Raw genomic sequence first — 41,560 nt, 5'->3', positions numbered from 1 at the left:
TCGATCGCTTTTTGGTATTCTCCTAGGGAACGGTAAACAGTGCCTAAATTATTGTAGGATGCCGCTTCACCCCCCCGATCACCGATTTCCCGTGTGATTGCTAAGGACTGTTGATAAAACTCGATCGCTTTTTGGTATTCTCCTAGGGAATTGTAAACAGCGCCTAAATTATTGTAGGAATACGCTTCACCCCCCCGATCACCGATTTCCCGTGTGATTGCTAAAGACTGTTGATGAAACTCGATCGCTTTTTGGTATTCTCCTAGGGAATAGTAAACATTGCCTAAACTGGTGAGGGATGCGGCATAATTCCAGTTGGTTTGCTCCTCCTGTTGTTGGTAAACAGTGACTAATTCAAGGTAATAATCGGCCCGGGTTTGATAATACCCCCGTCGGGTGAGAAAATCATCGATAGCACGGAGAATATCAAAAGCATTGTCGTACTCGGTTAACTGATAGCGATGATAGAAAATTTCTAGGTAAGGTTGCACATCGTTGAGGATTTCCCAGGAGTCGGGTTGAGCAATAGAAAGATAATAGGCGATCGCTTTTTGGTGTAATTCCCTTTGATCGCCGGCTTTGTATTGTGCATATTCCCAAACTAAAGGCTGAAAACTAAAAATTCGCTGGCGATTTTCCTCTTTTTCTTCTAATAATGATCGTCGCTGTAATTCTCGCAGATCTGCCGTGATCTCGGATAGTGCGATCTCCGGGTAATTATCCATCACCGCTTTGGCTGCTGGAGAATCAAATTCTCGGCGATAAATGCTGGTTTTAGTGAATAATTCCTGCTGTCTTTGGCTAAGTCGCTGAAAACTAGCATCTAAAACTAAAGCAATTCCCACTGTCTCTTGACGATGACTCCCCACCACCTGCGGATCGCTCAAAAGTTGCGATAAATTTCCTAATCCTAAATCCTCTAACCTTTCTAAACTGGGGTTTTGCGGAAATTCTGCTAAGATTAAATCCGCCACCAATCGCAGGAGTAATGGATGACCATCCACCCGTCGAGAAAAGTTCTCTAGATCCCCTGTTATTCGCGATTCCGCTAACAATTGCGCCCCTTCAGGAGGTTTCAAACCTTTTAGCTCAATCCAACGGTTAAAACCCCTAGTTTTTGGCTTTTCTCTGGTGGTGACTATAATTTTGCTCGTGTCACCTTTTTCTATCCAAGCAGTGAAAAACTGCTGATAAAATTCATTATTCCAAGAACCATCTTCCCCTAATAAACTCTCTAGATTATCGATAATAATTAGGTGGCGATGGCGTTGCAATTGTCTGATTAAAGCTTCCTGTAAATCTATTTCTTTTTCGGGGACAGGATAACCAAATTCCGTCAGTAATTGGCGAGCTAAACCACTAAATCCGCCCAGATTTCCCGCTTCCCACCAAAAGCGTTTTGGGAATAAATCTTCATCGTCCCCTAGGGAAGGATCGAGGGTAATTTTCTCCTTAAAAATTTTACTGGCTAGGGTAGATTTTCCAATTCCTCCAACTCCTTTAATGCCAATCATCGCAACATTTTGATCATTAAACCACTGCTTAATTTGGGTGATTTCCTCCTCCCTTCCCTGCCAATGGACGAGACTTTTTCGAGCATCTCCTCCCTTGAAAATACCCCCCGATGGAGTTTCCAATCGGTTTAAAAGTTCCTCGGAAAGTATTAGATTTTTAGTCTCGATTTTGCCAATTAAATTTACTTTAGATTGATCCTGGGCCGTTGCCGATAGATTAATCTCGTTGGAATTAGTTTCTGAAGTCATGAGAAAAATTGGGGGTTTTCTTGAGATAAAAATTAGGATGGCTCTCTTGTCTTTCCTGTGATAAGTTTGATTAATCGATCGCTAGTTACTCTTTGTGTCCTTTGTGCCTTTGTGGTTCATCCTTCTCTTCTGGCAAATAGGGAATAATAAAATGTATTCAGTGATACATTTTACCCAACTAACCCAAGAGAGCCATTAGGATTTAGAAACTAACTGTATCAGCCTCAATTTTTCCTACCATTTTAACGGTACTATTATCATAAGCTGTGGCATTCATGGCGATATTGTCTTGATTGCCACTGTTGATAACTTGTTTAATTTGTTGTGCTAGGGTTTGGATTTCTTGGGCAAAATTGGTGTCTTTGAGCATTTCTACCTGTAAAAAAGGAACCACTTGCTGTTCAATCATCGCCTCGGATTTAGTTTGTTCGGCTGCCGCTAAAACCTTGGCTGCGGCCGGTTCCTTTTGTAACTTTTGCTTAATTTTTTGCCACAATTCTACACCTTTATCCATTGCTCCTTCCGTTAATTTACCGATAACAGCTTCAAAGGCGATTTTAGCGATTTCGGCGGCGGCTAATTCGGCTAACATAATTATCAATCGCGAGAATTTTTCGCCATTCTAGCACAACTATTTTGGGATGAAAGCAGGAAAGTCAATCACTCATCTTGTCGGGAATCAGCGTTCCTTTGATCCCCCCTTAATCCCCCCTTGATAAGGGGGGTTTCGATCCCCCCTGTCTCTAGGTTCATAGTAGGGTTGATTCATGAATCAACCCTACCCTTGATAAGGGGGTGTTGATCCCCCCTTAATCCCCCCTTGATAAGGGGGGTGTTGATCCCCCCTTAATCCCCCCTTGATAAGGGGGGTGTTGATCCCCCCTTAATCCCCCCTTGATAAGGGGGTGTTGATCCCCCCTTAATCCCCCCTTGATAAGGGGGTGTTGATCCCCCATCCCCCCTTGATAAGGGGGGTGTTGATCCCCCCTGTCTCTAGGTTCATAGTAGGGTTGATTCATGAATCAACCCTACCCTTGATAAGGGGGGTTTCTGATAATTTTTAACGCCTACCTACTTATTCCGATAAATCGACTAAAAACGTTATCAGATAAGGATTTGAGAGAATGAAACGATCCTAGTGTTCATTCCATGAGATTGTCGGCTATGCTTAAGAATTAAGACGATCACCTTCTTGTCGATGAGAAGCACGGCATAACTTAGCCGTTAGCTGGACTAAAAAGCCATGGCGCTCGAGTTCTGCGTATTTCCTGTTCCGAAGTTCTTAATGAGAGTAGACGAACTCGGAAACTTGAAGGCATAACTGCTTACATAGTATTCTTAGGTAGAAGAATAATGCTAAATAATTTTTCAACCTAAAAAAATTAAATTCAGGAAAGATGACTGCTCAATCTCTGTGGAAACCCCAAAAAGTTCACGTAAACTTACTAAGCCGCGTATCTGTGCTTCCCACATCATTAACTTGGTTTCAGACAAACTTTACTGGAATTTGGTTTGGCTGTTTCGAGTCTGACCATGAAATCCAGGATCATCCAGTAACAATGCTGACTCGATTCTATCCTGGTGGTTTTTTCCCGCTGCATGGACATCCCGGTGGTGAAGAGATTTTGGTGCTTGAAGGCAATTTTGCAGATGAAACAGGGGTGCATCCACCGGGTACTTATATGCTTAACCCCGAAGGCTTTATCCATCGCCCCTATAGTGAGGAAGGATGCCTGACTTTTGTTAAATTGCGGCAACATGGTGGTAAAACTCGCCAACAAGTGAGAACCAACATTTTTAACGGCTCCTGGCAAGCAGGTATAGTGCCTGAAATTAAGGTTCAACACCTCTACGAGCAAGCAGATTTCTCAGAAAAAGTCTGGATTGAGCGTTGGCTGCCCAACACTCAGTTGGTGAATGTTGTCGAAACTGAGATTAAAGAAATCTTTGTCATTGAAGGTACCTGGAGTGATGAATTAGGTAGCTATCCAGTAGGCAGTTGGCTAAGATACCCCCCCCATTGCCCCTACAGTCCTTCCTCAACAACAGGTTGTCTCATTTACGTTAAAACCTATCCTGTTACTGATACAACCGCCAGATTTGTGGTGGGTGATGATTTCCAACATCCTGAAGCAACCATCTATGGGATTGAGGGTAGGACGTAGAGTTAAAAAAGACAGGCTCAATGCCTGTCTAGAAAACCAAACAAATCACCTATCAGTTGGCCATAAATAGGGAGTTTTTTGCGTCAAATTTCCAAGCAATACCATCGGGATCTCTGATGCGACTCCAATCGGCGAATTCTGTTTCAGATTTATTTTTCTTGTTTCTACCCAAAACGGCCGGAGTAACTCCTAAACGTTTAGCCAAATCCGCCAAACTCATCGATGAGATGGCTTCAGATACAGTGGTTAGGGATTCTTCCCTAACTTCTGCTTCTGACTGGAACAAAGAACTGGCAGAACTGTTTAAACTAGGATTAATTATCTCCTCCGGTTCTTGAATTACCGTTTCTTGAACAGAGATTGCTGCGGTATTTTCTTCCTCTTTTTCCTCAAATAATTTACCTAAATTAGTCAGGGGTTGGGAGGAGGAAATAACAGGAACCTCCGGGACAGAATTTTCGCTTTTTTCGGCGACAATCAGGGGGGATTTAGCCTCCTGCGATGGCTCTAAATTGGTCAGGGGAGATCTCGAGGCAGTAATCGCAGGAACTTGTTTTTCCTCTATTTCTTCTAAAGAGGGGTCACTCTCATCAAAAATACTACCCAGGGTACTGGCGGTGATAAAGTAATAGGCCATACCCTTATCGCCTACAGCTTTTTTTTGCGCTCCAAATTCCTCAGCTTTTCTGTCTAAAAATTGTCTGGCTAATTTGGCCGTGAGATTGGCTTTTGCCGATAGGTCAATCGGGGTGAGACAACCTTGATTGTCCTGTAAAAGTTGATTGAAATAGGGGTTAATCACCGTCGATAATTTTGACCAGCGATAGTCTTGCCACACCTTGACTGCCAGAGTTAAGAGGAAGACAAGTAGGATCAATGGCCAAGCGGTAAAAACAAGGATGATTAGCACCGCTAGGGGGATGATGAGGACGAGAAACCCCGCCGTTTGACGATCGATAATTTTTCCAGTCATAATTTCATAAGCTGCCACAATTAAAATTCTTAATGGCTAGTTTGACTATCTCCTGCCATAAGTGTATATGACCAGTTTAGGCTTTATTGGTCACGCCGGTTAGTTCTAGTCGTTCAAACATGGCAAATCGTGCTTTCAGGGCCAGAGAATCATCAAGTTTTGTTAAAAAAATCGGTTTTTGATACTTTTGTTCTAAAGCTTTTTGGATTAACCAATCGGCTAAAAAGGGATTTTTGGGTAGTAAGGGACCGTGGGCATAGGTAGCGATCGCATTGTGGTAAAATGCTCCTTCATAACCGTCCTCTCCGTTATTTCCGTAGCCAGTAATCACCTTTCCCAAGGGAGAAACGGTCTGTAAATAGGTACGACCCCCGTGATTTTCAAAGCCAATTACTAGCGGTTTTTCCCCAGTCATAGCTTTAATTTCCTCCGCTAAGGGAGAGGCCGTAATTTCAAAAACCACGTTACCGATACAGCGTTTTGCATTGGGGCCGGGATGTTTACTTACTAGGTCTAATAATCCTAATCCTTCGATTCTTTGACCGAAAGCTGGTTCGTAATAATGTCCTAATAATTGTGGGGAACCACAGGTAAAAACCCCCGGTATTCCTGCCGATAATTGTTCTTTCATCGCCGCCGCTTTTTTCCCCTGTAAATCCCGCATAACGATCTCCTGTTGCCGATCCTGCGCTCCACCCCCAACAATTATATCTACTTGATAAAATGTATCGGCTTCTGTTTGAGCATCTAGGGGAATAATTGTCACAGGAATATCACGCCATTGACATCTTCTTTGGATAGTAATAACATTACCTCGATCGCCGTAGGTACTCATTAAGGTCGGATATAACCAGCCGATTTTTAGTTCTAGTTCTTGCATAATTTTTTAGGGGATTAGGGAATGGGGAAATGGGGAAATGGGGGAATGGGCAAATGGGGAAATGGGGGAATTCAACTAACACCCTAACACCCCAACACCTAACACTAATCTTCACTCTTTTCTAATTTCTACAAAATCTTTCGACCCGTGAGAATCTCTCGTACTTCTAACATAGCAGAATAGGTGGGTAAAATATGTAAAGTTTCCTCATTTTTGGTGTTATTAAGGGCAATTTGGAGCGCTTTTTTTAGATCGGATTCAACAATTAAATTAACGGGATAAGCGAGACTATCCTGACTATATTGTAAGCGCAAAGCCATGTCATAAAGTCGATCGCCCGTTACTACTAAAGTTGTTCCCAAGCGGGTTAATTTTTCCGTATCCACATCCCAAATCCAAGAAACATCCGTCCCGTCGGGGATGCGATCATTGAGAACTAAGAGAGTAGTAGAAGACTTTTCTTTCTGTAAAATATCAGCCACTGCGCGAATTGTTTCATTCATACCCACGGGATTTTTAGACAGTAAAATTCTAACTTTTTTACCCTCAATTTCTAATTCTTCCGCTCGACCAAAAGCCGCTTTAAAACCCTGAACTGTCTCAAAAATTTCTCGATCTTTAATACCCAATTCCTGGGCTACTAAACCCGCTGCTAAAGTATTATATTTATTATAAACACCGATTAAAATCTGCGGCCAATCGTGACTATGAAAAGCAGGATTACTCTTTTTAAAGCCGCAACTAGGACAACTAAAATCCCCTAAATGGGAGAGATAAACCCCGCGATAATCCAAAGAAGCACCACATTTAGGACAGTAAATAGAATCGACAGCGTGGGGAATTTCTTCTAGATACAATTCCGGCTCACTTAAGCCAAAATATACAACTCTTTGGGGCAGTTGTTGACCCAAATGGGAAAGGGTCGGATCATCAGCATTGAGAATCACTAAAGTATCGGTGGGTAGGGGAGATATGGCCCCTTGCCAACGGCGACTAATCGTATCCACTTCCCCATAGCGATCGAGTTGATCGCGAAACAAATTAAGAGCTAAAATAGCGCGAGGACGACAATCTTTTAAAACCAAAGGGAGAATATTTTCATCCACTTCTAAAATGGCATAATCAGCCTTTAAAGTGCCGAATAAATTAGCATCGGCCAATAAAGCAGTGATTAAACCATTAATTAAATTCGCCCCAGTGGTGTTATGGGTGACTTTTGCCCCCTGACGCTCTAGAATAGTTCTTAGCAGTAGGGAAGTGGTAGTTTTTCCATTCGTGCCAACCACCAAGATTACCCCCCTTCGGACTTGCCCACAAAGTAGCGGCAACAAACGGGGATGGAGACGACGGGCAATTTCCCCCGGCAAGACGCTGGCGGCCCCTAAACGGAGTCCTTTAACCACAGCAGTAACGGTTTTAGCCACCGCTACGGCTATCCCTAAACGGATACGATCAAACAATTGCATGAAGTGAGATTCTTATAGCTGTTTCGTGATTTTACCCCTAAAAGAAGACCCGTAAACGGGGTAAGTTCCCATTGATTCTTTTCTACTGACAAAAAAGACAGCCTATAATATAGGTAAGTTTGGGGCCGATTCTACCGCACACGACATTTTAGGGCTAGAGCTTATGGGTTTATTGACAAGATTGGGGATTTCACTGGGATTACTCGCCCTAGGGGGTACTGTGGGTGTGCTAGGAAATCAGTATTTAAGCAGAAAAGCGCCCCTAGAGGTAAATAAACCGCCGGCAATTCTCCCCGCTTCCCTCTCTCTCCCTGTTATTCCCCAAAACGACGGTAATGTTAATTTTATCGCCCAGGCCGTGCAGAAAGTCGGGCCGGCGGTGGTGCGGATTGACTCGGCCCGGGAAGTGGCCGACCAAATTCCCGAAGAATTTAAACAGCCCTTTTTTCGGCGCTTTTTTGGTAATGAAGTGCCGATTCCCAAGGAGCATTTGGAACGGGGAACCGGTTCTGGGTTTATCATTAGTACAGATGGACTACTTTTGACTAATGCCCATGTGGTGGAAGGGACAACCCAAGTAAAAGTGACTCTGAAAAACGGTCAAACCTATCAGGGTAAAGTCCTGGGGGTTGACAATATGACCGATGTGGCCCTGGTGAAAATCGAGGCGGAAAATTTACCGACGGTGACTTTTGGCAAGGCCGAAACTTTAACCCCCGGAGAGTGGGCGATCGCTATTGGCAATCCCCTAGGCTTAGATAATACTGTTACGGTGGGCATTATTAGTGCCTTGGGCCGGACTAGCAGCGAAGTGGGGGTTCCCGATAAACGGGTTCGTTTTATCCAAACCGATGCCGCTATTAACCCCGGCAATTCCGGCGGCCCGTTGCTGAACGCCAAGGGGGAAGTTATCGGCATTAATACGGCAATTCGGGCCGATGCCCAGGGTTTAGGGTTTGCTATTCCCATCGAAACCGCCCAAAAAGTGGCGGGACAGCTATCTAGCAAGGGTAAAGCGGAACATCCCTACATCGGTATCCAGATGGTGACGCTAAACCCAGAATTACGGCAGCAATTGAACGAAACTAAAGAATTAAACTTTAATATTGACCAAAATGAAGGGGTAATCGTCCTGCGAGTGGTGGAAAATTCCCCCGCTCAAAAAGCCGGAATGCAACCGGGTGATATCATCGAAACTGTGGCAGGAAACCCCGTTAAAACCGCCGCCGATGTGCAGCAAGGTGTAGAAACCAGTGCGATCGGTGGTAATCTGGAAATCGAGATTAACCGCAGGGGTAAACAACAAACTCTCACCGTTCAACCGGGGGTTTTTCCCAGCAAAACTAGCGATTAACAATACCGCTCGGTCAAGGGGCGACCCCTTACCCTACACTGGGAGGAGAGAAAATAGCAGCGGAGCGATCGAAATTGAGGCAGCGGTTACAATTAAAATTATCAATTGGGCGCGGGGCTGCCCTTCTAATCGGTTTGCTGGGATTAACGGCCTGTCAACCGCCTGATCCGCCGAAAATTTCGCCGACAGAATCGCCTAAAATCGAAGAAACTGGCCGCTTAATTCTCAATAATGCCACTTTAGAACAGGCTAACCCCTCGGGACAACCCCTCTGGAAAATTCAGGTCAAAAAAGCTACCTACACCCAAGACCAAAAAATCGCCCGTCTGGAAAATATCAAGGGTAATATCTATCAAGATGGGAAAGTAGTTTTACAGGTTAGTGCTGACCGTGGTGAAGTCTATAAGGAAGGCCAGGAAATTCTCCTCAAAGATAATATTGTGGCTGTAGATCCCCGCAATAAAGCCATTATTAACGCGCCGGAATTGCGTTGGCTACCTAAGGAGGGTATTTTAATCTCCCCCAAAGGGATCAAAGGTAGTCATCTACAACTAGAAGCCAAGGCGCGCCAAGGACGCTACGACACGCGCCAAGAAAAACTAGAATTACAAGGTCAAGTGGTGGCTACCGCCAAGGAATCTCGTGTTGTCCTGCAAACCGAGCGCCTGTACTGGGAAATTCCGCAACAGGTCATTAGTACCGATCAAAAAGTCGCTTTTGATCGCTATATTAATAAAACTATTATCGATCGCCTTACTGCTATCGGCGGTCGTTGGGAAAGAAAAAATAATCAGGTTATCCTGCAAGAAAACCTCGAATATCGCTCTTTAGAACCACCTTTACAGATTTCTGGTTCTCAGGCAATTTGGAACTATCAAAATCGTACCCTAACTTCCGATCGCCCCACGGAAATTTTTCAATATCAAGATCAAATCACTATTACCGGTAATCGTGTGGTGGTGGAATTAGGCAATCGCATCGCTTATCTCAAGGATGGGGTTAAGGGAATTAATCAGAAAACTGGGGCGCAATTGTATAGTCAGATTTTAACTTGGAAAATGTCGGAAAAAATTGTCGAGGCCGAGGGGAATATTATCTATGAACAACAGGAACCAAAATTTAATCTCACTGGCGATAAAGCGATCGGCACTTTAGAAGATAATAACATTGTTGTTACCAGTAGTTCCCCCGATCGAGTTGTCACCGAGATTTATCCCCGTTAACAGGGAAAATTAGCCAAAAAAAACTCTCCCCAAAAAAGGGAGAGGGGGGGGTAAATATTTAAAAGCTTACCATTTGAGCAGATTAAACTGTTCCATATCGATGGTGTCGCGGTTACGATAGATAGTCAGGATAATCGCTAAACCCACGGCTGCTTCGGCTGCCGCTACGGTAATCACGAAAATAGTAAAAATTTGGCCTCGGATATTAGCGGGGTCAAGATAGTTGGAAAAACCCATTAAGTTAATGTTAACAGAATTGAGCATCAATTCGATCGACATTAAAACCCGGACGGCATTGCGACTGGTGACTAAACCATAAATTCCGATACAAAATAAAGCCGCCGCTAATAACAAATAATACTCTAACTGAATCTGCATGATACCTCTTTTTTTGGTCTTATTTAGGGGCGGTTAATTCTCTAGGTCGTTCGGGTAATGTTAAGGCTGTGGCCGTAGGTTCTTCAGCTTTTAGGGTGGGGATAAGGTCACGACGAGCTAAAATAATTGCTCCGACCATGGCCATTAATAATAGCACGGAAGCTAATTCAAAGGGTAGCAGGAAATCACTAAAGAAATGCTTACCGATTTCTACTAAAGTGTTAGTCACCACTGCGGGAGAAGTGGTAGAAATTGACCAAGGTGTGATTAAAACCATGGTCGATAACAGCACAAATAAACCCACACAAACTAAAGCAGTAGATGCCTGACGAATCCAACGTTTAGGAATATCAGAAAAGTCCTCTTGCTTATTAACAAGCATAATAGCAAAGAGAATTAAAACGTTAATTGCACCCACATAAATTAGAATTTGTGCCGCCGCTACAAAGTCAGCATTTAGTAAGAGATATAAACCCGAAATGCTGATAAAAACACCGCCCAATAAAAAGGCGGAATAAACGATATTAGATAATAGTACCACGCCTAAAGCTGTCCCGATTACCAGGGCTGCTAAAATGCCAAAAGATACTATTTGAACGCCCTCGGCTAAATTCACAGTAGTTCCATCTCCTTTTATGTTTGAGAGTTATTAATTATTAGTTATCAGCTTCTGAAGGCTGACGGCTGACGGCTGATAGCTAACTGCTAATTAATCGGTAATTTCTTCCGGACGTTTACCGGCGCGTTGACTACCGGCGGGTAAATCGTGGGGTTCGATGACACCTTTAGGCAGATAACCTAATTCCCTCAGAGGTGTTACCATCGGGTCTTGGGTGACTTTGTAGGGTAAACGGCCTAGGGCGACGTTATCATAGTTTAATTCATGACGATCATAGGTCGCTAGTTCGTATTCTTCGGTCATCGATAGGCAATTAGTCGGACAGTACTCTACACAATTACCGCAGAAAATACAGACCCCAAAATCGATACTGTAGTGTTTGAGTTCTTTCTTTTTAATTTCCTTGTTAAAAGTCCAATCCACTACTGGTAAATTAATCGGACAAACTCGCACACAAACTTCACAGGCGATACATTTATCGAACTCAAAGTGAATTCTACCCCGATAACGTTCCGAGGGAATTAACTTTTCGTAGGGATACTGAACGGTAATCGGACGACGACGCATATGGTCGAAGGTAACGGATAAACCTTCGCCGATGTATTTCGCCGCTTGAATGCTACCTTTGGCGTAATCGCTGACTTGTTTGAGGATGTTAAACATGATGGTCAGAGGTATAGTAGGTTAACAGGGCAAAAACGGGAATTAACCGCCAAAAGCAAAGGGAAAAGCTAGTTTTAGGGCGGCGGTAAGTAGTAGGTTAACTAAAGATACCGGTAAGAGGAATTTCCAGCCTAAATCGAGTAATTGGTCAATGCGAACCCGGGGTACAGTCCAACGCAAGAGAATAGCGATGAAGATGAGAAAATAGGCTTTTAATACCGTCATCGTAATCCCGAGGGAAGCGGTGATAATTTGTAGCCAAGGATTGGTTTCACTCACTCCCAACCAGCCGGCCACAGCATTGACGGGGATAGGAAATTCCCAACCACCAAGATAGAGGACGGCGAAAACTAGGGCCGACAGCACGAGGTTAACGTAGGAACCCACATAAAAGAGAGCGAATTTCATCCCTGCGTATTCGGTTTGATAACCGGCGACTAATTCCTCCTCCGCTTCTGGTAAATCGAAAGGCAGACGTTCACACTCAGCTAAAGCGGCAATCCAGAAAATCAGAAAACCCACCGGTTGGCGCCAGATATTCCAGCCTAAAATGCCATAACCGGATTGTTGTTCGACAATATCAATGGTACTGAGACTATTAGACATCATCACAATCGCTAATACCGATAAAGCCAAGGGAATTTCATAACTAATCGATTGCGCCGCCGCCCGTAGGCCTCCCAGTAAGGAATACTTATTATTCGAGGCATAACCCGCCATTAATAAGCCAATGGGGGCAATACTGGACAAGGAAATCCATAAAAAGATACCTACGTTTAGGTCAGTAATCACCAGATTTTGACCGAAGGGGACGATGAGATAGGAGACAAACACCGGCATCACCACCAAAATCGGCCCGAAGAGGAATAACCAAGGGTCAGCCTTAGCGGGGACGACATCTTCTTTAAAGACTAATTTCAGACCGTCGGCGACCGGTTGTAAAACGCCCAAGGGTCCTGCGTATTCGGGCCCGATACGCTGTTGGACGGCGGCGGAAATTTTCCTTTCTAACCAGACGCAGACTAAAACCCCCACTGTGGCGGCTATAATCATCAGGAACATGGGTAAAGGCATCCAAATCGCTTTAGCCAGTCCTCCACTTAATCCCAAGTCTGTTAGGGATTTAATGAAACTTTCTTGTAAATCTATGCCTTGATTCATATTTGGCGATCGCTGTACTGTCAATAGTTCGGCATGGTTTGAAGATTTTTAAGCAAATCTTATAGCCTAGTATACAGTTAGTCGGTCTGAGGGTTATCAGAAAGTGACAAAGGCTTCAACTCATTAGCAGCCAAGAGAGTCAAGCAATCTTGATTCCCCCGCCGAGAATAGGTATTAGTCAATAGTTAGACTCTGAATCTATCAATGTTCTCATCTGTTTCTTAGCGCCGACAACCTCAGCTAGTTAAGTAGTCGTGCAAAATTAATTTCCTAGTAAAGATAGGCAAGAGGCAAGAGGTGGTTAGATATGTGTAATTAATTTTGCTTAGGTACTTACCAATTATTCACAGGAAAAAAATCTAGTTAAGTAGCTGGTTATAATTAAATTAAAAATGGATTTTAGGTTCGATCCCCCCTGCCCCCCTTGATAAGGGGGGTATCTGATAATTTTTAACGCCTACCTACTTAACTTATCGTTTAGGCAATGAAAGCAGCCCGCTCGAATCTGTCTTCCTCTTTGTGTTCTTTGTGCCTTTGTGGTTGATCCCCAGAGCCAATCCGACTGTTAAAATCCAGTTATCGAGCGTTTTTCGCCACTCCCCGCTATTTAGTCTGATAAGCCGCCTGTAGGTCTCGAATCGAAAACAAAGCTTGAAACTTTATTCCCTGAGATTGGTAAAATTCCGCCCCTCCTTGCTCTCTATCCACCAAAGCAATGATTAAATCTACTTGATAACCCGCATCGCGTAATCTTTCTACCGCTACCATGGCACTTTTCCCCGTTGTCACCACGTCTTCGAGGACAACCACCGCGGCCCCGGGGTTTAAAGTCGGCCCCTCGATATAAGCCATGGTTCCGTGACCTTTTGCCTCTTTGCGGACGATTAAAGCTGGAATCGGGCGATTTTCGTAGGCAGATACCACACTAACGGCACTGACAATCGGATCCGCCCCTAGGGTTAATCCTGCCACCGCTTGGGTATCTGGAGGCAGTAGAGACAGCAATAAACGCCCCACGGCTAAAGCTCCCTCCGCAGTGAGAGTAACTTGTTTACCGTTGATATAGTAGCTGCTTTTTTGTCCTGAAGACAGGGTGAAATCCCCCTCTCGATAGGCAAGACGGACAAGAGCATCGAGGAGAAATTGACGCAGGGAAGCAGTATCGAGAGTCGCTACCGAGGAATTAGCCATATTTTCAGGATTGGGAGCCTGACTGACTCCAAAATTTCGGTTACAATTAAGCCAAAAGTCATTATATATTGACTCGATCGCTAGTATTGATTTCTTTCTCATCCCATTGAAACAATTTTTTAATTAACCCTACCCCTGTGAGGAGATTTTTACCCATGCGCGCTAAGTTTTTACTTCCTTCCCTGTTTTGTTTAACCGGTTTAGTCTGGTTGAGTTCGCCTATTGCGATCGCCCAACGTTCCCCCGCCACCACTCCGGCACCGGTAAAAACCCAACAATTGCAACTTGTCCCCTCTCCCGATACGGCGGTAGGATTTAATAATATCCCCGGTTTGTTTAACCGCGCTGTTAATAACAATACTGGTCGTTTCTACGACTACACCAGCATTTCAGGACAGTTAAACTCTCGGAATGGTTGGCGTACTTTTATGCAAGGTTCCTATTTCGACAATATGATTACCCGGGATGCGAAATTGGTCGAAACTTTATACTATGATGTCATGCAACAGCAACAGTCTGGCCCCTTAATTCGCACCCAAGATTTACCCAATCCCTTCGATACTTCCCTACAGGAAAATCCCAGTTATTTAAGTCCAGGAGGTTTTTAATCTCTTCTTAACCGAAATCTGTTGTAATTTCCATTGAGAAATTAAATAGTTTAAGGTTTGTTCACTACTGGTTTCTTTGGGACACAAAGTGCCAACGCTTAAGGTTTTGACATCAAGCTGGGGATAACACAATTCCATTGAAAACTTTAACATGGTTTTAAGGCTCCTGAATTTTTAAGGGCGGATAAATTAGGATTTCCGGTGCAAAATAAAACAATTTCAAGTTCAGCAATTAAAAATTTTACCAACTCATCAACGGCGGCTTCTGATTCAATCGCTGCTACGAGAAACGGTCGAGCCAACCCTCCTAAATCGGCTCCTAAAGCGATGGATTTGGCAAGATCTAAGCCATTTTTTAAGCCCCCAGAAGCAATTAAAGGAATGGTTGAATTCATGGACCGAATGGTGGTAATACATTCAGCCGTAGGTAAACCCCAATCGGCAAAAACTTGTCCGAGATGCCTTTGTCTGTTGTCTTTGGCTCTTTGGCTTTCGACTTTGGCCCAGGACGTGCCTCCGGCTCCCGCCACATCAATCGCGGCGACTCCGGCTTCAATTAATTGTTTGGCCATCACCGCAGAGATGCCATTTCCGACTTCTTTGGCGATGACGGGAACGGGTAATTGAGCGCAAATTTGCTGAATTTTAGCGAGTAAACCTTTAAAATTAGAATCGCCTCCCGATTGCACCCATTCTTGTAAAGGATTGAGATGCAGAATTAAGGCATCAGCTTCTAATAATTCCACCAGTTTTAAACAGTCTTCTAAACCGCAGCCGTAATTTAACTGTACAGCCCCTAAATTCGCTAACAGGAGAATATCTGGCGCCAGAGAACGGACTGCAAAGGTCGGCGCTAATTCCGGTTGTTCGAGTGCAATGCGTTGAGAACCCACCCCCATCGCTAAACCATAGCGTTGAGCGACCGTTGCCAATCGAGTATTGACTAAATGGGCTAATTCTGTTCCTCCGGTCATGGAAGAGATTAGAATTGGAGCTTTTAAAGATTTCCCCAAAAAGGTTGTCCCCAGTTCAATATCACTGCGGTCAAGTTCAGGAAGACAACAATGGGTAAAACGATATTTTTCTAAACCGCTTGTAAGTTGTTGAAATTCCACATCTTCTTCGATACAAACTCGCAGATGTTCGCTTTTACGATTTTCAATTTCACTGGGAAGATTAGGCGATGACATAGTTGTTATCAAGCATGAGGGTTAAACATTAGATTGAGTTTAAAAATCGAGTTCTAAGAGCAGTTCATCTAGTTCTGACTGATTAAGATCCGCATCGGGAAAATCCGATGGCGTATAACCTCCTTCTGCCGATAAACAATGGTTAATCAGGCTTTCTAAAGGATTTCGATAAGCAGCGGCTAAATTTTTGATCGTTGGGCTAATTCAAGTCTGAATTTCATCCCTGTTTGAGCTATCACATAATACCTCATTCAGGCTACGATAGTCAAGACATTATCGAGGACGATTGTTAATCAAGTTTATGGCTCTTTCTACCTGCTCTGGCTTAACAATTTTAAAATTCGTTCTCTTGGGAAAGACTTGTCTTAACAGTCCCTTAGTATGCTCGTTTAATCCCCTCTCCCAAGAAATTTTGTAGATGGTTTCTTGACATCCTGACCGCCGTAAAACGGACGGCGATTCCCAAAACTCACAATTTGGGTTTCTGCTTCATAGATGACATACCAGCAAGACGGCTATTTGCCGTTAAGATAAATTTCCCTTTTGACCAAGTTGGTAGAGCAAGTTTCTTTGTTCTATGTTAGAATGTTAAGGGCTTCGTTTTTGGGTCTGATTTTTTGTTGTTAAAGATCAGAATATACCTGATGAGCCTTTCTCTGTCAACTCTTAAGGCTGATGTGTTTCCTTTTTGAATTGGCGTTTTTGTTGGTAACGAAGCTGATAAGCTGTAGGGTAAATAAAAAATGACAGAACAAGCTTGGTGGGTACAAAAATGGCTAGAACTACTCGATTCCTATCGCTTTAAAAAACGCTTGGAACGAGCTAGACTTTACGCCAGAGAAGGCAATGTTTTAAGTATTGACTTTGAAGACTCGCAAGTTATTGCTAGAGTACAAGGCAGTGAACCAGAGCCTTATATAGTGGATTTATCCCTAGCGGCTTTTAGTGATGAAGAATGGGATTATATTATTAAGCTTCTCTCCAAAAAGGCTATTTATTCCGCTCAATTGCTCACGGGACAAATGCCCGATAATATTGAGCGTGTTTTTATCGATAGTGGGGTGAATTTATTTCCCTTTTCCCTAGCTGATATTCGCTCTCGTTGTACCTGTCCCGATCAAGCCAACCCCTGCAAACATATAGGAGCAGTATATTATCAATTGGGTGATCGTTTTAGCGTCGATCCCTTCTTGCTTTTGCAACTGCGCGGCCGAACCAAAAGCCAAATTCTGGAAGCTTTACGAGAAAAACGCTCCTATTCTTCTGATAATCAACCTTTAGCAGTCAGTGAACCCCCCACAGTAGTTGAAAAAACTGCCCCCGACAGCACTATCGATCGCTTTTGGCAGTACGATGAGGAGCTAGATCCCTCCCTAGTTGTGATTACGCCGGGGAATGAAAATCAAACCATTCTCGACATTTTAGGCAATTTTCCCCTGGCTGCCCCCGAATCGGATGCCATAGAACAATTTTTAAAACCAATTTACCGACAAATTCCCCAAGAAGCGATGGCGATTGCTTTACAGTAGGGAATTTGGGGTATAAGTAGCTGGTTATAATTAAATTAAAAATGGATTTTGCCTTTAATCCCCCCTTGATCCCCCCTTAATAAGGGGGGTTTGATCCCCCCTTGATCCCCCCTTGATCCCCCCTTGATCCCCCCTTGATCCCCCCTTGATCCCCCCTTGATAAGGTAGGGTTGATTCATGAATCAACCCTACCCTTGATAAGGGTGGTGTCTGATAATTTTTAACGCCTACCTACTTAGGATCAGCCTAGTCAAAGTGGTGCCAAGGACAAAAGAGCCAACCGGATTTGTCCTCGCATCGGGGTGAGGAATTGACCATGGAGAAAATCGCCTCACCACTAACCGCTAAACCTTCTTACTTTTGCCAGTTTTACTACCCGGAGAAGTAGTTTTTTTAGTAGTGGTAGAAGTAGTTTTCTTGGTGGTGGTTTTCTTGGCAGTGGTTGTCTTGGCTGCTAGGGCGACTAAAGCTTGTTCTAGAGTCAGGGTTTCGGCGGTTTCTCCTTCGGGAATCTTGGCGTTAGTCTTACCGTGCTTGATATAAACTCCGTAGGGACCCTCGTACAATCCCACCAATTCCCCGTCGTCGGGATGTTGACCCAATTCTTTTAGGGGTGGTTTGGTGGAACCCCTGGCGCTGCGAGTTTTTTTCGGTTCGGCTAATAGGGCCAAAGCTCGATCGAGGGTTATAGTTAAGACATCATCGCTGGCTTTCAGGGAACGATATTCTTTTTCTTTGCCCTCTTCCTGAACCACATAGGGACCGAAACGCCCTAAGCTGGCTTTAATTTTGCCTCCGGTGAGGGGATGGGTTCCCAGTAGTCGTGGCAGTGCCAATAAACCCACCGCTTGTTCGAGGGTGACATCCTCTGGTTTGACTCCTTTGGGTAGGGAGGCGCGTTTCGGTTTGGGGTTGTCATCGCTGACATCTCCTAACTGGACGTAGGGGCCGTAACTACCCACGAGCAGATAAATTGGCTCTCCGGTGTCGGGATGAAGACCTATTTTATCGGGACCTGCGGTTTTTTGTCGCAGCAGGGTTTCTACCTGTTCGGGGTTGAGGTCGGCGGGGGTTAAATCGGCGGGGATGGAAGCGGTGAGGATTTCATCGCCTCGGGAGACTTCCAGATAGGGACCGTATTTGCCGATCTTGATAGTTGCCTGTAAATCCTCTAAATTTACCGATTTGGCGGTGCTAGAGTTAATTTGACTCTCGCGCTCTTTGACTTGGCTTTCTAGCCCTTTTTCGCCGCGATAGAAGCGATCGAGATAGGGCAACCATTGGGCGGAACCAGTGGCGATATCGTCGAGGGTTTCCTCCATTTTTGAGGTAAATTTGGGATCTACCAGGTCGGGGAAATGATTTTCTAACAAACTAACCACGGCAAAAGCGGTGAAGGTGGGAATGAGGGTTTTATTCCGCATTTGGGCATAACCGCGATCGATAATTGTGCCGAGAATGGTGGCGTAGGTGCTGGGTCGCCCGATTCCTTCACTTTCGAGGGTTTTTACGAGGGAGGCTTCGCTATAACGGGCGGGGGGTTGGGTATCGTGGCTAATGGCTTCTAGTTGGCGACAATTGGGGGTATCACCGATGCTGAGGGGGGGTAGGATTATTTCTTGGTCGTCGATGGCGGCTTCGGGATCGTCGGAACCTTCCACATAGGCGCGGAAAAAGCCTGGGAAGTCGATTCTTTTGCCAGAGGAGCGAAATCCGGCATTTTCTACCTGAATATTAACGGCGATCTGGGTAATGCGGGCATCGGCCATCTGTGAGGCGACGGTACGTTTCCAGATTAGGTCGTAGAGGGCGAATTCTAGTCCGCTCAGGCCGGTTTCCCGGGGCAGGCGAAAGCTGCTACCGGCGGGCCGGATGGCTTCGTGGGCCTCCTGTGCGCCTTTGCTTTTGGTGGTGTACTGCCGGGGTTGGGGACTGAGGTAATTTTTTCCGTACATTTGTTCTACACAATTGCGGGCGGCGGTGATGGCCTGATCGGAAAGATGGACGGAATCGGTCCGCATATAGGTGATGTAGCCCTGTTCGTAGAGATTTTGGGCGATTCGCATGGTGTCGCGGGCGGATATGCCCAGTTTCCGGTTAGCCTCTTGCTGTAGGGTGGAGGTGGTGAAGGGGGGGGAAGGTTTGCGAGTGGTGGGTTTTTCTTCGGTGTGGCTAACGCGCCAGATTTTGTCTTCGATGCGTTCTTTTAAGGCGGCGGCGGTGGCTTGATCCAAAAGTGTCACCTGGCGACCGGGGAGCAGTCTGCCGGTGTCGGCATCGAAATCGCTGCCATTTGCCACTTTTTGACCGTTTAAGGTGACTAATTTCGACTCGAATTGATTTTTGTCCTTTTCGAGGGTGGCTTTCAGATCCCAATAATTGGCGGTTTTAAAGGCTCGTCGTTCTCGTTCGCGCTGCACGAGCAGACGTACCGCGACGGATTGCACGCGGCCGGCGGATAGACCTTTAGAGATTTTTTTCCAGAGTAGGGGGGAGAGGGTATAACCGTAGAGGCGATCGAGTATGCGGCGGGTTTCTTGGGCGTGAACTAAATTTTCGTCGATGGAGCGACAATTTTTCAGGGCGGCTTGGATTGCTTCTTTGGTGATTTCGTGAAATACCATTCTTTTGATGGGTATTTTCGGGTTGAGTACCTGCAAGAGATGCCAACTGATGCTTTCCCCTTCCCGATCTTCGTCGGTGGCGAGGATCAGTTCGCTGGCCCCTTTGAGGGCTTCTTTTAATTCTTTGACGACTTTACTTTTGCTTTTGGGGACGACGTAGAGGGGGTCGAAATCGTTCTCCACATCTACGCCTAAATTGGCCCAGGATTTGTCTTTGTGGGTGGGGGGAATTTCTTCGGCGGAGGCGGGCAGATCGCGGATGTGGCCCATGGAGGCTTGGACTCGATAGCCGCTAGGCAGATAATTGCTGATCGTCCGAGCTTTGGTGGGGGATTCGACAATAACCAGGGTTGACATAGGAATTGATCACGAGGGCATCGCCACAGCGACTGTTTTAGTTAGACTGACAATCGTTGTTTGATGATGGGCAAAAGTTACTATTTATCTTGACCGGCTTGATTCAGGTCAAAAGCCACTTATTACGATAATAGAGATTAAAGCTGGTCTTTTGTCACTAACTTCTTAACAAAACTTAATATTTTTCTGGAGCGGCGATCGGACTCAAGGCACTGCTGGCGGCCGCAGGGTAATATAATCCGTTTGAGGAGTGGGAATTATGAATTATGAATTGGGGGGTGGGGAGTGCCTATCGCTTACAGGTGTAGGTTTATTACAAAGAGGTGAATCGGGCCAAAGCCTTGTCTGTTCTAATTTAGGTTCAAATACAAGGCATCCGTCGTCGACAGGACAGAAAAGAGCTTCTAGACTGAACATAGATGGGTTGAGGGTGCTGAGTTTATATATTTTTCAGCTTACTAGCCTCCGCCTTTTCTTTCCACCCTTATCCCGAACTGACGTTAAAATTATGCAATCAATTAAATTTTTTAGTAGTATGCGTCCCCAAAATCGTCAATTTGCCGTCATCGGATTAGGCAGATTTGGGCGCGCTGTCTGTGAAACCTTACGCAAACAAGGTTATCAAGTGGTAGCGACAGATATTGACGAAGGATTAGTAGCACAAGCGTTATCTGATCGAATAGTAGATAATGCGATCGAGCTTGATTCTACCAAACCTAACGCCCTGCGAGAAGCGGGAATTTTTGAAACCGATACGGTGATTGTCGCTATTGGTAAATACGTGGAAGAAAGTATCATTACTACTCTCAATTGTAAGGAAGCAGGGGTTAATTTTGTCGCCGCTAAAGCCTCCACAGAAATCCATGGAAAATTACTAAAAAAAGTTGGTGCAGATTTAGTAGTTTTTCCCGAATACGATGCCGGTTGTGAGTTAGCGCACCGTTTAACTAGACCATCAATTTTAGAACGATTTGATCTCGATCCCGAACATAGTATTGTCGAGTTAAAAGTCCCGGAAGCTTTTCACGGTAAAACCCTAGCAGAGTTAGAAATTCGTAATCGTTATGGTTTAAATATTGTCGCTGTCGGTAATGCGGAAAAATTCAAGATTAACCCCAATCCCCAAGAAAGATTATACAAGGATTTAGCCATGGTGGTAATTGGTTCTAACCGAGATATTCAGCGTTTACCGATGTAGAATTTAGTCAAATAGATGAAGGCGATTTTTTAGCCTTCAGCCGCCAGACTTCGGCGTGAGACTTCGGACGTTCGGCGAGACTTCGGCGTGAGCTTTTGTCGAACATTTTTTTCTCCTGATATCCCTGATAACTGATAACTGATAACTGATTAATTTCCTCGCCAAAAGACAATCGAATTATTGAGAGGTTGAATGATGGTGCCGGGATAATAGAAAGCGAGAATTTGTTCGGGAGACCAACCCAAACGGGCTAAATTATAGGAACCAAATTGACTTAATCCTACCCCGTGGCCAAAACCGCCACCAATAAAGTTATAACCCTGGATTTGTCGATTGGTATCGTAGATAGGATCGATGTAGAATAGGGTACTGCGAGGCGGTCCTAAGGCACTACGCACCTCATTTTTATGCAGTTCCAAAATCCCCTTATCGGTTTGAATAGTCATAGTCAGAATCCGACCGGAAGGAGAGCGCTTAGTCACTTCCATCCATTGGATTTTCTGGAAATGGGCGAGGGGATGTTTTCTGCGTTTTAGATAGGTTTCTAGGTCTTGACTCAAATCAGCTAAAGAAGCTTGTTTTTGCCAGCGAAAAACCCGTCGGCCTGTCTCATTAAAACCATCTTTAAGATTAATAAACTGGCGAAAAGTTGTCTCATTAGCGAGAGATTGTTTCGACAGGTCCCAGACTCGATTGGGGGAGTCCACCACTGCCCGGAGATAAGGTCTTTCTTCCCCATCCCAAACATCACTAAAGAGGGCAGTTACTCCGCCGGTGGTGGAGGAATAAAGGGCATCCACTAACTCATTTTGGTAGGTTAAAACTAGGCCTCGCGTGGCTGTGATCGCTTGATCGGCCCGGGGATTAGTTCCCGTCAATCCATAATAAACTTGACAATGGGTATCGGCACAGAGTTCGTAATTATCGGCTTGAAAACGGCGGAGATTGCGGAGGGCGTAGGTACGGGCGATAATAGTTTGCGCTTGGGTGGCACTTTCCGGGGCATCATGACCGATTTCGTGGGGTACAACCCCACGCAGGTAGGTTTCGAGGGGAACGTTATTAACTAGGGTAAAAGTGCCGTAGGCGTTGGGCTGTAGGCGCATGGTTCCCCCGTACAAACGTACTTGCTCGGGGCTATGGGTGACTTGAATCAGGTTTTTTTGGCTCTCGATTTCTAATTCTTTGGGAAAATAGCGCACCCCGTTGATCTGGAAAGAAACTTGCGGCTTTTCTTTGAGTAAAACACTATTAATATAGGGTTGATTGTGGCCTTTGGCTTGCAAACTGGTCAGCAACCAACGCCGCACTAGGGGATTTTCATAAACTTCTCGCTTTGCCCAAACCTGCCAGCGTCCGGGTTGGGTGATTTCCACTTTAATGCCCATTTTTGCCCAATTTTTGGCACTATTTTCGGCGGTTTCAAAGGTGGCGTGGTCGCTCAAAATGACTTTTTCTTGGAGGATGGGAGAAGCGAGGGGACGGGGAATAACTTCTAATTGTAGGCGATTGGTTTGCAGGGTTTGGGATTGGCCATCTTCTCCCAGCACCCGCAGGGTGAGATTATCACCACTGGTACTACTCAGGGTTAATTTTTCCTTGGCTTCATCGCCAAAACGTTGGACAATGCCCACTCTCAGAAGGACATCCTTGGCTATAGCGGCAGGAATTAGGGTTAAACTGAGCAAGATCGCCGCAGTTATGGAACCGATGCTAATTATCGGTTTTTTTTCCTTTATTTTTAGCATAAAGTCAAGTATCTGTTAATAAGTTTTCATAAAATTTGAGGATATTCAGAGATTATAGCAGCAAGCTATCAGCTTTTTAGTCATCAGACTTCGGCGTGAGCTTTTGTCGAACGCTTTTTGCTCGCCACTTCCCACTGATAACTGATTACTGCTCACTGAAAAGTCTCCCCACTTGCCAATTCATAATTCATAATTCCCATCTAACTTCCCCCATCGCTGATAATGCGTAAACGTACCATTTTTTGCCCACCTTCATCCAGTTCTACTTCGATCACTTCACTGGTTAAACTTTCTAAACAGGTTAACATCGATCGCAGATGGGGATTACTTGCTCCCGTATCCACATAGAGGCGATCGGACAAACTACCCAAACGTTTCCAAGTAGTATAAAGTTTAGCCACGGCCTGCTCTAATTGTGTGGCTTGTTTAACCAGATCCGCCGCCGTATTTAGACAATCGACGCGCAAAGCTTCTTCTAAAGCCATTTCGATATCTAAATTACCTCGTCGGAGAGTTTGTACTTGGGCCGCCGCGTCGAGATATTTGGCTAAACTGCGTGCTTCCGAGGTGATTAATTTTACCGTGTCCACATCGGGATTAGCGGCGATTTCTTGGCGGAGAGTGTCGATATGAGTATCGGGTAACTTTTCTAATTCTTTCACTAGGGGAGCGAGATGACGCGCCGGTAAACTACCATCGCTGGCCTTTTCCTTCACCTCATCGGGTAGTAAATCTGAACTCATCGCCGTCCATTCATCGGCCAATTGCTTCACCTCCCGACGGGTAATTCTCTCCCCTTGTCGGGCTGCATCACTGACTAATTTTTGAATTTCGGGGGCAGATTTGGCCGTTTCTACGAAGGCGCGTTTACTAAAATTATTGATACTATCGGGATCCAGTTGTCCTTCTGCTAGGAGAGTATCAGCACTATTAGCCAATTGAATCAGAGCATAAGCTTGACTTTTAGTGATTTCTCGCTGTTTTAACCAGTTTAAAAAGCCTGTACCGCGACTATCACCGCCTTGCTTCTCTCGGTCGCGAATAGCTCGCAAAATTCGCCCCCGCCAGATTTCCGTTTGCAAATCAAAGCGATCGCAAACTTTCCAAAAAGAATCCAGTTGCTGCTGAAAGTCATGATCTTGGATGGTTTCATCTTCGGGATCTGGCAGTTGAAAGTTAAACTCTAGAGGCGTTTCAAAGGCATCAATGATCGCGGAGGTGTCGGAGGAGAACGTCGCAGCATCAACCATATATGATAGACTCGGCAGTTAATCGGGCATTTTATCTTAACTCGCTCTGGCAACCCCCGACAAGTCGATTAATCTTCAGGTAAAACCCCACACCCTGTCCCCACGAACAACTTTTTCATCAAACCCTAGTTAGGAGAAGCATTGGGGGGAGTGGGACTGGTGACAGGTGCGGAAGGTGTCGTCCCGGTCGTGGGACTCGGACTGGTGACAGGTGCGGGAGAAATCGATGGATTGGAAACGGGATAACGACTCAGGAATTGCCAAGCGATCGCAGCCAGCAAACCGAGAACACCGACAGCGATCGCTACCACGACTAGGGTTGAAACGGTAGTGGGTGCGGGGGGAGAGGTAGGACTAGAAACAGAAGAAGATGCGGGGGGGGGAGTGGGTATTGCTGTCACCGCTTCTTCTCCGGAGTAGGTGTCTCCTCTGTGATCAAAATCTTGGTCATTAAGATCGGGAATAATTCGTTCTTTGGCCTCAGCATAAATTAAAGGCCTGACAGTTTCAGCCGTAGGAACTACCCGACAATAAACTAGGGCGATGGTGGAGTTATCGTGACCGTTTTTCTGGTTAGCTAGTTGTAATAAACTTTCCCCCACTGCGGTTACAGTTTTCTCTCCTCGCAAAAGAGGCAGAATTTCACTGTCCCAGTATTGTTCTACCCGATCGTAATCACTTAAACCATCGGAACAGAGGAGAAAAACACAGTCTTGATCAATAATCAACCTCTGAACGGTGGGATAGAGATTAGTGGCGCTACTCATGCCCAAAGCTTGCACCAAGGCCCCGGCGTTGGGATACTGTATGGCATCACGATAGAGGAGATAGCCTAATTTCACTTCCCGGTCAGCGAGATCATCATCCACCGTCACTTGATGACAACCCTGGGCAGTAATCCAATAGATACGGGAATCCCCCACATGGGCCGCGTACATTTCCTGGGCCTGGCCAAAGGCCATAACTAGAGTCGTACCCATGCGCCGGCGATCTTGTCTTGACTCCTGATCATTGCGTTGACTGATCAGATCATTGGTGACACGAATCGCCTGTTCGAGGACAAGACTGTGACTATCGGGATAGACTTGAATATCAGTGGTGGGACTCTGATTAATTTCCCTAGGCAGGGTTTCGATCGCCAATTGAGCAGCGATTTCGCCCCCTTCCTGACCACCGATGCCATCACAGACAATCGCCAGGGGATTTTGACCATTAGACAGGGTTATGGCCTGATTAGCTGGGGGATAACAGGCATCCTCGTTGTGTTCCCGCACCGGACCGGTATCGGTGCAGGTAAAAATCTCATAGGTGCGTTCTTGACCTCTACCGTAGTGCTGTAGTGCATAATCGAGAATAGCGATCAGGGATTCCGGGCGATCGAGATCGCCGGATTCTAGCTCTTGGGTCAGGGATGCGAGAAAATCTTGAATATTAGCGGCTGCCGTCGGGATCAGACCGGCCCAGAAAGCCCCTAAATTTCGTAAATTGGGAGCGGTGACCTCGTCTTTGCTTAATTCTAGTAATTGCAGCAGCTGATTATTCACTCTCGTCAGAAAAGGGTTAAGCAGACTAGAGACCATAGCTTTTTTCTGGAGGGGATACCAGAGTTTGGCCATTTGCCATAACCAGTGAATTTGCCTTAAATCGGAAGCTTGCGACCAAACCTCGGCCAGAGTGGGCAATAGTTGCGGATAAATTAATTCTCCCGTTTCATCGAGGGGAATAGTGCCGTATTCTAACAGCCAGATGTCCATATTTAAGCGTTCATCGGGACTGGGAATATAGCCATAGACTTGGGGAATGTGGAGATGGAAGGGTAACAATTTTAGGTAGAGGGAAATCCAGCTAGGAGGTTCGTCCGGCGCTTGGGGTGCTTGAGCGGGTTTAGTATCAAGAACAATTTGTGGTTGTTTGACCAAATAACGATCATCAATTAGCTCGCCAACACGATAATAGCTTCTCACCCAATCACCCATCATCCATAAATAGCGCTTAACTAAAGGAGTACCGCATTTTTCACAGAATCTATTAGTGAGAGCGTTCGGGGATAGACAGGTTAGGTTTTGACATTGGAGGGTTGTCACGGAATCCATGAAAACTGCTGACTCCTAAAGCGCGGTTAGTAATCGGTTAATAAAATAGCGTGTTTTTACCCACGATGACTGCCAGTATATTGCAGTGTTTCCCAAATTTTACCCTTTGTCGCTCGATCAGGAATAATTAATGCTGACAGTGCCATCTCTAGGGGTATGTCTGGGGTGTGGGGAGTGGGGTGTGGGGTGTGGGAATTATAAATTATAAATTATGAATTATGAATTGGGGAAGTGGGGTGTGGGGTGTGGGGTGTGGGAATTATAAATTATAAATTATGAATTATGAATTGGGGAAGTGGGGTGTGGGGTGTGGGGTGTGGGAATTATAAATTATAAATTATGAATTATGAATTATGAATTGGGGAAGTGGGGGAGTGGGGGAGTGGGGAGAGTAAAGCTGCCTCCTGTCTCCTGACTCCTATCTCCTGACTGATAACAGTTTCTAAATATTTTTCAACATCAGCAAAGAGCGAGTTTGAAAGCCGAGATTTTGGTAGAGAGTGAGAGCATTGTCGTTATTGATGAAGACTTGTAAACCGATGCGGGTTTGTCCGCGACTTTTTGCCCAATCCTTAGCTCGATCGATTAGTGCGCTGGCGATACCTTGGCGACGATGCTGGGGATCGACGTAAATTAGAAAAATATGACCATAGCGATCGCCTGTCACCTGATCGACGGCGCTCCCCATCCAGAGACAAGCGATCGCCGTTTGTTGTCCTTCGACGATCCACAGGGGAGTATCGAGGCAAAAAAACTGTCTGACTGTATCAGCTAGATGGGAGAGGTTTTTTTGTTCGGGAAAAAATTCTTGATAGGTGCGGGTGAGAAAATTAATGAGTAGATAGCGATCGCTCGGTTTTCCCAGTCGCAGCTGATAATTTTCGGGAAGGTTAGCCATGCCAAGGATAAGAGAAAATTATGCCCAGGGATGGCTCGATCGGAGCGGGTGCGGCTAAATCTGCTGGCAAAAAAATCCGGATGCTGGTGGCAACCAGAGCAACTAAAAACACTAAGATAGTCAGGAGGGGAGCGATATATTGCCGGAAAAAAGCCATAATTATTTGATCTCTAAACTGCTGTTCTTTCTATTTTAGGGATTGCCAGTGGAGATATCAGCAATTTTTTTCCTGAAAATTCGCCTAAAAAAAAGTGACCGGCACACCGATCACCAGAAACCGACAACTAGACTATGACCAAACACCGATTAACTCTAACGAAGGTGCAAATAGGCCGCCTCTGCTTCCAATTGACGAACTAGAGCCTCATTTCCCTGCGCTCTAGCCACTTCCAGTCGGTGTTGTAAATTTCTGCGGAGTGTTTCCCTATGGGCCACGGTGGCCTGTGTTAGGACTTGCTGACGATTTTTGTTCATGATGGACAGACTTTTGAGCGACTTAACTTACCTTATATCTAAATCATAACATTCTCCTTGGGGAACTGTATCTTTAGATACTGAATTTCCCATTAAGATTTATTAAAGCTGTTGGCCACCCTAGGAACCAGTCAATGACGGAAAAGACACTGATAACCCTTACTAGCGATTTTGGACTACAGGACGGTTATGTGGGCATGATCAAGGGAGTAATCGCGGGAATTGCTCCCCATGCTCGCACTATCGACCTGAATCATCAAATTTCGCCCCAAGACCTTTACGCTGGTCGTTTTATTCTCCTGAATGCCTATCAATATTTTCCCCAAGGCACTATTCATCTGGCAGTTATAGATCCGGGAGTGGGAAGCAAAAGACGCGGGGTAGGGATTCGTTTTGCTGGTGGTTATTTAGTCGGGCCAGATAATGGTTTATTTAGTGGCATTTTAAGTCAATCTCCCGCTATATCCGCCGTTAATCTCGATAATTCTTCCTATTGGCGCACCCCTAACCCTAGCACTACTTTTCATGGTCGTGATATTTTTGCTCCTGTGGCTGCTTATTTGGCCCGGGGAGTACCCCTAGAAATGTTGGGTGAGATTATTGATCCCGATAGCTTGCAACAATTAGCGATCGCTGTTCCCCAGATCGAGGAAGATAAAATTAGGGGTCAAATTCAATATATTGACATTTTCGGCAATTTAATCAGCAATATCCCCAATTATCTCCTAGAAGGAAAAAATTGGTCGGTGCAGTTGGGTTCAAAAATTATCCCCGCAAAAAACACCTACAGTGATGTTCCTTCCGGGGAAATAGTCGCTTTTATCGGTAGTCACGGGGGGTTAGAAATTGCCGTCAATAGTGGCAGCGCTCAAAAGCAATTACACCTAAATATTGGCGATGCGATCGAGGTTAGAATAGATAGGAGTCAGTGATCAAAACTGATAACTGATAACTGATAACTGATAGAGCCTTTTAATCAATTCTCATGCTAATATCTAACCAAGTAGAACGAGTAATCGGGGCGCTAGTGGAAATATAATCTACTCCTGTTTCGGCAACGTTGCGAATGCGATCGAGGGTAATATTTCCCGATGCTTCTATTTTGGTTTTACTATTAAAATTGCGGATCATCTCCACAGCAGTTTGCATCATCTCTAAATCCATATTATCTAACATAATGATCTCTACCTCCTGCTGCAGAGCTTGATTCACTTCTTCTAATTGACTGGTTTCTACCTCAATTGTGAGAGGATAGGGCATATTTTGCCGTACACGACGCACTGCTTCCTCAATGCTGCCGGCTGCTTGAATATGATTATCTTTAATCATAATTGCATCATCTAACCCCAAACGATGGTTAATAGCGCCACCGATACCGGAGGCATATTTTTCTAAAATTCGCAATCCGGGGGTAGTTTTGCGAGTATCGACCAATCTTGTCGATAAATCGGCAATTTTCTCCACATACTGACGAGTGGCACTAGCAATCCCACTCAAGCGCATAGCAAGATTTAAAGCGACTCTTTCCCCAATTAACAGCGCATCGAGGGAACCTTCTATCTCGGCAATAACTTTAGACTTGGGGCAGAATTCTCCTTCGGCAACGGTGGGGGTAAAGTGAATAGTGGGGTTAAGCAGTTGAAAAACTCGTTCAGCTACGGGTAAACCAGCAATAACACCCGCTTCCTTGGCAATCCAAGTAGCTTGACCAATTTTAGCATGACCGAAGAAAATTGCTTGGGTGGTGCGATCGCCTCTACCGAGATCTTCTCGTAACCAGTTTTCTAACAAGGGATCAAGGACTAATAGGGGCGGTAACATAGAATTTATCGTAACAATCGGGACGTATTTATTTTAAGTCTAGGAAGGTTTGACCTTTTTGTAAACTTTCTTTAATCGAAACTTATCCCTTCATAGATTAACTCGATCGCACAGTGAAAATCGAGACTAGATAGAATAATTTCTTCCCCTTGACTATAAGCGCAGTAAAACCAAATTTTATCTTCACCGCGACGATAAACCTCAACAGTGATCGATTCAGGATCGACTAAAACGTATTCTTGTAAACTAGGAATCTGACGATAATATTGTAACTTTTTAGTGCGATCATAGTTTCCTGTGCTAGGGGAAAGCACTTCAATAATTACTTGTGGATGTTGAATAAAATTACGAGATTGTCTATCCCTAAAATCGCAACTAATCACTAAATCGGGATAAAAATAACGACTATTACTAGCTTGTACTTTCGCATCAGATACATTGACTCGACAGCCTCGCGGACGGAGATGAATTCTTAAAGCAGTATAAAAATTCAAGGTAATATCATTATGAGGCAGACTACCCCCAGTCATGGCGATAATTTCCCCATCAATATATTCATGGCGACATTCCTGTGTAGCTTCCCATTCTAGATACTCTTCCGGGGTCATTCTTTCTGGGTATTGAGGTTGAGCGATCATTTTTCTTTTTCCTTGTCAACTAACTAAATTAATATCCCATTTCCTTTTTATCTTATACCATTTTCTCGCCCGAAGATTGAAGAATAGTCATAATTAAGCGGTGACTGATTACCCTAATGATAAGATGGAGAGAGAAAGCATTATTATCGCAGGTAGCTAAGATGACAAAAACAATTGCCGATATCATGACTCCCAATCCCATCACCGTCACCGCTAACACTTCTCTGTCGGAAGCAGTGAAGATTTTGGCCGAAAAGCGGTTTAGTGGTTTACCCGTGGTGGATGACAAGATGCGACTGATTGGGGTTATCTCCGAAACTGACCTTATGTGGCAGGAAACGGGAGTAGAAGCTCCTCCTTACATTATGCTCCTCGATAGCGTCATCTATCTACAAAATCCTAGCCGTCACGAGAAATTACTCCATAAAGCTCTCGGTCAAACCGTGGGGGAGGTAATGACCGATAAACCTATTAGTATCACGGCCGATCGCCCTTTGAAAGAAGCGGCCTCGTTAATGTACGATCGTCATGTGCGTCGTTTACCGGTAATTGAGGAAGAAACCCACAAAGTAATCGGTATTATCACTCGCGGCGATATCATTCGCGATATGGCAAAATCGGAAGCATAATTGTTTTTCTAAGGCAACAATTAACTAAAAGATCTTGAACAAATGAATCAATCTCAGGAAACGGTTACTTATTCCCTAGAAACTATCTTGATGCGGATTGAGGGAAAATCGATTCGTTACAAAAAGATGTGACGGATTTAAAGGTAGGACAAGGGGTGTTAACGGGAAAAGTTGAGGGAATAGAAAATCGACTAAACTCATTAGAAGGAAACCAAAAATATCAGGTTTGGGCATTAATTGTCCTCTTATCTGGGGTAATTGTGAAAACTTTTTTTCTGAGCAGTAATCCCTAAATTCTTGCTTCCCTTGCAATTTCTCGGCTCTTCTAGGTTCTGTGTGATAAGTTTAACTTACTATATGATAGATCGATCTTTGTGTCCCTTGTGTCTTTGTGGTTCGTTCCACCCCCTTGCTAGGAGCAATGTATCTTAGAATACATTTTACCCACCAAATCCAAGAGAGCCATTTCTCTAACAACTATCAGGATGAAGCGCCGTCAATTTCTCACTACTACTGCCCTAACTGCTGTTAGTTTTTCCCTAATTCCTAGAAAAGTTATTAGTAATAATTTTCCTCTAATTAAACCGCCACATCTACAACCAGGGGACGGAGTGGGTATTATTAGTCCGGCGGGGGCAACTTTTAAAGAAGATGATTTAAATATAGTTATCGAAGCAGTTAAAGCTTTAAAATTAGTCCCAAAAGTTGGTCAATACGCTTTAGATCGTTATGGTTATTTAGCCGGTAAAGATGGCGAGCGAGCGTCGGATATAAATCAATTTTTTGCTGATGATAATATTGCCCTAATTTTACCAATTCGCGGCGGTTGGGGCAGCGCTCGTTTATTACCTTATCTCGACTACGATTTAATTCGTCGTCATCCTAAAATCATCTGTGGTTTTAGTGATATAACTTCTTTATTATTGGCTATTTATGCCAAAACTGGTTTAGTTACTTTCCATGCTCCCAATGGCTTTTCTAGTTGGCGCACCGCTCAAACTGAAAGCTTTCGACAAGTTTTATTTTCTGGGGAAAAGTTGACTTTTAGAAATGTTCCCGATCCCGATGATGCTAATCGTTTAATGCAGGTAAAAAACCGCATTCAAACTATTACTAAAGGTCAAGCCAAAGGTAAATTAATCGGCGGTAATTTAACCACTTTAGCCTCGATCACGGGTTCTCCCTATCTACCGGATTTTACCGGAGCTATCCTATTTTTAGAAGATATTGGTGAAGATGTTTATGAAATTGATCGCCTGTTAAATCAATTAAAATTAGCGGGAATTTTCAATAATTTAGCTGGGTTTATCTTCGGTCAATGTAGCAATTGTAGTGCTGATAGTGACTATGGTTCCTTGACGTTAGAAGAAGTGATCAGAGAATATATCCAACCCTTAAAAATTCCCGCTTGTTTAGGTTTAATGATCGGACATTTGGAAATTATTGAAACTATTCCCATCGGTATTGAGGTAGAATTTGATGCTAATCAGGGAACGATTACTATGTTAGAATCGGCGGTTAGTAAACCCTAAAATAGCTGACTGTTGCTATTCCCTTTTTTAACTGATAAAGGAATATTTAGACTGGCGAAGTTACACTAAATCCGTTGAGTATAGGCTAGTTATGAGGAGAGGCACTCATGCAAGAGGCAAAAGCTTCAGAAACTGATTACTGATAACTGAAAAAGCTGATTACTGTCGCGGTTGTACGGGGAACCCTTGACGCTGCAACACTTCCGCCGCATCTTGGCCCGGTTGATAGTTGATACCGAGGGTAGAAGTGGCCGAATCTTCGATGATTTTGGGAGTGAGGAGAATAATCACCTCACTGCGACTATTACTATTGGTACGACTGCGGAATAAAGCCCCTAAAATGGGAATATCGCCTAAAATCGGCACTTTTGTCTCAGAACTTTGTTGTTTTTCTTGGATAATGCCGGAAAGAATTAAACTCTGTCCATCCCGCAGACGAATTAAACCAGAAGTTAATTCCCGACGAATCAGAGGGGTAAGGGTGTTGATTGTGAGACCACCGCTATTAAATTGAATCGGAGACCCCGGAGAGGCGATGGTAGGGCTAACCGACAGGGAAATAAAACCGTTATCATCCACCTGATCGACGTTTACCGCTAAAGTTAACCCAGCATCAGCCAATACAGGGGTAGTGGTGCGTTCGCCACTGAGAGGATCTACACTTGTCTCGACACTTTCTAGCACTTTCTCGGTGAGCTTAACGGTGGCCTGTTGACCTTCCTGCACCACCAGGGAGGGATCGGTGAGAATCTTGGCATTTCCTGTCTGAATTGACGCTTGCAGGGTCATCAGGAATCTTTGGGGATATTGGAAGAGGTCGGGTAGCGCAAAATCTCCTCCATCTGCATCTGTTGCACCGGGTTGAAAGGGGTTATTAAATGTTCCAAAATTAGGACGGGCATAGGGAACAACCAGCCCAGTATTTCGATCTGTGACTCTTCCCTGAGTTATATTACTAAAAGGAGCATCCTGAACATCAAAAAAAGGTTCTAGGGCGGGTGTTCCCTCCCCAGAGAAAACATTATTTAAAGGAACTATCGGCTGTGCAAAAGCCCCCGGTTTGGATACAGTTGAGCTACTGGGTGGGTTCATATTGCCAAAGTTCACCACTGCCGCCCCGTTATCCTGAACGAAGAAACCATCGTTAAAACCGAAGGAAAAACTACTGCTAAAACGGTCTGTATTGAGCAGGTTGACATCGATAACTTTGACGTTAACCACCACCTGACGGCGACGAGCATCCAGTTGGGTTAATAAAGAGGTGGCGATCTGGACTTGCCGCGCTTCGCCGATTAAATTGATAGAATTAAGGCGATCATCGGCGGCAATTCTTAAACCGGTTAAAAGTAGGGCAGCTTTTGAGCCTTCTGTCTGTTGGGGTGTTAGTGCTTCTAGGGTGGGAGGAATATCCCGGCGACCGATGACTCGTCCGGTGAGGGGATCGACGATATCCTCGGTTTGGGTAACTAAACGCTGGTATTCTGCCCCTTGGGTGGCAAGGAAAGTGGCGGCGGCGATAGCTTTAACTTGATTGAGGCGCAGGGTGCGGCTAATCAGATTACGAGCGCCTTGGGGTAATTGCGCCCCGACAAAGATGGTTTTACCCTGACGGTTGGCCTGGAGTCCAGAAATTAACAAGACGGCGTTAAAAATGTTTTCCACCGATTCGTTAGTAAATTCCAAGGAAACTGTCTGAGAAGTGGCGTTAGTTTCCCCCTGGGCGCTGGTGAAAACGACGTTATAACCGGCAATGTTAGCAAGGGTCATTAACACTTCTCTAGCGGAAGCTTCCCGGAGTAAAACACGAGGTACGGTGATATTACGCTCGAATTTGACCTTTTCGGCACTAGCATCGATGTTAGAGATGGCAATATCTCCCACCGGTGGGGCAACGGCCCGGGGTAGGGTGGGAACGCCGGGGGCTTGGGGTACGCCTTGAATGATAATTTCGGGGTTGGGAACCATGGGCGCACTTTGGGCAAGTAGTTTTTCACTGGCTAAAATGCGATCGCTGATTTCCTTTTCTAGGGCCGCGCTGGAAGGGACAAGCTGATTTGGCGATTTTTGTAAAGTTTCTTTACTAAACTCTTGCCAAAATTCAATTTTTGATGTACCAGATTTTAACTCTGAACCATGGAAGGAAATGGGGGTTTCGGCCAAGACGCTCAGGGGAGCCATCAATAAAAACGAGGCAATTTGCGGGATAAATAGGGCATAACGGGACGGATTCACTTTAACTTCACTCCTCAACGATTACGCAATTCAACGGACAAAAAAGGCAATACTCACACTGGATTGAAGACTATTATTGGGGCGGACTAGCGGGGGGTTGACCTTCGGCGGGGGGTGGCGGTGCTAATTTCGCTAATTCTTCGGCATTGAGAGGAATAATCACATCGAGAAGAAAGGTGGTAGTCACGGGTTTATCGCCTTGGGGAACGATAGTGGCTTTATTTTTGCTGGTACTAACCACTTTAACCGTCGATCCTTCCTTATCCACTTGGGTATTGAGACTGTTCAGCAAAATGAGCGGCTGTAATCTTTCTAAATCCCGAATAACCTCGTGAGTTTTAGCATAGCTCCCTTCCATCTTGACGTTAAAAGTTTGACGTTTGAGCTTATTATTAACCTCACTACCGAGGGAACCATCGGAGACCACCACCGGTTCTAGTCCTTGGGGTTGAAAACTAACCAGCTTAACATCGCGAGACTTAAAGATATTACTAACATCTAAGAGAATAGTGCTTAAGTCCCTTTCTTTAGCAAAAAGCGAGAGAATTTTCTGTTCAATAGCTTTTTGTTGTTGTAACTGACTCTCGATTTTTTGGAATTCTGAAAATTCGAGACGGTTTTTTTGTTGATCTACCATTTGTTTTTTGTTGGCTGCATCGGTTTGCAGTTGCTGCCAGGTATTATAAGCGGGCATCACCCAGTTAAAAAGCAGATAGAGGGAGCCAAGTAAACCTACCACAGCGGCAGCGATGCCACTATTACGGGGGGTAAAAGTTATCCCGAAAGCGATAGGATACTCCTCAAATTCCTCTAATTTCAGCTTTTCAAATTCTTCGTTAAAGGTCATGGTTGAATAGCTCCTTGGCTTTTGAGAGTATTAATCCTAGTAACAACTCCGATCGCGCCATTCCTGGCGAGATTGGGCAGTTGTTGAGTAGCGGGAGTATCACTTAATTGGGCGGTGATCACAAATTGAACCACTTGGGGGAAAGTAACATTAATATTTTTGTACTGATTAGCCACATCTAGGGGTAAATCGGCCAGGGCAGCACTTTCGATCACCGTTCGCTTACCCTCTAAAAAAGGAGAAGCTTGTAGGGTTAAGAGATAATCATTGACTGCTTCGTAATTACTGGCAAAACCACTGATTTTTAAGCCAGCAGCCGGATTGGGTTGCCCTTGATTGGGGTTTGCGGGAACCTCCACCTGTTGCAAACTATTTAACTGCACACTAGAAGGAGTTTGTTGGCGAATTTCTTGGATAATGGCTGACCAAGGCCTAATCTGATTGAATACACCCACCAGAGCTTTATTTTTTGCTTCTACCGCCTTTAGTTCCCCTCTGATGTCTTCTAGTTTTTTACTTTGGACTTGTACTTGACCTAATTCCCCTTCCAGTTGCTGAATTTTGGCCTGAGTTTCGCTGGTTTTCCAACCGACGGTTAAACCGAGTAATCCCGTCAGTGCCAATAATCCGGCCCCCACTCCCACACCGAGGAACAGGGGTAGTTGTTTCCTCAGGTTAATAACGGTGGAAATCTCGAAGTTAGAGGTTGTTTGGACTGTTCGGTTAAGATGGCGATCTTTGAGAAAATTAACGTCAAGACTATACATAATTTTTGTCTATACCTCCCGCAATCCTAAACCGAGAACTGTTCCTAATCCCGGTCTTTGGGTATTAGGAATCTCTTGATTGATATCTAAGTTGAGTGCTGCGATCGGATCGATGGGCATGGTAGGGATGCTAAGACGTTGAGTAAAATATTCATCTAGTTGTGCTAAACCGCCCCCGGGACCGGCTAAAAGTAACTGGACAATTTCCATTTCCAGTTCATCACTTTGGTTAAGATAGAAATTAATTGATCGCCGCAATTCATCGGTTAATTCCCCTAAAACCCGCATCAGTGCAGCAATCCCGGCGGTAGTAAAGGTTCTGGAAAGACCGGTATTGGTGCCAAGACTATCAAAGGCAGTGATCGGGATTGTCATCCCCAAAAGAATCTCAGGACTGCGGGAGGTGGGCAAATTCATCGCCCTGGAAATGGCATTTTGTAGCTGGAAAGTGCCGATGGGGACAGTGCGGGAAAATTGGGGAACGCCGTCCACCACGATGGCAATTTCCGTGTTATCAAATTCTATATCGACAATAACGGTAGCTTCATTGGAACTAAACTGTCGCAACTGATCGCGAATCGTCCGAATTAGGGCAAAACTATTAATTTCTAGCACATCTACCTGTAATCCTGCCCGTTGCAGGGTCTCCAGATAGGAATCGGTGATCTCCCGACGAGTAGCTACCAGCAAAACCTGCACCTTTTCGATGCCGTCTTCATCCTGAAAGTAGCCCAGTTTTTGGTAGTCGATATCCACTTCCTCGCGCGGATAGGGAAGGTATAAATTAGCTTCATGATTTAAGATCAGATCGCGCAATTCCTCCTCGTCCAATTCCGAGGGAATGGCGATAATCCGGATAATTGACTCGCGCATGGGGACAGCAGTAGCGACTCGTTTGCTGTTAATTTTATTTTCCTTGAGGACTTCCTGGATTAATTCCGCTAAAGCGACGGAATCGACGATTTTTCCCTCCTCAAAGATGCCTTCTGGGATATCCGACGAACAATATTTAACTAATTTATAATTTTGTTTCTGTTTGGCGATCTGAGCCACGTTAAGGCGCTCTGGGGTAATCTCTAGCCCAACACCTTGAGTTTTTTTTGTCAATAGCTTCTTAAAAAAACTTACCATAGATTTTCTGGGGCAGCTCTCAGAGAATTAGTGATTAACAAAGCCAATAATTTTTTGACCTGATTTTCTCTAGTGTTGATCAAGGCAGTAAATTAGTCTATAAACGATCCTGACTGGGTAAATTACCCAGAAAAGGTAAAAATCGAGAAGGAGAGAAGCTATTTCGGCACTGAACACCAACCCGATTATCTGTGTTCAGATCGAGGTTAATCTTGACTGGGTGAGGGGAGAGGAAGCACCTATTGATGATGATATTGTAATCAATTTTGGTGAAAGAACCAAGTCTAGACAAAAAACCTAGTTAACCGCTCCATCTCGTTTCGCCTTCTTTAGTTAGATTACCCAAATATCTCAAGAAAATTTCAATTTTTCTAGGCACTATTTTTTCTTGACTCTGGGAAACCGGCGCTCAAATGCTTCTGACAGGCGTGATTTTCCCCTATAATTAGGAGTTTGCACAGTGACAAAAGAAGTTAAGGAGCGATTTCGATGGCACGAATGTACTATGATGAGGATGCCAATTTAGATTTATTAGCGGGAAAAACGATCGCTATTATTGGTTATGGTTCCCAGGGTCATGCCCACGCATTAAATCTCAAGGATAGTGGCGTTAATGTGATTGTTGGTCTATATCCCGGCAGTAAATCGGCAATCAAAGCCAAAGAAGCCGGTATTCCGGTTTATGATGTGGCCGAAGCCGCTAAAATTGCCGACTGGATCATGATCCTCTTACCGGATGAAGTGCAGAAAACGATTTATCTCAACGAAATTGCCCCGAATTTAAGCGCAGGCAAGGTGTTATCTTTTGCCCACGGCTTTAATATTCATTTCGGTCAAGTGGTTCCCCCAGCTAACGTCGATGTGGTTATGGTCGCCCCCAAAGGACCTGGCCATCTCGTCCGTCGCACCTACGAACAAGGTCAAGGAGTCCCCTGTTTATTCGCCGTCTATCAAGATGCTACCGGCCAAGCACGCGAGCGGGCGATGGCCTACGCTAAAGGTATCGGTGGCACTCGGGCCGGGGTTTTGGAAACCACTTTCCGCGAGGAGACAGAAACCGACCTTTTTGGCGAACAGGCAGTATTATGCGGCGGTTTAAGCGCTTTAATTAAAGCTGGCTTTGAAACCCTCGTAGAAGCTGGTTATCAGCCCGAATTAGCCTATTTTGAGTGTTTACACGAGGTAAAACTGATCGTCGATCTGATCGTCGAGGGCGGTTTGGCCAAAATGCGCGATAGTATTTCCAATACAGCCGAGTACGGTGACTATACTCGTGGTCCGCGGGTGGTGACGGAAGCGACTAAGGCCGAAATGCGGAAAATCCTCGGGGAAATTCAATCGGGACAATTCGCCAGAGAGTTTGTCCTCGAAAATCAAGCAGGTAAACCTGGTTTCACCGCTATGCGTCGTCAAGAAGCAGAACATTCGATCGAAGAAGTCGGTCAAGATCTGCGGGCGATGATGAGTTGGCTAAAACGCTAGTTCGCTTTTTTTTCGGTGTCGGGTTGGACGCAACGCAGGAATTCTTCCCGTTGAGTCCGCCCCTACACCCCACACCCCAAAAGGAAAACTTTCATTTTAGTAGATCGCCTCTCTTGATTTAACCAAACCGATCGCCCGTAAACCGGCAATGACACCACAACCGATCACCATACCGACGAGGGAACGAATCAGATTTTCTATGGGAACGATCGGAATTAAAGCGATCCAGACTTCTTCTGGCCAGTTAAAAATCGAGTAGGTAATGGCGACGGCTCCTAAATGGGAGAGGCCGCTGGCGGTCCAGGTACCCCCAAAAATTCCCGCCGCTACTAGGGCTAAATTGCTACCTTTGATCCAATGAGGAAAAAGAGTCCGGGTTGGTAGGATAAATAATACCAAAGCCGACCAATCGACGAAAGCCCCGGCGATAAAGATTCGTGGCGAAATACCGTTCAGTCCGATCGCCCGGTTAGCGTAGATAAACAGGGGAATCAGAAAAATTAACGTCAATCCTAACCACCAATAACGGCGTTTTTTGCCTAAAACCATCGTTCCCGCCACAAAACTAGACAAAATCGCCCCAAAGACCGAAATAGCGGGAATTCCTGCCGTGTAGGGGGCAAGGAAAGTCCCAATTAAGGCCCCAATGCCACTAGCGATCGCTCCAGCGATCGGGCCGAGTAACCAACCCAAGAGGGGAAAAACCGCTTGACTGAGGGGCATACTACCGCCGGAAGCGAGGACAATGGAGAAGGGAATAAAAGAAAGGGTAGTGACAATGGCCGCTAAGACGACAATATAGGCGATCGGCGCCCCATCAATGGCGGCACTACTGACAGCTTCTACTTTGCGTTCTTCCCCTTCGGGGATAATATCTAGGGTCATAGTTGCAAGGGTGATTCTAACTTTTCTATCATCCTATGGTTTTATGTGCTTCGGGCAGTTAATGGCCAACGTTATAGCAGGGGATTTGAGCAAGCGGAAAGGAGGCAGTCGCTGCATCCCTACCGGTGTACGCTCCTGTGGGGAATTCCTCTGCTATATTTTTCTTAACCAAGAATCTTAATGATATTTTAAGATTTTTTAAAAAACCGCCCCTAGCTGAGATGAACGTATATCCTAGAGGGGAGCGAGTATAAATTCTTATTCCCGTTCGATCGCGCCCCAATTCTTTGGAGATCAGCACCCATGCTTACTTTGCTCCGTTCTCTGCTATTTTCCACCCTATTAAGTTTTGTTGCCCCCGTCCTCCTGGTGGGTTCGATTTTAACTGCTTTATTCGCCACCAGTCACGTCCCCGGCTTTACTTGGGTTTGTCGGGCGGGTTTTAGCCAAATCCTGCAATTTTTAACCATTTTTGGTGGCGGTTATCCCCTACAAGGAATGTTAACCATCGCTGTTACTTTTGCTTTTGTTGGCAGTTTATTCGATTTATTTAACTTTTACGTCTATCAAACCAATCGGGGACAGTAACAGACAAAGGGTGATAGGCACTGTCTAGAATGGGAATGAGGTTTTTATGGGATCGAATCGTCTATGCGCCCTATTTTCTACCGTTTTTGGCTATTAACAATCATTTCTCTGCTGCTGAGCCTGAGTATCGGGATTATCAATCCCCAAACCAGTTTCGCACTCTCGTGGATGGATTTACTTTTTCGGGGTGTGCAAGTTATTCAACTCTCCACTATTTCTCCTCAGCAGGAAGTCGCCATCGGTGGGCAGATTAATCAAGGTTTATTAGAATCAGGTAAGGTGAAACTGTCCAAAGATGCCAGAATTAACCAATATGTCCAAGAAATCGGGCAGCGATTAGCGGCAACTAGCGATCGCCCTGACCTTCCCTACACTTTTCAAGTGGTGCGCGACAATAGCATTAACGCCTTCGCTACTATGGGCGGATTTGTCTATTTACACACGGGATTGATTAAAACTGCTGATAATGAGGCCGAATTAGCCAGCGTCATTGCCCATGAAATCGGCCATATCGTCGGTCGTCATTCTATCACCCAATTACGCAATACTGCCCTCGCCCAAGGACTTCTCAGCGCGGCGGGATTAGAGACAAAAACTTGGGTACAATTGGCGGTTAATCTTGCCTACAGTTTACCAAACAGTCGCAAGGATGAATTAGAGGCGGACCGACTGGGTTTAAAGAATTTGGCCAGGGCTGGTTATGAACCCACGGCGATGATCTCCTTTATGCGAAAATTAGCACAACAGGGGGGTTCTACCCCGACAATTCTCAGCACCCATCCAGCTACAAGCGATCGCATTGTGGCACTGCAAAAACAGCTTAATTCGGTTAATAACTGAACTTCCCCCAGACATTTTGTCTAGGCTGAATTATAGATATAGCTTTGGCTGCTAGAATTAAGGCATTTCAAGACCAACCTTCCTTTTCCCATTACCAAAAAATTGAGTCTTTAGCGGGGGAAGATTGGTCTGATTTAAAATTAGACTTGTTAGATTACTTGCGCGAGTTTAGCGGTGGACGTTCCACAGAGGCTAAAATCGATATATTTCTCCACGAAAATTTAGTTAACGTCAGTTCGGGATAAGGGAGGAAAGAAAAGGCGGGGGCTAGTAAGCTGAAAAATATATAAACTCAGCACCCCCAACCCATCTATGTCTAGTCTAGAAGCTCTTTTCTGTCATGTCGACGACTTCTGCCGTGTA

At 45.0% G+C, this 41,560-nt stretch carries 38 protein-coding genes and 4 pseudogenes; 14 read left to right on the top strand and 28 right to left on the bottom strand.

Annotated elements, in window-relative coordinates; genetic code table 11:
- A partial coding sequence (locus IM450_RS11925; protein ID WP_287715538.1) for a tetratricopeptide repeat protein occupies nt 1–1,763 on the bottom strand: 1,763 nt, incomplete at its 3' end.
- 202 nt (nt 1,764–1,965) lie between these two features.
- The gene (locus tag IM450_RS11920; protein ID WP_287720625.1) at nt 1,966–2,355 is read right to left on the bottom strand and encodes a hypothetical protein; all 390 of its coding nucleotides are present in this window, start codon (nt 2,353–2,355) and stop codon (nt 1,966–1,968) included.
- A gap of 805 nt (nt 2,356–3,160) precedes the next feature.
- On the opposite strand from IM450_RS11920, the gene IM450_RS11915 reads away from it, so the two are divergent.
- On the top strand, nt 3,161–3,928 hold the full coding sequence (locus IM450_RS11915; protein ID WP_287666169.1) for a cupin domain-containing protein: 768 nt from the start codon (nt 3,161–3,163) through the stop codon (nt 3,926–3,928).
- 52 nt (nt 3,929–3,980) lie between these two features.
- Here IM450_RS11915 and IM450_RS11910 read toward each other — a convergent pair whose 3' ends face one another.
- The 3 genes from IM450_RS11910 to IM450_RS11900 form a co-directional block, all read right to left on the bottom strand.
- Nucleotides 3,981–4,901: a hypothetical protein gene (locus tag IM450_RS11910; RefSeq protein ID WP_287688734.1), complete on the bottom strand. Its 921-nt coding sequence runs from the start codon at nt 4,899–4,901 to the stop codon at nt 3,981–3,983.
- Between the two features lie 76 nt (nt 4,902–4,977).
- Entirely contained in the window at nt 4,978–5,781 is an 804-nt protein-coding gene (locus IM450_RS11905; protein ID WP_002750261.1) for a type 1 glutamine amidotransferase, read from the bottom strand.
- Between the two features lie 128 nt (nt 5,782–5,909).
- Nucleotides 5,910–7,247, bottom strand: a complete 1,338-nt coding sequence (locus IM450_RS11900) for a Mur ligase family protein (RefSeq protein WP_002800268.1) — start codon at nt 7,245–7,247, stop codon at nt 5,910–5,912.
- Between the two features lie 163 nt (nt 7,248–7,410).
- Here IM450_RS11900 and IM450_RS11895 point away from each other — a divergent pair, with 163 nt between their 5' ends.
- A complete protein-coding gene (locus IM450_RS11895; RefSeq protein WP_287666175.1) occupies nt 7,411–8,601 on the top strand; it encodes an HhoA/HhoB/HtrA family serine endopeptidase in 1,191 nt (396 codons plus the stop codon).
- A gap of 74 nt (nt 8,602–8,675) precedes the next feature.
- Nucleotides 8,676–9,824: an LPS export ABC transporter periplasmic protein LptC gene (gene lptC / locus IM450_RS11890; protein ID WP_149988360.1), complete on the top strand. Its 1,149-nt coding sequence runs from the start codon at nt 8,676–8,678 to the stop codon at nt 9,822–9,824.
- 66 nt (nt 9,825–9,890) lie between these two features.
- Here lptC and nuoK read toward each other — a convergent pair whose 3' ends face one another.
- The 5 genes from nuoK to pyrE form a co-directional block, all read right to left on the bottom strand.
- Entirely contained in the window at nt 9,891–10,196 is a 306-nt protein-coding gene (gene nuoK / locus IM450_RS11885; RefSeq protein WP_197533180.1) for an NADH-quinone oxidoreductase subunit NuoK, read from the bottom strand.
- Between the two features lie 25 nt (nt 10,197–10,221).
- Nucleotides 10,222–10,818 carry an NADH-quinone oxidoreductase subunit J gene (locus tag IM450_RS11880; protein WP_008203498.1) on the bottom strand — a complete coding sequence of 199 codons (597 nt, stop codon included), beginning with the start codon at nt 10,816–10,818 and terminating at the stop codon, nt 10,222–10,224.
- Nucleotides 10,819–10,911: 93 nt separating this feature from the next.
- Complete coding sequence (ndhI, locus tag IM450_RS11875; RefSeq protein WP_002733194.1) at nt 10,912–11,484, bottom strand: NAD(P)H-quinone oxidoreductase subunit I; 573 nt, start codon at nt 11,482–11,484, stop codon at nt 10,912–10,914.
- A gap of 42 nt (nt 11,485–11,526) precedes the next feature.
- The gene (gene nuoH, locus IM450_RS11870) at nt 11,527–12,645 is read right to left on the bottom strand and encodes an NADH-quinone oxidoreductase subunit NuoH (RefSeq protein WP_272104777.1); all 1,119 of its coding nucleotides are present in this window, start codon (nt 12,643–12,645) and stop codon (nt 11,527–11,529) included.
- A gap of 603 nt (nt 12,646–13,248) precedes the next feature.
- Nucleotides 13,249–13,938: an orotate phosphoribosyltransferase gene (pyrE, locus tag IM450_RS11865; RefSeq protein ID WP_190381304.1), complete on the bottom strand. Its 690-nt coding sequence runs from the start codon at nt 13,936–13,938 to the stop codon at nt 13,249–13,251.
- A gap of 53 nt (nt 13,939–13,991) precedes the next feature.
- On the opposite strand from pyrE, the gene IM450_RS11860 reads away from it, so the two are divergent.
- On the top strand, nt 13,992–14,444 hold the full coding sequence (locus IM450_RS11860; protein WP_287666182.1) for a porin: 453 nt from the start codon (nt 13,992–13,994) through the stop codon (nt 14,442–14,444).
- Here IM450_RS11860 and IM450_RS11855 read toward each other — a convergent pair.
- From IM450_RS11855 to IM450_RS22725, 3 genes and pseudogenes are all read right to left on the bottom strand, one after another.
- Nucleotides 14,424–14,597 (bottom strand): hypothetical protein, encoded by a 174-nt coding sequence (locus IM450_RS11855; protein ID WP_269465050.1) that lies wholly within the window; start codon nt 14,595–14,597, stop codon nt 14,424–14,426. The two genes, IM450_RS11860 and IM450_RS11855, sit on opposite strands and share 21 nt — an antisense overlap.
- Nucleotides 14,591–15,634, bottom strand: coding sequence for a type 2 isopentenyl-diphosphate Delta-isomerase (fni, locus tag IM450_RS11850; RefSeq protein WP_002800286.1), 1,044 nt, complete (start codon nt 15,632–15,634; stop codon nt 14,591–14,593). The genes IM450_RS11855 and fni overlap by 7 nt, the downstream gene beginning before the upstream one ends.
- Nucleotides 15,635–15,838: 204 nt before the next feature.
- Nucleotides 15,839–16,042, bottom strand: a pseudogene (locus IM450_RS22725) (IS30 family transposase); the annotation flags it as partial.
- A 335-nt stretch (nt 16,043–16,377) separates the two neighbouring features.
- Here IM450_RS22725 and IM450_RS11840 point away from each other — a divergent pair.
- Nucleotides 16,378–17,163 (top strand): SWIM zinc finger family protein, encoded by a 786-nt coding sequence (locus IM450_RS11840; protein WP_002800296.1) that lies wholly within the window; start codon nt 16,378–16,380, stop codon nt 17,161–17,163.
- 344 nt (nt 17,164–17,507) lie between these two features.
- Here IM450_RS11840 and topA read toward each other — a convergent pair whose 3' ends face one another.
- Nucleotides 17,508–20,144, bottom strand: coding sequence for a type I DNA topoisomerase (gene topA / locus IM450_RS11835; protein ID WP_287666187.1), 2,637 nt, complete (start codon nt 20,142–20,144; stop codon nt 17,508–17,510).
- Nucleotides 20,145–20,468: 324 nt separating this feature from the next.
- Nucleotides 20,469–20,561, bottom strand: a pseudogene (locus IM450_RS22720) (IS982 family transposase); the annotation flags it as partial.
- Nucleotides 20,562–20,652: 91 nt separating this feature from the next.
- Between IM450_RS22720 and IM450_RS11830 the strand changes: the two are divergent.
- The gene (locus IM450_RS11830) at nt 20,653–21,342 is read left to right on the top strand and encodes a potassium channel family protein (RefSeq protein ID WP_002798291.1); all 690 of its coding nucleotides are present in this window, start codon (nt 20,653–20,655) and stop codon (nt 21,340–21,342) included.
- 149 nt (nt 21,343–21,491) lie between these two features.
- On the opposite strand, the gene IM450_RS11825 is transcribed toward IM450_RS11830, so the two are convergent.
- From IM450_RS11825 to pirA, 6 genes are all read right to left on the bottom strand, one after another.
- A complete protein-coding gene (locus IM450_RS11825) occupies nt 21,492–23,090 on the bottom strand; it encodes a SpoIID/LytB domain-containing protein (RefSeq protein ID WP_287666190.1) in 1,599 nt (532 codons plus the stop codon).
- Nucleotides 23,091–23,290: 200 nt separating this feature from the next.
- Nucleotides 23,291–24,340, bottom strand: a complete 1,050-nt coding sequence (locus IM450_RS11820; RefSeq protein WP_002798288.1) for a hypothetical protein — start codon at nt 24,338–24,340, stop codon at nt 23,291–23,293.
- A 125-nt stretch (nt 24,341–24,465) separates the two neighbouring features.
- On the bottom strand, nt 24,466–26,433 hold the full coding sequence (locus tag IM450_RS11815) for a PP2C family protein-serine/threonine phosphatase (RefSeq protein ID WP_287666193.1): 1,968 nt from the start codon (nt 26,431–26,433) through the stop codon (nt 24,466–24,468).
- Between the two features lie 442 nt (nt 26,434–26,875).
- On the bottom strand, nt 26,876–27,331 hold the full coding sequence (locus IM450_RS11810) for a GNAT family N-acetyltransferase (protein ID WP_004163563.1): 456 nt from the start codon (nt 27,329–27,331) through the stop codon (nt 26,876–26,878).
- Nucleotides 27,324–27,488 (bottom strand): hypothetical protein, encoded by a 165-nt coding sequence (locus IM450_RS11805; RefSeq protein WP_004163564.1) that lies wholly within the window; start codon nt 27,486–27,488, stop codon nt 27,324–27,326. Before IM450_RS11805 ends, IM450_RS11810 begins: the two co-directional genes overlap by 8 nt.
- Before the next feature lie 155 nt (nt 27,489–27,643).
- Nucleotides 27,644–27,805 (bottom strand): arginine synthesis PII-interacting regulator PirA, encoded by a 162-nt coding sequence (gene pirA, locus IM450_RS11800; protein WP_002733724.1) that lies wholly within the window; start codon nt 27,803–27,805, stop codon nt 27,644–27,646.
- Between the two features lie 134 nt (nt 27,806–27,939).
- On the opposite strand from pirA, the gene IM450_RS11795 reads away from it, so the two are divergent.
- Nucleotides 27,940–28,737 carry an SAM hydrolase/SAM-dependent halogenase family protein gene (locus tag IM450_RS11795; RefSeq protein WP_287666197.1) on the top strand — a complete coding sequence of 266 codons (798 nt, stop codon included), beginning with the start codon at nt 27,940–27,942 and terminating at the stop codon, nt 28,735–28,737.
- Between the two features lie 40 nt (nt 28,738–28,777).
- Here IM450_RS11795 and nadC read toward each other — a convergent pair whose 3' ends face one another.
- A complete protein-coding gene (gene nadC, locus IM450_RS11790) occupies nt 28,778–29,626 on the bottom strand; it encodes a carboxylating nicotinate-nucleotide diphosphorylase (RefSeq protein ID WP_004163567.1) in 849 nt (282 codons plus the stop codon).
- A gap of 71 nt (nt 29,627–29,697) precedes the next feature.
- Nucleotides 29,698–30,264 (bottom strand): Uma2 family endonuclease, encoded by a 567-nt coding sequence (locus tag IM450_RS11785; RefSeq protein WP_287666200.1) that lies wholly within the window; start codon nt 30,262–30,264, stop codon nt 29,698–29,700.
- 161 nt (nt 30,265–30,425) lie between these two features.
- Here IM450_RS11785 and IM450_RS11780 point away from each other — a divergent pair, with 161 nt between their 5' ends.
- The 3 genes and pseudogenes from IM450_RS11780 (at nt 30,426) to IM450_RS11770 (ending at nt 32,425) form a co-directional block, all read left to right on the top strand.
- Nucleotides 30,426–30,893 (top strand): CBS domain-containing protein, encoded by a 468-nt coding sequence (locus IM450_RS11780; protein WP_043997632.1) that lies wholly within the window; start codon nt 30,426–30,428, stop codon nt 30,891–30,893.
- A 42-nt stretch (nt 30,894–30,935) separates the two neighbouring features.
- Nucleotides 30,936–31,186, top strand: a pseudogene (locus IM450_RS11775) (polyhydroxyalkanoate biosynthesis repressor PhaR).
- Nucleotides 31,187–31,378: 192 nt separating this feature from the next.
- Complete coding sequence (locus IM450_RS11770) at nt 31,379–32,425, top strand: S66 peptidase family protein (RefSeq protein WP_287666205.1); 1,047 nt, start codon at nt 31,379–31,381, stop codon at nt 32,423–32,425.
- A gap of 159 nt (nt 32,426–32,584) precedes the next feature.
- On the opposite strand, the gene IM450_RS11765 is transcribed toward IM450_RS11770, so the two are convergent.
- The 4 genes from IM450_RS11765 to pilM form a co-directional block, all read right to left on the bottom strand.
- Nucleotides 32,585–34,657 (bottom strand): secretin N-terminal domain-containing protein, encoded by a 2,073-nt coding sequence (locus IM450_RS11765; RefSeq protein ID WP_287666208.1) that lies wholly within the window; start codon nt 34,655–34,657, stop codon nt 32,585–32,587.
- A gap of 73 nt (nt 34,658–34,730) precedes the next feature.
- Complete coding sequence (locus tag IM450_RS11760; RefSeq protein WP_287666210.1) at nt 34,731–35,504, bottom strand: pilus assembly protein; 774 nt, start codon at nt 35,502–35,504, stop codon at nt 34,731–34,733.
- On the bottom strand, nt 35,501–36,271 hold the full coding sequence (locus IM450_RS11755; RefSeq protein ID WP_287666213.1) for a PilN domain-containing protein: 771 nt from the start codon (nt 36,269–36,271) through the stop codon (nt 35,501–35,503). The genes IM450_RS11760 and IM450_RS11755 overlap by 4 nt, the downstream gene beginning before the upstream one ends.
- A gap of 9 nt (nt 36,272–36,280) precedes the next feature.
- A complete protein-coding gene (gene pilM / locus IM450_RS11750; protein WP_287666216.1) occupies nt 36,281–37,402 on the bottom strand; it encodes a type IV pilus assembly protein PilM in 1,122 nt (373 codons plus the stop codon).
- Between the two features lie 489 nt (nt 37,403–37,891).
- Between pilM and ilvC the strand changes: the two genes are divergently transcribed.
- The gene (gene ilvC / locus IM450_RS11745) at nt 37,892–38,884 is read left to right on the top strand and encodes a ketol-acid reductoisomerase (RefSeq protein ID WP_004163577.1); all 993 of its coding nucleotides are present in this window, start codon (nt 37,892–37,894) and stop codon (nt 38,882–38,884) included.
- A gap of 96 nt (nt 38,885–38,980) precedes the next feature.
- Here the strand turns inward: ilvC and IM450_RS11740 are convergent, their stop codons facing one another.
- On the bottom strand, nt 38,981–39,769 hold the full coding sequence (locus tag IM450_RS11740; protein ID WP_004163578.1) for an ECF transporter S component: 789 nt from the start codon (nt 39,767–39,769) through the stop codon (nt 38,981–38,983).
- 303 nt (nt 39,770–40,072) lie between these two features.
- On the opposite strand from IM450_RS11740, the gene IM450_RS11735 reads away from it, so the two are divergent.
- The 3 genes and pseudogenes from IM450_RS11735 to IM450_RS11725 form a co-directional block, all read left to right on the top strand.
- Entirely contained in the window at nt 40,073–40,357 is a 285-nt protein-coding gene (locus IM450_RS11735) for a hypothetical protein (RefSeq protein WP_287666219.1), read from the top strand.
- Between the two features lie 63 nt (nt 40,358–40,420).
- Nucleotides 40,421–41,197, top strand: a complete 777-nt coding sequence (locus tag IM450_RS11730) for a M48 family metallopeptidase (protein ID WP_004163580.1) — start codon at nt 40,421–40,423, stop codon at nt 41,195–41,197.
- Between the two features lie 32 nt (nt 41,198–41,229).
- A pseudogene (locus tag IM450_RS11725) lies at nt 41,230–41,424 on the top strand (SWIM zinc finger family protein); the annotation flags it as partial.
- Between the last annotated feature and the right edge of the window lie 136 nt (nt 41,425–41,560).

Source organism: Microcystis sp. M083S1, assembly GCF_020246405.1.
In the GTDB taxonomy this organism is placed as follows: domain Bacteria; phylum Cyanobacteriota; class Cyanobacteriia; order Cyanobacteriales; family Microcystaceae; genus Microcystis; species Microcystis aeruginosa_C.
Note: the sequence above shows the minus strand (reverse complement) of the source record. Positions and strands in the feature narration are given on the sequence as shown.

Excerpts from the sequence above, each read along its gene's own strand:
- IM450_RS11920 (WP_287720625.1), bottom strand. The coding sequence starts at position 2,355 with ATGTTAGCCGAATTAGCCGCCGCCGAAATCGCTAAAATCGCCTTTGAA.
- IM450_RS11915 (WP_287666169.1), top strand. The coding sequence starts at position 3,161 with ATGACTGCTCAATCTCTGTGGAAACCCCAAAAAGTTCACGTAAACTTA.
- IM450_RS11910 (WP_287688734.1), bottom strand. The coding sequence starts at position 4,901 with ATGACTGGAAAAATTATCGATCGTCAAACGGCGGGGTTTCTCGTCCTC.
- IM450_RS11905 (WP_002750261.1), bottom strand. The coding sequence starts at position 5,781 with ATGCAAGAACTAGAACTAAAAATCGGCTGGTTATATCCGACCTTAATG.
- IM450_RS11900 (WP_002800268.1), bottom strand. The coding sequence starts at position 7,247 with ATGCAATTGTTTGATCGTATCCGTTTAGGGATAGCCGTAGCGGTGGCT.
- IM450_RS11895 (WP_287666175.1), top strand. The coding sequence starts at position 7,411 with ATGGGTTTATTGACAAGATTGGGGATTTCACTGGGATTACTCGCCCTA.
- ndhI (WP_002733194.1), bottom strand. The coding sequence starts at position 11,484 with ATGTTTAACATCCTCAAACAAGTCAGCGATTACGCCAAAGGTAGCATT.
- nuoH (WP_272104777.1), bottom strand. The coding sequence starts at position 12,645 with ATGAATCAAGGCATAGATTTACAAGAAAGTTTCATTAAATCCCTAACA.
- pyrE (WP_190381304.1), bottom strand. The coding sequence starts at position 13,938 with ATGAGAAAGAAATCAATACTAGCGATCGAGTCAATATATAATGACTTT.
- IM450_RS11860 (WP_287666182.1), top strand. The coding sequence starts at position 13,992 with ATGCGCGCTAAGTTTTTACTTCCTTCCCTGTTTTGTTTAACCGGTTTA.
- IM450_RS11855 (WP_269465050.1), bottom strand. The coding sequence starts at position 14,597 with ATGTTAAAGTTTTCAATGGAATTGTGTTATCCCCAGCTTGATGTCAAA.
- fni (WP_002800286.1), bottom strand. The coding sequence starts at position 15,634 with ATGTCATCGCCTAATCTTCCCAGTGAAATTGAAAATCGTAAAAGCGAA.
- IM450_RS11840 (WP_002800296.1), top strand. The coding sequence starts at position 16,378 with ATGACAGAACAAGCTTGGTGGGTACAAAAATGGCTAGAACTACTCGAT.
- topA (WP_287666187.1), bottom strand. The coding sequence starts at position 20,144 with ATGTCAACCCTGGTTATTGTCGAATCCCCCACCAAAGCTCGGACGATC.
- IM450_RS11830 (WP_002798291.1), top strand. The coding sequence starts at position 20,653 with ATGCAATCAATTAAATTTTTTAGTAGTATGCGTCCCCAAAATCGTCAA.
- IM450_RS11825 (WP_287666190.1), bottom strand. The coding sequence starts at position 23,090 with ATGCTAAAAATAAAGGAAAAAAAACCGATAATTAGCATCGGTTCCATA.
- IM450_RS11820 (WP_002798288.1), bottom strand. The coding sequence starts at position 24,340 with ATGGTTGATGCTGCGACGTTCTCCTCCGACACCTCCGCGATCATTGAT.
- IM450_RS11815 (WP_287666193.1), bottom strand. The coding sequence starts at position 26,433 with ATGGATTCCGTGACAACCCTCCAATGTCAAAACCTAACCTGTCTATCC.
- IM450_RS11810 (WP_004163563.1), bottom strand. The coding sequence starts at position 27,331 with ATGGCTAACCTTCCCGAAAATTATCAGCTGCGACTGGGAAAACCGAGC.
- IM450_RS11805 (WP_004163564.1), bottom strand. The coding sequence starts at position 27,488 with ATGGCTTTTTTCCGGCAATATATCGCTCCCCTCCTGACTATCTTAGTG.
- pirA (WP_002733724.1), bottom strand. The coding sequence starts at position 27,805 with ATGAACAAAAATCGTCAGCAAGTCCTAACACAGGCCACCGTGGCCCAT.
- IM450_RS11795 (WP_287666197.1), top strand. The coding sequence starts at position 27,940 with ATGACGGAAAAGACACTGATAACCCTTACTAGCGATTTTGGACTACAG.
- nadC (WP_004163567.1), bottom strand. The coding sequence starts at position 29,626 with ATGTTACCGCCCCTATTAGTCCTTGATCCCTTGTTAGAAAACTGGTTA.
- IM450_RS11785 (WP_287666200.1), bottom strand. The coding sequence starts at position 30,264 with ATGATCGCTCAACCTCAATACCCAGAAAGAATGACCCCGGAAGAGTAT.
- IM450_RS11780 (WP_043997632.1), top strand. The coding sequence starts at position 30,426 with ATGACAAAAACAATTGCCGATATCATGACTCCCAATCCCATCACCGTC.
- IM450_RS11770 (WP_287666205.1), top strand. The coding sequence starts at position 31,379 with ATGAAGCGCCGTCAATTTCTCACTACTACTGCCCTAACTGCTGTTAGT.
- IM450_RS11760 (WP_287666210.1), bottom strand. The coding sequence starts at position 35,504 with ATGACCTTTAACGAAGAATTTGAAAAGCTGAAATTAGAGGAATTTGAG.
- IM450_RS11755 (WP_287666213.1), bottom strand. The coding sequence starts at position 36,271 with ATGTATAGTCTTGACGTTAATTTTCTCAAAGATCGCCATCTTAACCGA.
- pilM (WP_287666216.1), bottom strand. The coding sequence starts at position 37,402 with ATGGTAAGTTTTTTTAAGAAGCTATTGACAAAAAAAACTCAAGGTGTT.
- ilvC (WP_004163577.1), top strand. The coding sequence starts at position 37,892 with ATGGCACGAATGTACTATGATGAGGATGCCAATTTAGATTTATTAGCG.
- IM450_RS11740 (WP_004163578.1), bottom strand. The coding sequence starts at position 39,769 with ATGACCCTAGATATTATCCCCGAAGGGGAAGAACGCAAAGTAGAAGCT.
- IM450_RS11735 (WP_287666219.1), top strand. The coding sequence starts at position 40,073 with ATGCTTACTTTGCTCCGTTCTCTGCTATTTTCCACCCTATTAAGTTTT.
- IM450_RS11730 (WP_004163580.1), top strand. The coding sequence starts at position 40,421 with ATGCGCCCTATTTTCTACCGTTTTTGGCTATTAACAATCATTTCTCTG.